Source organism: Arenibacter troitsensis (genome assembly GCF_900177645.1).
GTDB lineage: Bacteria > Bacteroidota > Bacteroidia > Flavobacteriales > Flavobacteriaceae > Arenibacter > Arenibacter troitsensis.
In genome coordinates this window covers 157,453-215,123 of the sequence record NZ_FXAO01000004.1, presented here as the reverse complement: position 1 = coordinate 215,123, position 57,671 = coordinate 157,453, and the positions used below count along the sequence as shown (strand labels likewise).

Genomic DNA, 57,671 nt, shown 5'->3' with positions numbered 1-57,671 from the left:
GTGATGAAGATGTAACCGTATTTTCGGCTACCGATTGGAAAGCCTTTACAGCAAAGGAGCAGCAGGAAGTGTTGTTGCAATATAGGTTGACGTATTTGGCGGAGACCGAAGTAAATTGGTGTCCGGTTTTGGGAACCGTATTGGCGAACGACGAGATTGTCAATGGCGTTTCGGAGCGAGGCGGTCATCCAGTTGTCCGTAAAAAAATGACCCAATGGAGTATGCGCATTTCTGCCTATGCCCAGCGGTTGTTGGATGATTTGGCTTTGGTAGATTGGCCTCAGCCCTTAAAGGACTCCCAAACCAATTGGATAGGTAGGTCCGAGGGTGCGGAAGTTACATTTAGGGTCCTCCCCCAAACCCCCTCCCAAGGAGGGGGGTCGGATTCGTCTTCACCAAAATTTCATACTGCCGATTCTGACATTTACGGAGTTTTATTGGAAAGGGCTCAAGAAATGCGTAAGAATCCCACAAAGGCTGAAGCTTTACTATGGGAAGCTCTAAGAAATAAAAATTTGAATTCGAAATTTAGGAGACAGCATCCAATTTCTAGGTATATAGTTGATTTCGTTTGCCTTGAAAGGGAATTGATCGTGGAGGTTGATGGAGAAATTCACCAATATCAGTTAAACAAGGATGCCGAAAGGCAATTGTTGTTGGAGCAGAAAAAAGGCTACACCGTACTAAGATTTACTAATGATGAAGTCCTTAATAATATTGATGAAGTAATTTTAAAAATTGAGAAGTCACTTAGCTCCCCCTCCTTGGGAGGGGGCTGGGGGGAGGTCAATACGGAAGATATGGAAATTTCGGTTTTCACCACCAGACCAGATACTATTTTCGGAGTTAGTTTTATGACCTTGGCTCCGGAACACGAATTGGTTGGCAAAATAACCACTGCGGAGCAAAGGGAGGAAGTAGAGGCCTATATAGCGGCTACAGCCAAGCGCAGTGAGCGCGACCGTATGGCCGATGTAAAGACCATTACCGGAGCCTTTACCGGGGCTTATGCAGAACACCCGTTTAGCAAGGAGCCCATCCCAATTTGGATCGGGGATTATGTATTGGCGGGCTATGGTACCGGGGCGGTAATGTCCGTTCCCTGTGGAGATCAGCGCGATTATGACTTTGCAAAGCATTTCAATATTCCCATTCCCAATATATTTGAGGGAGTGGACATTTCCGAAGAGGCTTTTGCCGATAAGGAAAAGACAGTTATTGCCAATTCTGATTTCTTAAATGGGCTTCCCTATAAAAAAGCCGTGAAACGCGTTATTTTCGAATTGGAAAAATTGGAACAGGGAACAGGAAAAATCAACTATAGGCTGCGCGATGCTGTTTTTAGTCGGCAGCGCTATTGGGGGGAACCGTTTCCGGTATATTATGTGGACGGAATGCCCCAAATGATTAGTGTGGATCATTTGCCTATAATACTACCTGAAGTTGAGAAATACTTGCCTACCGAAACCGGGGAGCCACCTTTGGGGAATGCCACTGTTTGGGCCTGGGACGTAAACAAGTCGGAAGTAGTCAATAATCAGTTAATAGATCATAAAACTGTATTTCCCTTGGAGTTGAACACTATGCCTGGTTGGGCAGGTAGTTCGTACTACTTTAACCGTTATATGGATCCCAACAATAAGGAGGAAGTATTTTCCCAAGAGGCCATTAATTACTGGCAGGATGTAGACCTATATATTGGGGGTAGCGAGCATGCTACCGGACATTTGCTATATAGCCGATTTTGGCAGAAGTTTTTGTTCGATAAAGGCATAGTGCCAAAACCGGAATTTGCCAAAAAACTGATCAACCAAGGGATGATTACGGGAACAAGTGCCTTCATTTATAGATTGGAAGGCCAAAATACACTTGTTTCAAGGAATTTAATAGGAGATAGATCGGTACAGCCACTGCACGTAGATGTGGCATTAGTGAATCCATCCGATGAGTTGGATTTGGTAAGATTCAAGGAAAATCCTCTTTATGCCGACTTTAGGGAAGCAGAGTTCGTTTTAGAGGACGGGAAATACATTGTTGGTAGGGAAGTGGAAAAAATGTCCAAATCCAAATACAATGTGGTGAGTCCGGATAGTATCTGCCAGGAGTACGGTGCAGATTCCCTTCGTTTGTACGAGATGTTCCTGGGGCCGTTGGAGCAATCCAAACCTTGGAATACCGCTGGTATTACGGGGGTACACAGTTTTCTTAAGAAAATGTGGCGTTTGTACCACGGGGGTGACGAAGGGGCGTTCTTAGTCACCGATGCCGAACCTACAGCAGATAATTTAAAGACTTTGCACAAGACTATCAAGAAGGTAGAGGAAGATGTAGAGAATTTCTCCTTCAACACTTCTGTATCTACCTTTATGATTGCCGTGAATGAACTGTCTGCCCAGAAATGTTCCAGCAGGGCTATTTTAGAGCCCTTGGCCATTTTGGTTTCTGCTTATGCGCCCCATATAGCGGAGGAACTTTGGAGTAAATTGGGACACCCTACCTCTATTTCCACGGCTCCCTTTCCTAAATTTGACGGGAAGTATTTAGTGGAAAGCAGTAAGGAATATCCAATTTCTTTCAATGGTAAAATGCGCTTTAAATTGGAATTGCCGGCAGATCTTTCCAAAGAGGAAATTGAGGCTGCTGTAATGGCACATGATAAAACACAGGAACAACTACAAGGGCGTACCCCTAAAAAGGTAATTGTGGTTCCGGGAAAAATTGTCAATATAGTGGGATAGGGAGTTTGTTCCAAGGCTAAAGTTGGTTTTGGTTATATGTTTAAATATTAATTCACCTTGTGGGGCTTGCCCATAAAATTGTATCTAGCGGAATGGAGAATATAGAAATCATGGGGCTGGTGGCGGCCGTACTTACTACCTATTCTATAGTGCCGCAGGTATATAAGACGTGGAGCAATAAATCTACCAAGGATATTTCGCTCACCATGTATTTGGCTATGTTCCTTGGGGTGGTCCTATGGCTTATTTATGGCATTTACCATGATAGTATACCTATGATCTTGGCTAATTTTATTACAGCGGTATTACTTTTTGTTATGGTTGTCCTTAAGTTAAAATACAAATAGCCGGTAATTTCCTTATTAGAATTTCTTATTATTTGGCACTGTTGATGGACCGCTTCATTATTGGGTTCGTACACATAATGTGAAAAGCATAATAATCCATGTTCCCGAATCTCATTTGAAGGATTTTCTTTTATTTTTATTTTTTTTGTTCCATTTTTGGAATCTCCACCATAATGCAATCATGGTAAGGAATAAGGCTATTTGCCGGAAGGCTGTTTTTATCGGATAGTAATAAAACAATATACAATGAAAGTTGGCATACCCAAAGAAATGATAAATAACGAAAGCAGGGTAGGCATGACGCCTGCCGGGGTTTTCGAGTTGGTGAAAAACAACCATACGGTCTATGTCCAATCCGGGGCTGGTAATGGTAGCGGTTTTTTAAACATAGATTACCAGCAGGCGGGTGCCATAGTTTTGGATACCATCGGTCAGGTTTATGCCATGAGCGACATGATCGTTAAAGTAAAGGAGCCGGTAAAGGAGGAGTATGCCTATGTGCAAAGGGGGCAGATTGTTTTTACCTATTTTCATTTTGCCTCTAGTGAGGTCCTTGCAGAGGCCATGATAGACCGTAAGGGTGTTTGCATTGCTTATGAAACCGTAGAGGATGAAGACGGGTCCTTGCCTTTGTTGACACCAATGTCCGAAGTTGCCGGAAGAATGGCCATTCAACAAGGTGCCAAATATTTGGAGAAGCCGGAAAAAGGCAGGGGGGTGCTTCTTGGAGGCGTTCCAGGAGTGGCACCGGGAAGGGTTTTGGTACTGGGCGCTGGTGTTGTAGGCATTCAAGCTGCTAAAATGGCAGCCGGACTAGGAGCCCATGTGACTATTCTGGATATCAATATGAAACGGCTTCGCTATGTAAACGATGTTATGCCAAGCCATGTAGTAACGGAATTTTCAAATGAGTTCAATATAAGGAAACACATTAAAGACCATGATCTAATTGTTGGAGGTATCTTATTAAAGGGGGCCAAAGCCCCTAAGATCATTACTCGGGATATGCTCAAGGATATGCGTCCGGGTACCGTAATTGTGGATGTGGCCGTAGATCAAGGGGGCTGTGTGGAAACCACAAGGCCTACCACACATGAGAACCCTGTATATATTGTAGATGATGTGGTTCATTACTGCGTTACCAATATGCCGGGGGCAGTTCCTCATACGTCAACCATGGCCTTGACCAATGTAACCCTGCCCTATGTGGTAAAACTGGCCAATTTGGGTTGGGAGCGAGCCTGTCAGAAGGATGCATCCCTTCAAAAAGGGCTGAACATAGTAAAGGGAAAGGTAATCCGTAAAGAGATTTTGGAAGCCTTCAAATGGCAAGCTTTGGATGACTAGACCGTACATTTTGTCATATATCCCACCCCGTCATAATTTGGCGGGGTTTTTGATTGTTTAGAAAAGAAAGAATTACTTGCTATAAAGAAAAGGAAACTTTAGTATATTGGATTAATTTTAAAAAGAGAATTGTTATGATGATGTATTATATATTGCTGGGTGCTATAGCTCTGGTGAGTTGGTTGGTTAGTAATAAATTAAAAAGTAAATTTAAGCACTATTCCAAGGTGCATTTGCGCAACGGTATGAGTGGTGCCGAAATTGCCGAAAAGATGTTGGCAGACCACGGAATAAGGGATGTAAAGGTTATTTCTACACCAGGAATGCTAACGGACCACTACAATCCGGTAAATAAAACGGTAAACTTAAGTGAAGGGGTGTACAATCAAAGAAACGCTTCAGCAGCGGCAGTTGCGGCCCACGAATGTGGACATGCGGTGCAACATGCTACGGCATATGAATGGTTGACCCTGCGTTCCAAATTGGTGCCCGTGGTAAGTGTTACCTCAGGAATGTCCATGTGGGTGGTTTTTGGTGGTATTATGCTGGGAGCTGCAGCCGGAGTGGGTCTGGGCTATTGGGTGGCCGTGGCAGGTCTAATTATGATGGGGCTCGCTACCTTGTTTAGCTTTATTACCCTCCCTGTTGAATACGATGCCAGTAACCGTGCCCTTGCGTGGTTAAAGAACAAGAATATGGTGACCCAAGAAGAATACAAAGGGTCTGAGGATGCGTTGAAATGGGCTGCCAGAACTTACTTGGTAGCGGCAATAGGATCTTTGGCAACCCTGGTATATTGGGCTATGCAAGTTTTGGGAAGTAGGGACTAAGACTTATGACAAATCAAATAAAAAGGGAGATCAAAAAGATTTCCCTTTTTTTATATTGTTATTTGCCGGTCTATTTGTTGGTCCAAAGAAATAAAGGTCTCCGTTCTGGATACTCCTTCTATCTGCTGTATGTTCTTGTTAAGCACGTGCATAAGATGCTCGTTGTCCCTACAAAGAACTTTTATGAGAATGGACCAGTTTCCTGTGGTATAATGGCATTCCAATACCTCTGGGATTTTTTCAAGTTCCTTAACGGCTACAGGATTGCTCATAGCCTTGTCCAAATAAATGCCAATGTAGGCCATGGTGGTGTACCCCAAAACTTTGGGGTTAATAATGAATTTAGAACCTGCAATTAGGCCCGAAGCTTCCAATTTTCGTAACCTTTGATGAATGGCAGCACCTGAAATCCCTATATTTCTGGCAATTTCCAGAACGGGCTTTCTAGCATCGTCCATTAAAAATCGTAGTATCTTTTTGTCGATACCATCAATTTTAAGGTTTTCGTTATTGGATTTCATCGGTTCTACTTCAATTTCTATATAAAGATACCAAAATGGTTTTACATCTTAACTAGCAACAGAGTCGGGATTATAACCCAAGTAGGGTACCTGGTATTCCTTAAAGTGAATTCCATAGCTTTTAAGTTGCTCTAAAATAGGCTCGTAGACTTCCCGTCTTATGGGCAATTGCACCCCTGGAGTGGTGATCTTTTTGTTTAATATCAATAAGGTGGCCATGGCTACTGGCAATCCAACAGTTTTGGCCATTGCAGTATAGGTCCGGTCTTCGCCAATAACTACTGTATTGGAATCTATTTGTTCCTTTTTTCCATTAAGTTCGTACCCAAATTTGTGGTACATAACAATCATATCCTTATCTGTATTGGCCAAGGTCCAACTGTCTTCCAAGATTCTTTGCAAAATTTGTGCAGGAGTGGCATTTTTTAGTTCAATCTTTCTATCGGAATCAAAAAGGTGCAATTCCATTAATTTTTCCCACATAATATCATCCTGGTCTATTTTAAGGTAATGTCGCAGTTTTAGTTCTACGGTATTGGTAGGCGAATAAGGAAGAAATAAGTTTACGAATTCGCGGTAGGACATTCCTTCAGAATTCTCAATGGTATAGCTATCGTCTGTCATGCCCAACTGTACGAACATGTTCCATGCTTTGGAAAAGCCAACCCTTCTCATGGTGCCCCTATATAAGGTAAGTACATTCTCCAGTCCGTAGGCTTCCCTGTATTTTAGGGAGTCCCTGTTGGCGTACACTTCAAATTTCCCGTAACCTTCTACATCTAAAAATTCCGTCCTTCTAAATAGTTTGTGGTAGGGGATATATTTGTAGGTGCCTTCTTGAATAAATTTGGCTACGCCGCCCTGACCTGCCAATACAACATTTCTGGGATTCCAGGTAAATTTATAGTTCCACAGGTTATTATCGCTTTCCGGAGCCACCAAGCCACCGGTGAAAGATTCGAACAGAATCATTTTGCCACCACGTGCCCTGATATTATCTATGACCTGCATGGCACTCATGTGATCTATTCCGGGATCCAGGCCAATTTCATTCATAAAAACCAAGCCCTTTTCTTTGGCCTGGTGGTCCAGGGCCAAGATGTCATCGCTTATATAGGAGGCTGTAACCAAATGTTTTGTAAATTGAATACAATCCACTGCCACCTTGATATGAAAACGGGCAGGGAGCATGGAAATGACAATATCCGATTGTTCTATAGCCCTACTTCTGTCGTTATCATTTAAAATATCCAATTTTAAAATCGTACAGGATTTATGTAATTTTATTTTATCGGGAAGGACTTCCGGATTTAAGTCGCAAATAGTAATATGTAAATTTTCGACCTCTGCTTTCTGTATTAAATAATCCAACAAATATGCAGTGGATTTTCCGGTGCCTACAACGAGAATTTTTCTACGCATGGGTATTTTACTTTTCTATTTCATGGATACTAAGGTATCAAATTGTTATATTTGTAAGAAATAAGCCTTAATAAGTTATGAACAAAACAATTTTTGGCACTGGTATATTTTTCGGTCTAACGGCAGTTCTTTTGGGAGCTTTTGGTGCACATGGTTTGGAAAAAATGGTCGATGCCAAGGCCATTGAGACCTTTGAAACCGGAGTGCGGTACCAGATGTACCACGCTTTGTTCCTTTTAATTTTGGGAGGGAGCAATATATTGGTCAACGAGCGAAAAAAGTTGGTTTATTATTTCATCGTGGTCGGAATGGTATGTTTTTCTTTTTCAATTTACCTTTTGGCCATCAATGAATTGACTAGTTTCGATTTTAAGAAATTGGCGCTATTAACACCCCTTGGAGGTGTTCTCTTGATGGCCGGTTGGATACTTCTGGGTATTAGGGTACTTAAACAAAAAGCATTAAACTAAAACCAACACGCTCATAGAGCACTCAAATATTTCTATTTAAACTCAACTATCATGAATTCATTAACACCCTCAACTAAATCGATTGCGTTGGAGACCTATGGTATAACCAGTAAAAAAATCCATTACCAATTGGCGCCGTCCAAACTTCATGAAATTACTGTGGAAAAGGGCATGGGAGTAACTTCGTCTACCGGAGCTTTGGCCATTAATACCGGTGAATTTACCGGGAGGTCACCAATGGACAGATTTATTGTAAAGGATGATATTACGGCCGATAAAGTTTGGTGGGGAAATGTGAATATACCCTTTGAAAGCGAAAAGTTTGATGCCCTTTACAATAAGGTCATCAAATATCTCAATGAAAAGGAACTTTATGTAAGGGATTGTTTTGCTTGCGCAGACGATGATTACAAGATGAACATCAGGGTCATTAATGAATACCCTTGGTCCAATATGTTTGCCTATAATATGTTTTTAAGGCCCACTGAAGAAGAGTTGGTGGGTTTTGACCCGGAATGGACCGTGATCAATGCACCCGGTTTTATGGCAAAGGCAGAGGAAGATGGGACAAGGCAGCATAATTTTGCCATCCTGAATTTTACCCGCAAAATTGCCTTGATAGGAGGTACGGGATATACGGGGGAAATTAAAAAGGGAATATTTTCTGCACTGAATTTCATACTTCCCGTATTTAAGAATTGCCTACCCATGCATTGTTCGGCAAATGTTGGCGAAGATGGGGATACGGCTATCTTTTTTGGCCTTTCTGGAACGGGAAAGACTACCTTGTCGGCAGACCCACATAGAAAATTGATCGGGGACGATGAACATGGTTGGACCAAAGAAAATACCGTGTTTAATTTTGAGGGAGGTTGTTATGCCAAGGTTATTCATCTTTCGGAAGAAAACGAGCCTGAAATTTATGGTGCCATCAAGAAAGGGGCGCTTCTGGAGAATGTGGTCCTGGATGCCAATGGGGTGGTAGATTTTGCGGATACCTCCATTACCCAAAATACTAGGGTAAGTTATCCCATTTATAACATAGATAATATACAGGTACCGTCCATTGGAAAGAACCCAAAGAATATTTTCTTTTTAACTGCGGATGCCTTTGGGGTATTGCCCCCAATTTCAAAACTGACCCCTAGTCAGGCAGCCTATCATTTTATATCCGGATATACGGCCAAGGTAGCCGGTACCGAGGCAGGGGTGGTAGAACCTGTGCCAAGCTTTTCGGCATGTTTTGGAGCGCCGTTTATGCCATTGCACCCAACCAAATATGCGGAGATGCTCAGTAAAAAAATGCTGGATGCCGGAGTAAATGTATGGTTGGTAAATACGGGTTGGACCGGTGGCCCTTATGGAGTAGGTACCAGAATGAAATTAAAATATACCAGAGCCATGATCCATGCGGCCTTAAGTGGGGAATTGGGATTGTACAGCTATGATAAATACCATATCCACTCTGTTTTTGGAGTGGCGCAGCCTAGGGAATGCCCTGGAGTCCCCACAAGTGTGTTAAGTCCACGGGCAACATGGAACAATGATGAAGCCTATTATAAAACGGCCTTTAAATTGACCAATGCCTTTCGAGAAAACTTTAAGAAATTTGAGATCTATGCCAATGAGGAAATAAGGCGTGGGGGGCCCCAACGATATGCATTCTAAAAGAAAACCCCGAGGCTTGCCTCGGGGTTTTCTTTTATCAGGTAATGCTAAATTAATTTTTCGGCAATAACTATTTCTTGTTTACGCTAGTTATGTATCTCTGAAGAGCCATGGTCATAGAAGGCGTTTCCGGTGTAGGAGCCTGAATGTCTATTCTTAACCCTGCTTCCGTGGCCGCTTTAACCGTTGAATTTCCAAAAACCGCTATTCTGGTCTCGTTCTGTTTAAAATCAGGGAAATTCTTTAACAATGATTCTATTCCGGACGGACTAAAGAATACCAATACATCATAGTACACATCCCTTAAATCCGAAAGATCACTAATTACCGTTCTGTAAAAAATACCTCTGGTCCAATCTATTCCCAAGCTGTTAAGCGTTTCTGGAACAATTGGTTTAAGTACGTCAGAAGATGGTAATAGGAATTTTTCGTCCTTATATTTTTTGAACAAGGTATTTAAATCTGGAAAATTCATTTTCCCAACATATATTTTACGCTTGCGGTATACTACGTACTTTTGTAAATAGTAGGCTACTGCCTCTGACTGACAAAAATATTTCATCGTATCGGGAACCTTAAACCTCATTTCCTCCGCGATCCTAAAGAAATGATCTACCGCATTCCTACTCGTAAGAATAATGGCGGTGAAATTCTTAAGGTCAATTTTTTGTTGTCGGACCATTTTTGCATCAACACCTTCCACGTGGATAAAAGGTCTAAAATCTACCTTTATTTTCTCCTTATCAATAAGCTTGGAATAAGGGGAATTTTCCATCTTAGGTTCTGGCTGTGAAACCAAAATCGTTTTTACTTTCATAGGTTTCGATCTATTAGATAGTTTCCAACTATAATAATTGGTGCTATTTCAAGAGCGCAAAGGTACAAAATAAAATACACAAAATTGCTGGCGATGAATTTTTGATGATTTCTCAATGTTGTTGTCCAACCAATGGCGTTTATAAGGAATACCAATAAAAGACTTATAAAAATCACTGCTTTTGACTCCTTAAAAACATAATTTAATAGAAGATTGGCAAATAGCATTACAATACCACTATAATTGAGATAGGAGAGTTTCTTGAAAATTATTTCGGAAATGATCTTATTGATATTAAATATAAATCCGTTGCCCAATTGTAGGAGTATTTTAATGGTAAAAAATAATAGTAGCGAAATAAAAATGATGCCGTAGGTCATTAACTGTTGCCCATCTGGAATTTTGACAAAAGTGATATATGCAAAATATAGGAAAAGGGAAAAATTAAGCAATTGGAAAACACTGAAAAAAATACTGAACCAATTAAAGAGTTTGTCCTTCTTTTGGTAAAGGAAGATATATTTATTGTTGAAAGGCAGGATTATATAATTTAAGAAACGGCTGTAAAAAGAGGTTTTTGCAAGAACCATAAAAAAGATGCTTGAAAATAGGATAATGGTTATCCAGTCTACGTTATACTCATTTCTTAATATAGCTTCCATTTATCCGGTCTTGTTTTAATCTCCCGATACATCCAAAAAAATAAACATTAAAAAAAATACCTGTCCTATTTTAATATAGGTCTGGGGCCTGTTGCTTGAGTGTTACTAATGCTAACAACGTGTATTTCATTCTCTTTAGTGTGGCCAACAATTCAATTAAATCCATTGGGCCAAACATAGGGTGATATTTATTTTTTAGTCCTAATTAAAAGAACCGGACCAAACCTAAGCTTTTTTATCACCAAAACCATGGATAAAGATAAGAAACCTAATTGTATGCTGCTATATTTCCGTTAAGGGAAAGCCATTGGCTGTATTGGTGTCCTTCCTTTTGCAAAGGCTTTAGGTAATGGTCACGGCAAAGTATGGGTGTCCCATTCCGATTTTTAAGAATTCAATATGGTAGAGATGGGGATTTTTTCTCGGTAGTCTTTATAGGTTGTTTTTAAGCGCTCCAAATTAGGGGCCAAAACAATACATTCGCCAACATATGAAATCATTAAAAAAATCATAAATCCCGCCTGATATTTCACTACAGTTTTTAAAATACTATTTTTGCTAAAATTGCAATACCTAGATGGCGGATAGCTTGGTCATTATTCCTACCTTCAATGAAATTGAAAACATTGAGCTTATAATTCATTCCGTCTTTGCTTTGGAGCAGGATTTTCATATCCTAGTAGTTGATGATAATTCTCCCGACGGTACGGCCGAAGCTGTAAAGGCTTTGCGGGAACGATATTCAAATAGGTTATTTTTAGAGGAAAGACGAGGTAAATCTGGTTTGGGAACGGCCTATATCCATGGGTTTAAATGGGCTATTGAAAGAAAATATGAATTTATTTTTGAGATGGATGCCGATTTTTCACATGCGCCTCCAGATCTAATTAAGCTGCGGCAAGCCTGTGTTGATGGTGCGGATGTAGCTGTGGGATCGCGTTACAAAAAGGGGATTAATGTAGTAAATTGGCCCTTGCATAGAATATTATTGTCCTATGGGGCTTCATTTTACGTGAAGTTGATTACGGGAATACGCGTGCACGACCCTACGGCCGGATTTGTATGTTATAGGAGAAAGGTCCTGGAAACCATCAATTTGGATTCCATTAAATTTATTGGCTATGCATTTCAAATCGAAATGAAGTTTAGGGCCCACCTTCAAAATTATAGGATGGAAGAGGTGCCTATTATTTTTACAGATAGAATAAGGGGAAAATCAAAAATGAGTGCTTCCATTATTAACGAAGCCGTTTTTGGGGTACTACAAATGAAGTTGCGCAGTTTGTTTCACAAAAAGAAATTTTAAGATGGGAAGAATACTTTTAAAAAACGCTACAATCGTTAATGAGAACAAAATATTCCCTGCCGATATATTGCTGGAGGATGATATTATTCTTAAAATTGAGCGCCAAATTTCATCGGATAATGTCTCCAAGACCATTGATTTGGAAGGGAAATATGTAATACCGGGAGCCATAGACGATCAAGTTCATTTTAGGGAGCCTGGTTTAACGCATAAAGGGACCATTGCCACGGAAAGTAGGGCAGCGGTTGCTGGAGGAATAACCTCCTTTATGGAACAGCCCAACACCAATCCCCAAACAACTACCATTGAAGCTTTGGAGGAAAAGTTTGAAATGGCCAGAAATTCCGCATTTGCCAATTACTCTTTTTTGTTTGGAGGTACCAATGATAATTTGGAAGAGATAAAAAAATTGGATAAGAATGCCTGTTCCGGTATTAAGCTCTTTTTAGGTTCGTCTACGGGCAATATGTTGGTAGACAATGAAGAGGTAATTGAAAAAATATTTCGGAATACGGAGATGGTCATTTCCGCCCATTGTGAGGATGAGTCTACGATCAAGGCAAATTTTGCCAAATATAAGGAGCAATATGGCGACGATATTCCCGTAAAATACCATCCTTTGATAAGGAGTGCCGAAGCCTGTTATCTTTCTTCCTCAAGGGCCATTGCCCTGGCCAAGAAAACCGGGGCAAGATTTCATGTCTTTCACCTATCTACAGGTAAGGAAACAGCGCTTTTTAGGAACGATATTCCACTAGAGGATAAAAAAATTACAGCAGAGGTCTGTATACATCACCTTTGGTTTTCGGAAGAAGATTACGACACCAAAGGCACCTTGATTAAATGGAATCCCGCCGTTAAAACGGCTGCCGATAGGGACCAACTTTGGCAGGCTTTATTGGACGATCGTATAGATGTTATTGCCACGGACCATGCACCCCATACGTTAGAGGAAAAGAACAATGTGTACACTTCCGCGCCCTCTGGAGGCCCTTTGGTACAGCATGCCTTGCCGGCAATGCTGGAGAAATATCATGGCGGAAAGATAAGCCTGGAGAAAATCGTAGAGAAAATGTGCCATAATCCGGCAAAATTGTTCCAAATAAAAAAGCGGGGATTTATACGGGAAGGATTTTATGCCGATTTGGTGGTGTTGGGTCTTAATGATGCCTGGACCGTGACCAAGGAAAATATCGCCTATAAATGTGGGTGGTCCCCCTTTGAGGGAAATTCGTTCAAATCCAGGATAACCCATACTTTTGTTAATGGCCACTTGGCCTATGAAAATGGCAATTTTTCTAAGGAGAGAAAGGCCATGAGATTAACCTTTAATAGAGAGTAATGTATAGATATATAGTTGTCATTTTTCTAGGGCTGTTGTTTTCATGCAATGAAAAGGTGGTAGTGAAACCTGAAAACCTTATTCCGGAGGATAAAATGGCCACCATTCTATATGACATTTCACTATTAAATGCAGGGAAGATAATTAATGAAAGCATTTTAAATGAATATGACATTGAACCCATGGGGTATATCTATACCAAGTATGGGATAGACAGTATTCAATTTGTAAAAAGTGATACCTATTACGCCTCTATGCCAACTGTATACGAGGCCATATATACCAAGGTAAAAGATAGGTTGGAGAAGGATGAAAAGTTTTTTGAGGTAGAAAGGAAGCAGAAGCAGGATTCTTTAATGGAGACCAAAGAAAAGTTGAATCCCGACCTCAAAAAGAAACCAGAAACTACTAAGGATTCTCTTCCATAAACTTTTTGCAGGATAGTTCAATTACACCATCCAAGGCTTCAAAGGAATGCCCTAGTTCTTTTTGTATTTTGTCGGCATTGAACAATTGGTTCTTTCGTAAGGATTCGATCGAGTTTTTGGTAAGCTTTCTTCCACTGTTCCAGAAAATGTTCCTTAGCCAATCCAATCGTCTAAACACCTCTAATTGCCAAAATTTAATTGCTTTGATGGGACCTGGTTTGCCGAAGGCCTCCGTAATCTTTTGTAGAATTTCTCTGTAGGTCAGATTTTGGGCCACAAGAATATACTTTTCATTGGTTATGGAAGACTGCATTAATTGGGTCATTATCTGCACCACATCATTAACAGTGACGAAACCTGTTCCTCCTGGGGGGTAATATTTACGGGCCTTATAGGCGGTTTTGAATAAAATGCCAGTTCCCGTTTCCCAGAATCCCGGGCCCAGGATAACTCCGGGATTTACAATAACCGCAGGAACGTTTTCCTGGGCACCCCTCCATACTTCCAGTTCGGCATCCATCTTGGTCATGGCGTATACATTGCTTTGTTGGGAGTTCCAATCGGTGTCTTCGGTAGCCTCTTGGTTGCCAACTGTTCTCCCTATGGCCCCTATGGAGCTGGTATAGCACAATTTTTGTACACCCTTGGCAATACAGAGATTTACAATGTTTTTGGTGCCTTCATAGTTTGCGGTGCGCAATAGTTCGTAGTCATTGGGGTTAAAAGAAATTAAGGCCGCACAATGATAAACATGTGTCACATTTTCAAAAGCAGTTTCCAAGGCTGGCAGGTCGTTAAGATCGGCCTTTACCCAGTTTATTTTTTGAAACAGTTCATGGGATTGGTCCGTATAATACCCAAATACCTTTTCAACCTCCTTTAGGTTGCTCGTTTCTCTATGAATGGCTTTTACCGCGGCACCCGACTGCAACAAGTGCAAAAGAAGGTGCGCCCCTACCAAACCAGTTCCTCCTGTGACTAAAATCATGGTGCAAATTTACTCAATTGCCTCCAATTTATTCCGTTTTCATCGGGAGTTAAACAAGCTATTATTTTATATTTGCCACTATTATTGAATTAGAAGATTTTTAGCATGACTACGAACTTTGTAGAAGAATTGACTTGGAGGGGAATGTTGCACGATGCAATGCCCGGTACGGAAGAACATTTGTTAAGCGGAATGCAATCTGCCTATGTGGGAATAGACCCTACGGCAGACTCTCTTCATATTGGACATTTGGTTGGGGTTATGATGCTTCGTCATTTTCAGTTGGCAGGCCATAAACCTTATGCGCTCATCGGGGGAGCCACGGGGATGATAGGCGATCCATCGGGAAAATCTACAGAGCGAAATTTGTTGGATGAGGCTACATTGGCACATAACCAGGCCGCTATAAAGGCGCAGCTTTCCCGTTTTTTGGATTTTAATAGCGGAAAGGAGAACAGTGCCGTATTGGTAAACAACTATGATTGGATGAGGGATTTTTCCTTTTTGGAATTTATACGTGATGTAGGGAAGCACATTACTGTAAATTACATGATGGCCAAGGATTCTGTAAAAAAACGTTTATCGGCCGAAGCCAAGGAAGGTATGTCCTTTACGGAATTTACGTATCAGTTGGTGCAGGGGTATGACTTTTTACACCTTTATAGAGAGTATAACTGTACCCTGCAAATGGGGGGTAGCGACCAATGGGGAAATATTACCACCGGTACGGAACTTATCCGTAGAATTGGGGGCGGTAAAGGATTTGCCCTTACCTGTCCCTTGATTACAAAGGCCGATGGCACCAAATTTGGGAAGTCGGAAGGGGGCAATATCTGGTTGGATTCTGAAAGGACATCTCCCTATAAATTCTATCAATATTGGTTGAATACCTCGGATGAGGATGCCGAAAAATATATTAAGATCTTTACTTTTCTACCTAAGGATGAAATAGAAAATTTGGTTAAAATGCATCAGGAAGCCCCGCATTTGAGGGTGCTTCAAAAGCGTTTGGCCGATGAGGTTACGGTAATGGTACATTCTCAGGAGGACTTGGACAATGCTGTAAAGGCAAGTGATATTCTTTTTGGAAAATCGACCTCCAGCGATCTGAAAAAGCTAAATGAAAAGACATTTTTGGAAGTGTTTGAAGGGGTGCCACAGGCAGAGTTAACCCAAGAGGATATAGACAATGGCTTGGATATGATTGCGGCCTTGGCTGCAAAAACCGGCTTTTTAGGGTCTAATGGGGAGGCAAGACGCGAATTGAAACAGAATTCCATATCCGTTAATAAGGAAAAAGTAAAAGAAGATTATATCATTTCTTCAGAAGATCTCATCAATAATAAATTTGTATTGTTGCAGCGCGGGAAGAAGAATTATTTTGTGCTGGTTATTAAATAAACACCGTATTTTTTTCAGTTGCCCCAATAAAACTAGGCGATACCCGTTAGCCTAATAAATTGGATGTTATGAAGAAGTATTTTTTGTTTTTTTGGCTGGTTGCTCTTGTAGTTTCATGTGACAAGTTGGACGAGCTTACCAAATTTGAGATGGATTATGATCAAACGGTGGTTATACCATCATCAACCGGAGTAGATTTACCTTTTGATGTCTTTACCCCTGAAACAGAGACCAATTCTTCTGCCGAGTTCGAGGTAAACGATACCAGAAAAGATCTGATAGAGGAAATCGTTTTAAAGAAACTCATAATGACCGTGGAGGTTCCTGATGGGGAGGATTTCAGTTTTCTGGAATCGATCATCATATATATGTCCGCAGACGATTTGCCGGAGATTAAGATAGCTTGGAACGAGGAGGTATCTGCCACGGCTGGGGAACAGCTGGAATTGGTAACCACGGCCGAAGATTTAAAGGAGTATATTAAAAAAGATTCCTATACCTTAAGACTAAAAACCGTAACCGATGAGTTTTTATCTTCCGATTATGAAATAAATATTGCCTCAACCTTTTTTGTGGATGCCAAGATTTTGGGCCTATAGCACCATTAAATTACAGCCTCGAATATCCGAATGGTCAAACCGGCCAAGTATTTCGAAACTTCCGTCCGCATGCACCTTGCCCAAATCTTGGGTGGCAATAAAGCTACAGGAGTGTCTGTTGGCCAGGTCAATGATGTTGACTCCTCCCGTTTTACCCGCGTTCTGTAGGGTTAAGGGGTCTTCGGTTTCACGTGTAAGGACTTTCATCCATTTAGGAGCATAGAAACGTCCATTGCCTTGGGAATAGGCTTGGGACAGGAGTTCTGTCATTCCATATTCGGAATGGATAGTCGGCACTCCAAACCCTTTTTTTAAGAGTTGGTGCAATTCCTCCCGTATCAATTCCTTCTTTCGTCCCTTCATACCACCGGTTTCCATGATTACGGTGTTCTTTAGTTTTAATTGGAATCTTTCCGCCATGTCCAAAAGGGCAAAGGAAACACCTAATAGTAATATTTTGGTATTGGCATTATCCAATTCAACCAAGGTCTTTTGTAAGCGGTCAATATCATCCAAATAAAAGCCACTTTCAGGATGTCTGCTTTGATTGATGAGGTCGTTGGCCATATAGATTAGGGAAGAACCCTCCCTTTCCAGATAAGATGGCAGTAACGCCAGTACACAATAGTCCTCTATATCCCCATAAAACTGTTTAAAGGCCGATAGATAGCTTTGTTCGTACAGTTCAAGGTTTTTTACGTAATGCCTACTTACTTCACTTCCGGTAGTGCCACTGCTGGTAAAGGTAACTTGGGGGGTAAAGGAACCACAAATTACTTTTTTGGATTTAAAAAATTCTATCGGTAGAAAGGGGATATCCCTAATGGATTTAACGGAGGTCACATTTTTGCCTAAGTGTCGGCAAAATTCTTGGTACACCAAGTTTTCATGAAATTGGGTCTCAAATGTTTTCAATGCCATGGCATTGAACTCTTCGTCGGTTGAAATTGTAAAAATATTATCGAGAGGCATATTCTAAATCACTTCTACAAAAGTAGTGATAACAACATAGTGGAGACCCTATTTTATGGTTTTATTGGTGAAACTCAATTTTGAGAAGTCAGTAAGACGCACTGAAAATTGCAAGTTGAACTAATCCCGCCTTTTTCGGCGGGATCTAGGTTCAATACCTCGATCCTTGGGTCGATTCCTATTATTGGCTTCAGGGCTTGCCCTGAGGTTTAATACCTTTTTTTGGTATAGGCTTATATCTCCCTTTGGGAAAATCATGAATTCTCCCTATCCATAACCTCATAAATGGAAATGTAAAAAGCAATAGAAAAGAATTTGTTATGTAGTGGAGTGTTGGAAGAAAAAAGTACCATAAAGAGGGTTTATTTTACGACCAGCTTTCTGGTCATGGTTACCCTGTTTTCGGTAATTTGCAATACGTAAACTCCCGGGGCCAACTTGGATATGTTCAAAAGGGTATTGGTTATCCGGTCCTGCAAGACTATGGTTCCGAAAACATCGTAGATTACTACGTCCTTTACCCCATTATGCTTTGTGGTAATATAGACCACCTCCTGATATGCTGGATTGGGGTATAATTTGAAAGTATTGGTTTGGGTAGTTCTGTCTATTGGCTCCTCAACGAATTCCTGTGCAGTAACGGCCATAGAAAATACCATGAACAATAGGGTGTAAAATATTTTCATAGGTTAGCATTGATTTGGGATCAATACAGTAAATATAGAAAAACATGTTGGGAAGTGGCAATAAATGTTGTAAACGAGTGTTTTTTGTAGGTGTAGCGATATTTTAAGTATCGCATTAAGGTGAAAAAGGTTAAAAATCAGGTAATTATGCAATTAGTAAGGCTGTGATACCTTGGGAAACCTTATTTGATAATTAGCTTTCTTGTTGCTGTTTTGTTTTTTTCGTTGACCCTTAACATGTAAACACCGGCATCCAAATCATTTACATTTAGTTCCGAGCCAATTATGGTGGTTTCTAGTACTTGGGAACCAAAAATATCATAAATGAAAATTTGTTTGGGAGCGTTCAGGGAAGTACTGATATAAACCCTGCCATTGGTGACAGGATTGGGATATATCTTAAACCCAGGAATATCGCCACCCCCCACATTACCTTTTGGATCCTGTCCAAAGGAAATGGAGATAAAAAGTAAGGCTATAACTAAGTAGAGTTGCTTCATAGAAACTTTTACAACAAATAATATACCGTAAATGTAAGAATTTTAGATGCAGCACGTCTGCGGCAGTAAAATTAATACGTAAAAATTCGATGAAATGCAAAAAGAGGCCAAATTCTATGTTAAAAAACACAGAACAAGGCCTCTTTTTTATTAATCAGAACCGTTTAAATTAAAACTTAATGTTGTATCCCAAGGAGAATGATCTTCCCGGACTTCTTTTGGAGAAGGTCTTATTTTCAGCCTTATAGGACTCATATTCACTTTCTACGTCATCATCCAAAAGGTTGCTTATTTTAAAACTAACACTTTGATTTTGGTTATTGCCGAAACTCTTGGAGAAGTTAAAGTTTAGATTGTGAAAGGGCATGGTATACACATCCGGTACAAATCCGTTGCCCACTACCTGCAATGTTTTGCCCTGTACATTGTAGTTTACGCCCATTTGGACCCCATTTTCGGCACCTTCGTAATTTAGCCCAGAATTGATAAGGAAAGGTGATTGTCCCTGTAACTCCCTGTCATTGCCCAAAGTTTCACCATCCCTAAGGCCCAACGTTCTAAGATTGCGCTCACTTTCGCTATAAACTTGGGTAGATTTAATGATGGAGGTATTTACATTTAGACTAAAATTTTGAAGTGCTGCTGCAAGGAACCCTAAATTTTTCCTTAGTTCAAATTCCAATCCAATTACGTCTGCATCACCAAGATTTTGTGGGGTAAAGTTATCGGATGATGATTCAAAGTACGTAAGTTCAATGGGATCGGTGAATTTTTTATAAAAGCTGCTCAATGCAATCATCTCTGCGCTATCTCCAAACCATTCTACCCTAAAATCGAAATTGTTGATGTAAGTCGGATCCAAGTTAATGTTTCCAATAAAGGTATTATTGGATAATGGATCGAAAATCTTGGCTATGGAAGCTTCCTTAAAGGATGGCCTTGCCGTGGTTCGGGAATAGGATCCCCTTAGGTTTACCTCTTCCGTAAGTTCATATATTAAATTAGCCGTAGGGAAAAGGTCAAACTTATCTATAATGGTTTCGTTGTCATAAATAACCTTTTCAGGGTCATTAATGTCCTTGTTGTCCTCTCCGGTATATTTAGATTCAAATTTCTCCACCCTAACACCAAGGATAGTTCGTAATTTTTGTCCAAGTTTAAACTCGTTCGATACATAACCTGCTATATTTTGTTGGACAGCTTCATAGGTGTTGGCCGGTTCGGCCACCGAGATGTCCGGGTCAATATAGGAACCGGAATTATTGTTGACGGTCCAAAGGTTTTCTTCCAAAAGGATGTTGTCTGCAATACCATTGAACTTGGTAGTTGATCCGTTGTTTTCGATCTCAAAGTTCAATATGCCAAAATCCCTATTCTTGTAGGAGCCATAGGCACCAAATTTTAATTTGGCGTCTTTTTCCAGAAAGTCATATTTTTTGGTAAAATCCAATTTGGCAACTGCATTTATTTCTTCCAAATCCCTCCAGATTCTTTTTGGCTGGTTGTTCTGGGGTATGGAGTATACGCCATCCTCTACCCTAAAGGATGTAGTTCTAATGTCCTTGTCCTGAATTTTGGACATGGTAGGGGAAAGTGCCCATTCCGTAGTCCATGAAGCATCTTCGCTAGAGTGTATTCCGCTAAGCAAAGCGTTGGTGATGGAACGTTGGGTATATTCCAAGTTATCTTTTGAGAAATTAATAAAGTCCGTGAAATTCAGGGTCTGGCTAAAGTAACCTGCCGTAGACTCTCCGTTCTGAATATGAAGGAGATTAAGCTTGTATTTGGATTTTTCAGTCTTAAAGGAAGTGCCCAAAAGACCGCTTACCAATACATTGTTTCTGCCTAAATCCCCAGTCTGTGTTCTGTCGGTTTCCAGTTCAAATATAGAAGTGTCCGCATTTCTTCGGTAGAAATTATTTTCCGCTCCTTCATAGAAGGTAGTGGTATTTTTATAGGATAGGGAAGCCAAAAAGCCCAATCGGTTCTCACCTTCGCCTACATTGTATTGATTTCCAGTGGTAAACCCAAAACTATAGTCCATGGCACTATTTGCTTTCATTGCCGATAGTACGGGATTAAATTTTTTGGTAATGGCCGTCAATAATGGGTTGTATTCAAAAGTACTTGGAATTTCCTGATTTCGGTTTATGGGAACACTGCGGTTTCCGTTGTCGAAGCCTAGGAAATCTGTAGACCCACCTTTATAGTCCAAATAGTTTTCGTTAAAGTGCATATCAGGGTTATAGCTACCACCTAAGGAAATACTGTGCTCTTTTTTGGTAGGATAGTCCTTGGTAACAATATCAACGATACCACCAGTAAAGTCGGCAGGTAAATCTGCAGAAGCAGATTTAAGAACCAGGATGTTGTCTATAATATTGGTAGGGAAAATGTCCAATTGAATGGTGTTTCTGTCCGGATCCAATCCTGGAATGTCTACCCCGTTCAAAATAGATTTGGTATAGCGATCGCCCAAACCTCTTACGTAAACGTATTTTCCTCCTTGGACCGATACCCCAGGCACCGATTTTATGGCGCTGGCCACATCGCTGGACCCTGATTTTTTAAAGGCTTCGGCCGATAGTCCATCCAAAAGGTTCACCGCTTTTTTCTGGATACCCAAAACGGCGGTCTCTGTATTTTTTTTAACGCTTACGGAAACAACAACTTCATCGAGACCTTCGGCCAGTGTTTCCATGGTTACGTTTACGTTGGTAATCTCATTGGCCTTGACTACCACATCGGTTATTTCCACGGTTTTATAACCAAGGAATGAAAAAGAAAGGGTGTGGGTGCCTTCTTCAAGGGTAAGCTTATAATTACCATCAAAATCGGAGGTAGTTCCTATAGTGGTGCCTTTGACCAGAATATTGGCAAAAGGAACAGGGTCTTGAAAATCGGCATCGATCAATGTTCCGGTTATCTCGCCGCTTTGTGAAAAAATGAATTGAAAAAAAAGAAAAGTAAAAGTTGAAAGTCTAAGTGAATATTTCATAAGTAATTGATAATTAAATCGTAATAAACCAAATGCCCGCCACTGGATATGGGCGAGCATGGTCGTTATTTTATAGGGGTGTGTTGTTCCGAATTAGAAACTCAATCCTGTTTTTGCATAGGCATAGGTCCAAGTAAATACGCTAAGGTCTGCACCTACTGTTTGGGCACCTGCAGTAACTTGGGTGGTCCAGGTAGCAGCTCTTTCCGTAAATGTTGGGTCTAGTATGATAGTTGACTGTAGGTCGTTTCCGGCGTCATCTTTCAATACTTTCTCTGCAAAAATACTGTTGTTGAAGCCTACAATTTGCCAAGCTTCAAAGGTTAATTTTCCATCCAAGAAGTTCTGTGCTACATCGTTGGCATCCAATTCAACATCTTTTCCAGTCTGGAATCCAATGGCATAGATGTTTTTGGTAGTACCCATAGCATTACTTCTGTAGTCTGCATATTCTCCGTCAGCAGCTGTAGAGCTTCCCACTATGGTCGTATTCTGAAGGGTGAAAGAACCTGTTGTGGAACCTTCTGGGCCATCTATTTCGAAGGCATGGTCAGAAGCCTCACCTGAAACTACCAAGGCATTGTCTATGGTCCCCGAATAGGCTTGGTCAATATCCAAGGCATCATCACCTTGGGCCCAAACTACTAGGTTGGAGGCGTCAACGGTTCCACCGAAAAATTCGATACCATCATCAACATTCCCTACGACTTCTATGTGGTTGATTTTTGTACCACGACCTACGGAACCTAAGGTTAGACCGTTTATTTCGTTTCCTTCACCTATCAAGGCTCCACCGTGGCGTATAGAGATGTATTCCAATTCGCCAGAATTGTCGTCGTCGTTTAACGCATCACCAGGACCGTATAGTCCAAAAGTATCGTCTGCAGGAATACCTTCTATTTGTACTTCAGTGACATCGTTTTTAAAAGAACCTGTAGCTCTTCCCAAAACAATTAAACCTCCCCATTTTCCTCTAGCGGTTTCGTCCAAATTGGTTCCGGCGGTTTGTCCAATACCTATGTTGTCCTCTTCAGCGGTAAAGATTATTGGCTTTTCGGCAGTACCTACGGCCATAATCTTGGATCCCCTTTGTACAATTAGGGCGGAAGCTAAGGAGCCTGAACCGGCCTTACCTTTAATGATGGTACCTGGCTCAATGGTCAAGGTTTTTCCAACCCCAACAACTACTTTACCTGCCAATAGGTATATATTGTCTGCAGTCCATGTGGTATCGGCTGTAATTTCTCCTGATACGGTTATGATATCTGCACAAGAACCTCCTACATCCACTCCGGTTTCGTCTCCGTTCTGGATGCCATCCTCACAGGTAGCCGTAGCCTCGGTACATGGCTGACAGTTGGGTCCGCCACAATCAACACCGGTTTCTCCTTGGTTTTGAATTCCATCATTACAAGTAGCTACTACTTCAGCTATAGGTGGTTCATCGTCATTGGTACACGATGTAAATGCTAAGGCACCTATGGCCAACGCGGATAATAATAGTTTTTTCATTTCAGTTGAATTTTTCGGTTTCATTTTTTTCGAGTTCACTTGTTTTATTTAAACATGGCAAATAAATGACCCAACTGTAAAAGTCGCGTTACCCTCAGATTAATAGTTTGTTGGCTTAATGTTATCTAAATGTTACTATATTAAATCCGTGTTAAGAGGTTTGGTGTAATAGTATTATCTTTACTTTTGGACGCGAATAACCCATAAATATTAAGGTTAATCGGGGAATGGTTTAGCAGATCACAATTACAGGTTGTGTTAGACCTCAGTCACCGACATTCTAAAGGAAATAGGTTACAGATGACCGTTTAAGAAAAAAATAGAGCATGAAAAAAAAGGACATTAAGATACTTTTGGTAGATGATGAACCGGATATTCTAGAAATAGTAGGTTATAATTTATCTGCCGAGGGGTATGAGGTTTTCACTGCAAAAAATGGAATTGAAGGGGTTGCCAAGGCAAAAAAGAAGAAGCCCCACTTAATTATTTTAGATGTAATGATGCCCGAAATGGATGGTATTGAAGCCTGTGAGATCATTAGACGAACCGAAGGTTTGGAGGATACTTTGATCACCTTCCTTACTGCTCGGGGCGAAGACTATTCCCAAATGGCCGGTTTTGATGCGGGTGCTGACGATTATATAACAAAGCCCATTAAACCCAAGGTTTTGGTGAGTAAGGTAAAAGCCTTGTTAAGAAGGCTTAAGAATGAGGAGCAGGAGGTGGAGGACATCTTTAAAGTTGGTGAGATCACCATAAACAGGGAAGAATATAAAATTGTTAATCAGGGAGAGGAAATCGTTCTTCCCAGAAAGGAGTTTGAGCTCTTGGCACTATTGACTTCCAAGCCGAATAAAGTATTTAAAAGGGAGGTTATCCTGGACAAGGTATGGGGCAATGAAGTAGTGGTAGGCGGAAGGACCATTGACGTCCATATTAGAAAACTGCGCGAAAAAATTGGTGACGATCATTTTAAAACCGTAAAAGGGGTAGGGTATAAGTTTGTGTTATAATGGTAACGAGGATTAAAAAATCGTATAGGTTTGCCCTACGTACCACAATTCTAATATCATCCCTATTAACTTTAGTCTTGGGGATATTTTTGTGGAACAGGGGTTCCATGGATTGGCCGCTCTTAGCCATTATTGCGATAACTACCTCCTTTGTTTCATTTCTCGTAGTACAATTAAGGATAGAAAAATTTATCTATCGTAATATTGAGCGCATCTATAATGATGTATCCCTGTTGGAGTCCACCTCTTTGGCTCCCAAGACCATTACCACAGATATGCGGTCCTTGACAGACGAAATAGAGAAGTTTGCCAAGGACAAAAAGATTGAAATAGATACCTTAAAGATCCGGGAAGAATATAGAAAGGATTTTTTGGGCAACGTTTCCCACGAATTAAAAACGCCTTTATTTACGGTCCAAGGGTATATTCTAACCTTGTTGGACGGTGCCATGGACGATAAAAACCTGAGAAAGAAATATCTGCAACGGGCCAATAAGGGGGTGGAGCGACTTATTTACATTGTTAAGGATCTGGACTTGATAACCAAATTGGAAGTTGGGGACCTAAATTTGAAGATAGAGGAATTTGACATTTTGGAACTGGTGAGGAATGTATTTGAGCTTCTGGAAATGAAGGCTGCTAAAAAGAATATTACCTTAACCTTTGATATGGACTATACAAAACCCATCTATGTTAAGGCAGATAAGGAAAAAATTCAGCAGGTAATTACCAACCTAGTGGTCAATTCCATTAAATATGGACAGCAGAATGGTACAACCGAGGTAAGTATAGAGAATTTAATTAAAAACAAGGTCATTATCCGGGTGACCGACAACGGCGAGGGAATTTCCAAACAACACCTTGCCCGAATATTCGAAAGATTTTATAGGGTAGATAAAAGTGGGAGTAGGGCCGAAGGCGGTTCTGGTTTGGGATTGGCAATTGTAAAGCATATTATCGAAGCCCACAACGAGAAGATCTATGTGGAGAGTGTACTCGATATTGGGTCCGAATTTTCCTTTACCTTGGAGAAAGCCGCCGCAAACTCCTAACCCCTGTATCCCTTGATTTTCTTTTTTTTCAAGGTAATACAGTGTGAAGCCCTATGATTATAGGCCTCATTGTATATGCGCTAACTTCTTTTAAGCCATTTTCCGTTACCTTGAACAATTCTAAATAAAGGGAAACTATTAAGTTATTATCTTTAAGTGCGACCTAGTACGTATCAACCGAAATCCTATGGAACACATTGTTATTATTGGTAATGGAATCTCTGGTATAACGGCAGCACGCCATATTCGAAAATTATCCGACAAAAAAATTACCATTATTTCCGCTGAGAGCGATTATTTTTTCTCTAGAACCGCTCTCATGTATGTGTATATGGGGCACATGAAGTTTGAGCATACCCAGCCATACGAAAACTGGTTTTGGAAAAAGAACCGCTTGAACTTGGTCAATGGATATGTATCAAAGGTAGATACCACCAATAAAAAGCTAATATTACAAAGTGCGGAGGAAATAGATTATGATAAACTTATTATTGCGACAGGCTCCAAACCCAATAAATTTGGTTGGCCCGGACAGGATTTGAAAGGGGTCCAAGGGTTGTATTCCAAACAGGATTTGGAATTGTTGGAGGCCAATGCACCCAATAGTGAAGTCTGTAAAAGGGCGGTAATAGTGGGTGGCGGATTAATCGGGATCGAATTGGCAGAAATGCTAAGGAGCAGGGATATCCCAGTTACTTTTTTGGTCCGTGAAAGTAGCTTTTGGAACGGAGTTTTGCCGCAAGGGGAATCCCAAATGATCAATGAGCATATTCTGGAACACCATATAGACCTGAAACTGGACACCAATCTAAAGGAAATTATTCCCGATGAAAATGGTTGGGCAAAGGCCGTAGTTACGGACAAGGGGGAGACCATCCAATGTACGGTGGTAGGGCTTACCGCAGGGGTTGCTCCAAACATTGACTTCCTAAAAGGTTCTGGGATAGAGACCGGTAAGGGGGTAAAGGTCAATAACTATTTAGAAACCAATATCACTGATGTCTTTGCTATTGGCGACTGTGCCGAACAGCATGAGGCCATAGGCAACCGTAGGCCTGTGGAAGCCGTTTGGTATACGGGAAGAATGATGGGGGAAGTTTTGGCACAGACTATATGCGGAAACCGAAGGGCCTATAATCCAGGACATTGGTTTAATTCTGCTAAATTTTTGGACATTGAGTACCAAACGTATGGATGGGTATTTGGTGAGAAATCCAAAAAAGACCATGAACAACATTTTCATTGGCGACATCCCAAGGAAAAAATATGTGTCACCATTGCTTTTCACAAAGACACCCAACAGTTTTTGGGGATTAATACTTTTGGAATTCGGATGCGTCATGAAATTTTGGACCGATGGCTTACAGAAAAAAGGAGTATAGCTTATGTGATGGAATATTTAAAGGATGCCAATTTCGACCCAGAATTCTATGCCCAATACGAGGAGAATATAGTTTCCCATTACAATTCACAGTATGGTACCAGGATTACCCCTAGAAAGAAAAGTTGGAAACGAATTTTTAGCAACATATAAGATTTCAAGATGCAAGTAATAAAGAAAATAGGGCTTTTCATTTTTTTAATTGGCCTAACCATATTTACCATACTGCCTTTTATTGGTAAGTTTAAGGTAACCCCTGCAAGCTTGGATCAAATAATTCAGGAAAAAGGAATTTCGAGCGAAATCTTCATCCAGAAGATGGAAGAAAATGTGGTTGGTGAAGAGTTTCAGGGGATGCTGTCATTATCGCCCCAAATAGCCCAGATTCTACAAACGGCCAATGCCCGGCACAGAAAGGACAAGGAATATAAAAAGGTAATTTATACGGGGGCACATGACATGGCTGCTGCGGTGGGCAAAGCGTCAGGAAGTGGGTTTGTTGTAGAAAATAAGGGGCTTATGTGGTTTTTAACCTTTGGTCTGGGCATATTGGGATCCTTGCTATTTATTATTCCCAATATTGTTTTATTGGGCAAAAAAGGGATTAAGAACAATGGCATTTACCATGAGAATGCTACCAATAGGGGGTGGATTGCCTGGCTGGTCTTCGTTTTTCTGGTTTCCTTTTATTTGGTGCTTTATTTCCGTTCGGAATATGCCGTAAACTGGACCTACCTTGTAGATCCCATCAGCGAATTCCTAAGTGGAAATCCGGCCGGACATTGGTTTGTTTACGGTTTTATGTACTGTACGGTGATGACCGTAATGGCCGTGCGCATGTACATTAACTATAGGCATAATATGTATCAAATGGTACGTACTACCTCTGTCCTGTTCTTTCAAATAGTCTTTGCCTTTCTTATTCCGGAAATAATGGTAAGGCTACAAATGCCGTATTACGACTTTAAAAATGCCTTTCCGTTGGATTATGATTTCTTTTTCCAATGGAATTTAAAATCCTTGTTGAACAGCGGGGGAATAGGACTCTTTATTCTGGTTTGGGGTATTGTGCTTACTTTGGTAATTGTACCCGTTATGGTCTATTTTTTTGGAAAACGATGGTACTGTTCCTGGGTATGCGGTTGTGGAGGATTGGCAGAAACCCTAGGGGATCCTTATAGGCAGCATTCCAGCAAGTCCCTATTTTCATGGAAAGTGGAAAGGTGGTTGGTGCACGGGGTGTTGGTCTTTGCCGTGGCAATGACCTTGATGACACTCTATAGTTTCTTTACGGATTCTGGTACCGTGTTGGGTTTAAAAACACAGAGCGTACAAAATACCTACAGTCTGTTGATAGGGGCTTTTTTTGCAGGCGTGATCGGAACAGGGTTCTACCCCATCTTTGGTAATAGGGTATGGTGTAGATTTGGTTGCCCTTTGGCCGCCTATCTAGGATTTGTCCAAAGGTTTAAGTCGCGCTTTAGGATTACCACCAATGGCGGACAGTGCATTTCATGTGGTAATTGTTCTACCTATTGTGAACAGGGAATTGACGTCAGGGCCTACGCCCAAAAAGGTGAAAATATTATCAGGTCCAGCTGTGTGGGCTGCGGTATCTGTTCCGCGGTTTGCCCAAGAGGAGTTTTAAAATTGGAAAACGGACCCCTAAAAGGGAGGATAAACCCTACTGAAATTCTATTGGGGAACGATGTAGATCTAATGGATCTGGTCAATAAAAAATAGACCTTTGGTGGGTGCCGAAATTATTATGGCAATCCTTAAAGGGAGGTCAATGGATTAATGAAAGTATTGATACCTTTGCGCCATCATTTGGGCAATCACAATGGTGCAGATCCAGGATGCCTATAAATGGATAAATAATAATGACCCTTCAAATGCGCTCATGACCAATATTAAAGTTATTATCCCCGCCTTTAATGAAGCTGATTCCATTGCGAACGTAATAAAGGAAATCCCAAAAAATGTTTCTGAAATAATAGTTGTAAACAACAACTCTACGGATGATACCGCCCTTAATGCAAGGGATGCAGGGGCCACTGTACTCACCGAGAATAGGATGGGATATGGCTATGCCTGCCTTATGGGAATTAATTACATTTCCAAACAATCCAAAACACCCGATATTATCGTATTTATGGACGGAGACTATTCGGATTATCCCGAAGAACTTTCCAAAGTGGTAAAACCTATAGTGGAAAACGATGTGGATTTCGTTATTGGCGCCAGAACAAAGGCGTTGAGGGAGGAAGGATCAATGACCCCGCAACAGGTTTTTGGAAATGCTTTGGCCACCACTTTAATGAAATGGTTCTTTGGAGCTTCTTTTACTGATTTGGGTCCGTTTAGGGCCATAAAGTACAGCAAGCTTTTGGAGCTGGAAATGGAGGATAAGACCTACGGTTGGACCGTGGAAATGCAGTTGAAGGTTCTAAAAAAGGGTTTTACATATACCGAAGTACCAGTGCGTTATAAAAAAAGAATTGGCATATCAAAAGTATCAGGTACTGTAAAAGGTACTATATTTGCAGGCATAAAAATCCTGGGTTGGATATTTAAATATAGTTTAAAATAATATGGGACTAACAATTACTTACTTTATCATTGCGATTTACAGTATTTCCTTACTATTAATATTTTTTTATAGCTTGGCCCAGCTTAATTTACTGGTCAACTATCTGGGATATAAAAGAAGAAATAAGGAGGCTCCAAAGTACAATTTATTGGATCCAAAGGAAATACCATTTGTTACTATTCAGCTTCCCATTTATAATGAGGAGTATGTAGTAGAGCGTTTGCTGGACAATATTTCGAAAATTGAATACCCAATCAGTAAATTGGAAATTCAGGTACTGGACGATTCCACCGATGATTCCGTACTGGAAACCGCCAAGAGGATAAAAGCGCTTCAGGAAACAGGATTGGATATTCAACATATAAGAAGGACCAATAGGCAAGGCTATAAGGCAGGTGCCTTGAAGGAAGGTCTGGATATAGCCAAAGGCGAGTTTATTGCTATTTTCGATGCCGATTTCTTGCCGTCCAGCGATTGGTTAAAGAAAACGGTCATCTATTTTAAAGATGAGGAAATTGGTGTGGTTCAAACAAGATGGGGGCATATCAACAGGGAATATTCCACTTTGACCCGTATACAGGCATTTGCCTTGGACGCCCACTTTACATTGGAACAGGTAGGACGTAATGCCAAAGGCCATTTCATCAATTTTAATGGTACCGCTGGTATTTGGAGAAAGGAATGTATTCTGGATGCAGGAAACTGGGAGGGCGATACCCTTACTGAGGATTTGGATCTTAGCTACCGTGCCCAATTAAAGAATTGGAAGTTTAAATATTTGGAAGATGTAGAAACACCTGCAGAACTTCCTGTGGTAATTAGTGCTGCCCGTTCCCAGCAATTTCGTTGGAACAAAGGTGGGGCCGAAAACTTTAGAAAGACGGTTTGGAGCGTTATTTCCGCCAAGAATATCTCGTTCAAGACCAAGTTTCACGGGGTAATGCACTTGTTAAATAGCTCTATGTTCCTGTGCGTGTTTTTGGTGGCCTTGCTGAGTATTCCCATGATGTATATAAAAAATACCTATGACCATTTGGGGTGGATTTTTGAAGCTACTAAATTCTTTATTTTAAGTACCATCATCCTTTTTGTATGTTATTGGTTTACCTACAAGAGTATACAGGGTAGTAGTTTTGATAACTTTGTAGATTATATAAGAATCTTTTTTACGTTTTTCTCTGTGGCCCTTGGATTTTCATTGCATAACTCCATTGCAGTCTTGGAAGGGCATATGGGCAAAAGATCTGAGTTTGTAAGGACCCCAAAATTCAATTTGAACAGTATATCGGACAGCTGGAAGGGGAATAAATATCTGGCTACCAAACTGTCTCCCAATATGATTTTGGAGGCGGCCCTAATGCTTTACTTCCTTTTTGGAATGTACAGTGCCATACCTTTGAACGATTTTGGACTTTTTCCATTTCATTTTATGTTATGTCTAGGTTTTGGTTATGTATTCTTTAAATCCCTGATGGCAAGGGCCTAAACAATATTTATAAAAGCAATAAAAAAGCCCTGTCTTTAAAAAGAGTAGGGCTTTTTTATTTTTGGAATGGTTCATCGGGTTTGTGTCATTAAACCCTTAGTAAAGAAAGGGATAGCATTACTTTTGCGCAGAAGTTGGAGCAATGTTCTTCTTTGCTTTCATTCGTGAATTTCAAAAAAACAAGGGTTTCGTTGCCAAAATCAAAATTGAAAGCATTGTTATTTGATAATTTCATTTAAATTTGGGAGATTGCTGAATTATTAAAGTGACCAAAAACCACCAAACGACTATGATCCAAAGGGCCATTTCATATTGGAATCTTCATAGGATTCCAATTTTAATGGTACTGCTTAGTATGCTCTTCTATACTTCCTTTGGGTATCAACTGGATCGTGCCGATTTTATAAAGCTCTTGTGCCTATATCTTGGGCTGTTCTTTTTATGTTATAAACTGATACAGTTTGAAAAGTGGAACTTTAAATTTTTGGCCATTGCCGGAACCCTCTTCAGGATAATGCTACTTTTTGCGGATCCCAATCTATCCCAGGATTATTATAGATTTATTTGGGATGGACAATTGATCAACCATGGGATGAGTCCTTACCTTCACCTTCCCAAAGACTTGATAATTGAGAATGGCCACCTTATGCACAATGCTGCAGAATTGGTAAGTGGCATGGGAAGCCTTAGTGCATCAAATTACAGTAATTATCCTCCGTTGAATCAATTTATTTTTGCCTTGTCCACTTGGTTGTCGGGGAAGAGCCTTGTGGGCAGCGTATTGGTCATGAGGACCGTTATTATCCTGTCCGATCTGGGAATACTCTATTTTGGGCGCAAATTACTGCAAAAGCTAAATAAATCTACCCATCTTATCTTTTGGTATTTCTTAAACCCGTTGGTTATTTTGGAACTTACGGGCAATCTTCATTTTGAAGGGGTAATGTTGTTCTTTTTTATTTGGTCCATATATCTTTTATGCAATAAAAAATTGCTTTTGGCGGCCATTGTTTATGCATTATCGATTGCTATAAAACTGGTGCCTTTATTATTTCTGCCCATGTTTTTAAAGTATTTTGGGCTAAAGAAAAGCATGCTGTTTTATATGGTGGTAGGCATAACAACGGTCCTTTTGGTACTCCCGTTCTATTCCCCGGATTTTGCCACCAACTATATGCAAACGGTAGGACTGTGGTTCTCCAACTTTGAATTTAATGCCGGTCTATATAATGCCATAAAAAAGGTGGCCCTAAATTTTGATGTCAAACCTTGGGAACTTATAAAGGATTATGGCAAAATTACCCCTGTAATCGTATTGGCCTCCGTGGCCCTATTTACATTTTTTAGGGACAATAAAAAGATTTCAAGCTTGTTGACCTCCATGTTATGGGTTCTTACGTTATATTATTTTTTGTCCGCAACCGTACACCCTTGGTATATTATTTTCTTAGTGGTTTTAAGCCTGTTTACAGAGTTTAGGTTTCCAATGGTCTGGTCCTTAAGTGTCATACTTAGCTATTGGGCCTATTCCAATGCTGGGTTTAAAGAGAATTATTGGTTATTGACTGTTGAATATTTGGCAGTATATGGTTTTATGCTTTATGAAATTGTTAGATTACATAACAAAAAGATGCTATTTAGTAAAAATTGACACATCGATCCCAATAATTCATTTTTATTTGTACTTTTGATGGTAGAATGAATAACTCATATTACATACTTAACGTAAACAAGGTTTCCAACCTTGCTTATTCATTTACGCCTACACGTCGTCGCCCGTAAGGGTGCGCTTCTTTTATGGAAATAGGTGAGTCCATTTCCCTCTCAAAAAAAATAAATTTTAATTTTAATTTTAAAAGCAACATTCAATGAAGATTGTTATTGCTAACGATTCCCATTTTAAATATGCCGAGATCATTTGCGAAACTATTGCAGAGTCGGCCAAAGTACGTGGTACCGGGATTGCCAAGCGTACTCCTGAATATATTCAAAAAAGATTGCATAACGGCAATGCCATTATTGCCTTGGACGGGGATAAGTTTGCCGGTTTCTGTTATATTGAGGTATGGGGACATGAAAAATTCGTAGCCAATTCAGGCCTTATTGTACATCCTGATTACAGAAATCAAGGCTTGGCCAAAAAAATAAAAAAGGAGATTTTTGAACTTTCCAGAAGAAAATTTCCCAATGCCAAAATTTTTGGGATCACCACGGGCTTGGCTGTGATGAAGATGAATTATGAATTGGGCTATAAACCAGTGACTTTTTCGGAACTTACCACCGATCCAGAATTTTGGAAAGGCTGTCAGACCTGTAAAAATTTCGATATCCTAACAAGGACGGAACAAAAAATGTGCCTTTGTACAGGAATGTTGTACGATCCGGAAACCAAAGCCAAGGCAGCCCAGAAGGAACCCAAGGAAAAATTGAATTCCAAGGCCTTTCAAAGATTAAAAAGTATAAAGGAAAGTCTGTTCTTAAACAAGAAAACAAAGTAGTAGTAATGTACTGCTTAGAAAATATAAATAATAATAGATTAGCATGAAAAAATTAGTTTTAGCGTATAGTGGTGGATTGGATACTTCCTATTGTGCCAAATATTTGTCAAAGGATCAAGGATTTGAAGTACATGCCGTAAGTGTCAATACAGGTGGGTTTTCTAAGGAAGAAATAGAGAACATTCACAAAAAGGCCTTGGAATTGGGGGCCACTTCCTACACTTCCATTGATGCTGTAAACACTTTTTATGAAAAAGTAGTAAAGTACTTGATTTTTGGTAATGTATTGAAGAACAATACCTATCCATTATCCGTTAGTGCTGAGCGAATAGTGCAAGCCATTGAAATCGTAAACTACGCCAAAAAAGTTGGTGCCAAATATATTGCCCATGGGAGTACCGGGGCCGGGAACGATCAGGTTAGGTTTGATATGATCTTCCAGATCATTGCGCCGGAGATCGAAATTATTACCCCAATACGGGATAACAAATTGGCCAGGGAGGTAGAAATTGAATATTTGAAGCAGAATGGGGTAGATTACCCATGGGAGAAGGCAAAATACTCCATCAATAGGGGTTTATGGGGAACTTCCGTAGGAGGTGAGGAAACACTTACCTCCCACAAGTCTTTGCCGGACACTGCCTATCCAAGCCAGTTGCAAGAAACAGAGCCCGCTCAACTAAAGCTTACTTTCCATAAGGGGGAATTAATTGCTTTGGATGGCGATAACGATACCCCAGTAAACAATATTATTAAATTGGAGGCCATTGCTTCCAAATATGCCATTGGTAGGGATATCCATGTTGGCGATACCATTATTGGAATAAAGGGAAGGGTAGGGTTTGAAGCACCTGCTTCCTTGATCATTATCAAAGCCCATCATTTGTTGGAAAAACACACCTTAACCAAATGGCAACAGTACCAAAAGGAAATGCAGGGCAATTTCTACGGTATGTTGTTGCACGAAGGGAATTATTTGGATGAGGTTATGCGAAATATCGAGGCCTTCCTGACCGATACCCAAAAGAATGTAAGCGGTGATGTCTTTGTTAGCCTGCACCCTTATCGCTTTGAGTTGGACGGAATATCTTCGCCCCACGATCTTATGAATGCTTCTTTCGGAAGCTATGGGGAGATGAACAAAGGATGGACAGCGGATGACGCCAAAGGATTTATAAAAATACTTTCCAATGCTGGAAAAATATATAACCATGTAAATCAGAATAATGATTAAGGCAGGAATTATAGGTGGTTCAGGGTATACTGGTGGGGAACTCATCAGAATCCTCCTGAACCATCCCAATGCAACCATAGATTTTGTTTTTAGTACCACTAGGGCAGGTAAAAAGATTACCACAGCACATCCGGACCTGTTGGGGGTTACCGATCTTGTATTTACAGGAGCGGTAAACAAGGATGTGGATGTAGTATTTCTTTGTCTTGGTCATGGGAACTCCACTAGTTTTTTAAAGGAAAATGAGTTCTCCGAAAACACTAGGATCATAGATTTGAGCAATGATTTTAGGTTGGAGGCCGATGCCGTTCTAGATGGGAAAACCTTTGTTTACGGCTTGCCCGAACTGAAAAAGGAAGAAATTAAGAAGGCAAAGTATATAGCCAATCCAGGTTGTTTTGCTACGGCTATTCAGTTGGCGCTACTGCCCTTGGCAAAGGCCCATAAATTGGACAGGCCGGTACATGTCAATGCCGTAACCGGAAGTACAGGGGCGGGCGTAAGCCTTTCACCTACCTCACATTTTAGCTGGAGGAACAATAACGTGTCCTGGTACAAGCCATTTACACACCAGCACTTGGGGGAAATAAACGAAAGTCTCCACAGCCTTCAGAAAAATACCGGGGAAATTTTCTTCCTGCCCAATAGGGGAAATTTTACCAGGGGAATTTTGGCTACGGCCTATACCGATTTTGAAGGGAGTTTGGAAGAGGCTTATGAACTGTATAACGAATTTTACAAGGATGCCGCCTTTACCCAGGTGACGGAGGAAGACATCAACCTAAAGCAGGTGGTGAATACCAATCAATGCCATATTCATTTGCACAAGCACAATAACACGCTCTTGATTACTTCGGCCATAGACAATTTGTTGAAAGGGGCCTCAGGGCAGGCCGTGCAGAATATGAACCTGGCGTTCGGATTTAAGGAAACGGAAGGCCTGCAATTAAAAGCGGGCGTATTTTAAGATCGGCTAGTGCGTTGGACCCACGGTAGTGGGGAAAGCTAACCCGATCAACTAAACATAAACCAATCAACCAATCCTGCGGTAGTGGGAGGGAAACAAATAACAATTAAGGAATGAAAATAGCCATTATTGGAGCAGGTAATTTAGGACTATCCATTGCCAAAGGCATATTGAGTACCAATGGGGCCACTTCCATGGTCCTTACCAAGAGAAATTTAAGCGGACTTAAGGAAATTGAAAAATATGGAATCGTTACCACGACTACGGATAACAGGGAGGCGGTAGCCAAATCCGATATCCTGATTTTTGCGGTACAGCCGGGCCAGTTTGTAAAGATTCTGGGAGAAATCAAGGACATCCTTACGGACAAGCATGTTATTATTTCCACCATTACCGGCTTTAGTATTGCCAGAATGGAAGAAGTTATAGGGCCAGATCACTATATTATTCGTGCCATGCCCAATACGGCTATTTCCGTGGGCAAATCCATGACCTGCATTTGTAGTAACGAGAAAGGCACCAAGAGGGTAGACCTGGCCAAGGCCATCTTTAACCGTATGGGGCATTCCATGCAAATTCCGGAAGAGCAGATGCAGGCCGCTACCGTTATTTGTGCCAGTGGAATTGCGTTTTGGATGCGATTGATTAGAGCCACCACCCAAGGGGCCATTCAATTGGGATTCGATGCCAAGGAAGCACAGGAATTGGCCATGCATACCTGTAATGGAGCTGCTAGTCTGTTGATAGAATCCGACAGTCACCCAGAAAATGAAATAGATAAGGTAACTACTCCAAGGGGATGTACCATTTCCGGATTGAACGAAATGGAACACCAAGGACTAAGCTCCTCCCTGATCAGGGGAATAGTAGCCTCATTTGACAAGATAAACGAAATAAAAAAAGGATAACCTCTACCTTAAACCTTCAAGAAACCTTCAAGGTTATTGTACAGGGGAGGTTCATAATACAATATAGAAGATGGAATTATTTGATGTATACCCATTATATAACGTTACTCCCGTTTCGGCCAAGGGAATAGTGGTTACCGATGATAAAGGCCAAGAGTATTTGGATTTCTACGGTGGTCATGCCGTAATTTCCATAGGACATTCCCATCCACATTATGTAAAAAGATTAAAGGAGCAGTTGGATAAGATCGGTTTTTATAGCAATGCTATCCAGAATCCCGTTCAGGAGGCCTTGGCACATAAACTGGGGGAGCTTTCGGGCTGTGAAGATTACAACCTCTTCCTCTGCAATTCTGGGGCAGAGGCCAACGAAAATGCCTTAAAACTGGCATCGTTCCAAACAGGAAAATCCCGTGTAATTGCCTTTAAACATGGTTTTCATGGGAGAACTTCCGCAGCCGTGGCCGCTACGGACAATGAAAAAATAAACGCCCCCCTCAACAAGCAACAAAAGGTAACCATACTTCCCTTTGAGGATTTGGCCGCTTTTAAAAGCGAGATTTCCAAAGGCGATGTTTGTGCTGTGATAATAGAGACCATTCAAGGGGTAGGGGGTCTGGACCAGCCTTCCCAAGAGTTTTATCAAAATATTGCCGAACTCTGTAAGGAAAATGGGGCCTTGTTAATCGCGGACGAGGTGCAATGTGGTTATGGAAGAAGCGGTAAGTTCTTTGCCTTCCAACACTTTGGGATTAAACCGGACATTATTACGGTAGCCAAGGGTATGGGCAACGGATTTCCTATTGGCGGCGTCCTGATCCATGAAAGTATCAAGGCTTCTTACGGAATGTTGGGGACCACTTTTGGCGGGAATCATTTGGCCTGTGCAGCCGGATTGGCTGTTTTGGAAGTCATCGAAAAAGAAAATTTATTGGAAAATGCCGCCAATCTCTTTGAATACTTCAAGGAAAAGGCAGCCTCCATACCACAAGTAAAAAGGGTAAAGGGAATGGGGCTAATGTTGGGACTGGAATTTGATTTTGAAGTGGCGGAGTTACGAAAGAAACTCATCCACAACCAATTTATGTTCACTGGCGGTGCCAGTGACAAACATGTATTGAGAGTATTACCAGCATTGAATATTACCAAGGAAAATTTGGATCAGTTTTTTGATGCCTTAAAAAAGGAATTGGCATGAGTTTGTATTTGGACATAGCCCAACGTAATGCCGTGCTAAATACCATGGCACAGCTGATCAATACGGAACGAAATACCATCCTGGAGGTGAATAAAAGGGACCTCGAGGCCTATAATGGCGATGATTTGGCCATGTACGACCGACTCAAAGTGGACGATGCCAAAATTGATGGCATGATCCTATCCTTGCAACAGCTGGCAGGACAGGAAGACCCCTTGGGTTTGGAACGATTTAATTTTACCCATGAAAATGGGATGCAGGTAAGCAATAAAACAGCCCCTTTTGGCACGGTCCTAATCATTTATGAATCCAGGCCCGACGTTACCATAGAAGCTGCTGCCATTGCCTTTAAATCGGGCAATAAAATATTGTTGAAGGGCGGGAAGGAATCCCTTCAAAGCAATTTGGTATTGGTAAATTTCTGGCATAAGTCCTTGGAGCAGCACAGCATTTCCAAAGATTGGGTCACTTACCTGGAATTTAATAGGGAACAGACCCAGGCCTTTTTGGAAAAGCCTACCCAAAAGCTGGACCTGATCGTACCACGTGGAGGGGAAAAGTTGATTGCATTTACCAAAAAGCACGCTACCTGTCCCGTAATCGTCAGTGGTAGGGGAAATAACTTTCTTTACATACATCCCAAGGCGGACCTAAAAAAGGCAATGTCTATCATCCTGAACGCCAAAACCACAAAGATATCGGCCTGTAATGCCTTGGATAAGGTGTTGGTAGATAGGGAACTGCCCAACAAGGAAGCTTTTATAAAAGATTTGATAGCTGAATTAAAGGCGAAGAAAGTGGAAATACTGGTAGATAACAGCCTGGCCAAAACAGAGGGTACTTCCGAAATTACTGGAGAGGAAAGCTGGTTTGAAGAATTTTTGGATTATAAGATCCTCATTGGGGAAGTGGGCAGTACCGAAGAAGCTATTGAGAAAATAAATACCTATGGCGGAGGACATTCTGCCGTTATTGTTACGGAAGAGGAACAAGAGGCCGACCTTTTTATGAATTCCGTGGATTCCGCGGCAGTATATCATAATGTTTCTACCCGCTTTACGGACGGGGGACAATTTGGACTGGGCGGGGAATTGGCCATCAGCACGGATAAATTACACCAAAGGGGACCCATTGGCCTACAGCATTTGGTGACCAACAAATGGTATGTAAAGGGCGATGGACAAATAAGGTAGTAGCCAGACCTGAACAATAGGTCTAAAAAAAAGAGCATGCAGAAGAAAAGAATATTATTAAAAATAGGATCCAATACCCTCACCAAGGAAACGGACCATATCTCTAGGGGAAAAATTGAGGATATTGGTAGGCAGATCGCAAAACTTAAGGACAGCTACGAATTCATCATTGTAAGTTCCGGGGCCATTGCCGCAGCCAAGCAGTTCGTGAAATTGGAACACAATGGGCAGGAGATTACCGTTAAGCAGGCCTTGGCATCCATTGGGCAACCCCATTTGATGCGTATTTTTCAAGAGAATTTCAGGGAGTTGGGATTGTTTACCTCCCAATGCCTTTTGTCCTATTCCGACTTTGAAAGGGAAGTTTCCAAAGAAAATATCTGCAATACCATCAACGTACTGGTGGCCAATAATTTTATCCCCATCATTAATGAGAACGATACGGTAGCGACCGATGAGATCAAGTTTGGGGACAATGATAAATTGGCGGCATTGACTGCAGCCTTGATGAAGGTAGATCTCTTGATCATTGCTACCAATACCGATGGCATTTACACCAAGGAGTCGTTTATTAATAAGAAGCCCGAAACCATTAAGTTGGTGAGCAACTTGGACGATCTGCAAAAGGAGGTCAGTAGCTCCAAATCTTCCCATGGAACCGGGGGAATGGAATCCAAGATCGAGGCGGCCAATATAGCCAGGCAGGCCAATGTAGAGACTTGGATCGTAAATGGCCTTCAAGACAATTTTATTATTGATGCCCTAGAAAACAAAACCGCTTTTACAACCATAAAATAAAAAAATGCAACACTATTTATCCTTAAAAGATATCGATTCCCTACCACAATGGGTAGAAGAAGCTAGATCATTAAAGGCGAATCCGCTTCAATTCAAAGCCTTGGGAGAGGCCAAGACCATATGTTTATTATTCTTCAATAACAGTCTTAGAACCCGTTTAAGCACGCAAAAAGCGGCCATGAACTTGGGCATGGAAGTTATAGTAATGAACTTTGGAAGTGAAGGATGGGCATTGGAATATGGAGATGGCACCATCATGGATCAAGGCACTTCCGAGCACATCAAGGAAGCTGCACAGGTAGTGGCGCAATATTGCGATATAGTGGCTATCAGGGCCTTTGCCTCTTTGACCGATAGGGAAAAGGACGAGGCCGAAGTGGTCATGAACGGTTTTAAAAAGTATGCCGGGATACCGGTAGTGAATATGGAAAGTTCGGTGGGCCATCCGTTACAGGCTTTGGCAGATGCCATTACCCTTGCGGAAAACAATACCAAGAAAAGGCCAAAAGTGGTTTTATCATGGGCACCGCATCCTAAGGCATTGCCACATGCAGTGGCCAATTCCTTTGTGGAAATGATGCATTTGCAGGAGGCCGATTTTGTAATTACCCACCCCAAAGGATACGATTTAAATCCGGAGGTGACCAAGGGTGCCAAAATAGAATACGATCAGGACAAGGCATTGGAAGATGCCGATTTTGTCTATGTTAAAAACTGGAGCAGCTACAAGGATTATGGCAAGGTGATGAACCAGGATAAAAATTGGACCATGACCAATAAAAAATTGGGCAAGGCCAAGTTTATGCACTGTCTGCCCGTAAGGCGAAATGTAGTGGTAGCCGATGAGGTTCTTGACGGGCCCAATTCCTTGGTGGTTCAACAGGCCAACAACAGGACCTATTCCGCACAGATTGTGTTGAAGAAGTTGCTGGAGAGTTTGAAGGGGTAGGGAGTATGCAGTAAACAGTAAACAGTTGTCAACGATCCAATTTCAAAAGTCGAATGTCCAATGTCCGTCATTGCGAGGAGCGAAAGGGACGAAGCAATCTCTTGAATATATAAACAGATTGCCACGCTACACCTACCTATCGGTAGGCAGGCGGAGTAGAGACCTCCTAGGGTCATGGATTTAATGTTCAAGGTTGAAAGTTGATAGGAGAAGACGGAAGGGATTGAAACCAAAGGTTGGTTGTTGTGCTCGAATGGTTTTATGTAGTGTCAAGCTAGGAGACTTTGCACAGTGGAAAGTGGTTTAATTTGAGCAAAAATATAATTTTGAAATATAATCATAGCTCCTCCCTTCAGATGAAGGGAGGTGGCTTCGCCCCAAGCGAAGACGGAGGGTTCTGAAAGCGCGGGTATAGGAACAAAAGAGAAAGTTTGGGTTTGGACCAAATAGTAGGGATTTCAAACTCCCCTTTCTTTTCTGCCAAAAAGCAGAAAATTCATTCCCCTCTTCGTTCCAAGAGGGGAGCAGTTTGGATTGAGTAAAAAATATGATTTTTAAAATGTTAACACGGCTCCTCCCTTCAGGCCTGTGCTGAGCGGAGTCGAAGTGCGAAGGGAGGTGGATTCGCCACAAGCGAAGACGGAGGGTTCTGAAATCACGGATTTTGGAATAAGAACGAAAGATTTGCGAGCTGTAAAAAAGGAATGACAAAGGATAAGCTACATACAAAAAAAGAACTTGCAGGATTCAGGAGTGAGCTTCGTTCCAATCTGACTCCGGCCGAGGCTTTTCTATGGAAGCAATTAAGTTCACGTCAACTTGAAGGCAAAAGATTTACTAGGCAGCATAGTATTTCAAAATATGTGGTGGATTTCTATTGTGCGGCAGAGCGTTTAATTGTGGAGTTGGATGGAGAAATCCACAACAATCCCCTGGCCATGGACTATGATGAAAAAAGAACTGCCTATTTTAATGAAATGGGTTACAAAGTGATACGATTTGAAAACAAAATGGTATTTGATAATTTAGAATCGGTATTAAGTGAAATTAAAGATAATTTTAAAACCTAAATAAGCTTCTCTCTTCAGACTTGTGCTGAGCGGAATCGAATGTGCGAAGGGAGATGGGTTCTCCAACAATGGGAGTTGAAGACGGAAGGGATTGATGGCCCTGATCTCGGAAAAAAGAGATAATTCGGGATTAGATTAAAAGTAAGGGATTTCAAACTCCCCTTTCTTTTCTGCCAAAAGCAGAAAATTCATTCCCCTCTTCGTTCCAAGAGGGGAGCAGTTTGGTTAGAGTAAAAAATATGATTTTTAAAATATTAACACGGCTCCTCCCTTCAGGCCTGTGCTGAGCGGAGTCGAAGTGCGAAGGGAGGTGGATTCGCCACAAGCGAAGACGGAGGGTTCTGAAAGCGCGGGTATTGGAACAAAAGAGAAAGTTTGGGTTTGGACCAAATAGTAGGGATTTCAAACCTGCTTGACGGCAAGGCAGGCTCCCCTTTCTTTCCCCGCTGTTGGCGGTGAAATTCATTCCCCTCTTCGTTCCAAGAGGGGAGCAGTTTGGATTGAGTAAATAATATAATTTTGAAATACGCATACGTCTCCTTCCCTTAGCAAGCCTGTCCCGCGTTTTCCGCGGGAGGACAAGGTGGCTTCTCCGACGATAGGAGGAGAGGACGGAAAGGATTGAAACCCTAAACTAAGGACAAAACGATCAACTGTCCCAAGCAGAAAGTAAAAAAAGACATGAAACAAAAACTATCTATAATAAAAATTGGAGGGAACGTAATTGAGAACGAAACCGAACTCAACAAATTCCTGGATTCCTTTGCGGCCATACAAGGCCCTAAAATTTTGGTGCACGGGGGTGGAAAACTAGCTACCCAGATCGCCGAAAAATTGGGAATAGAATCCAAATTGGTAGGCGGGAGACGTATTACCGATGAAGAGGGGCTAAAGGTAATCACCATGGTCTACGGTGGATTGGCCAACAAGAATATTGTGGCACAACTGCAGGCCAGGGGCACCAATGCCATAGGGCTTAGCGGGGCCGATGGCAATACCATCCGAGCCGTAAAAAGACCGGTCCGTGAAATAGACTACGGATTTGCTGGGGATGTGGAGGAAGTAAATGCAGGGGCTATAGACAAATTGTTGCAGGCCGACTTTGTTCCGGTGTTTTGCGCCATTACCCATAACAAGGAAGGGCAATTGCTGAACACCAATGCCGATACCATTGCTTCGGAAGTGGCTATTGGGATGAGTGGGAACTATGACACCACGCTCTACTATTGCTTTGAAAAGAAAGGGGTGTTGATGGATATTTCGGACGAGACCTCGGTGGTGAAACACTTGGAGCCTAAGAACTATCAAGAATTATTGGAAAAGAAAATTATAGCGGATGGCATGCTGCCAAAATTGGAAAATTGCTTCCATGCGCTTCATAAAAATGTGGGCAAGGTCTGTATTGGGGATTTGGATATGCTAAACCCTATTGCTACTTTGTTTACCACGATTACCTTATAAACATGGATCAACAAAAACTTACGGAAAAGGCTATTGCATTGTTACAGGAACTGATTTCAATTCAGTCGTTTTCCTCCGAAGAAGATAAGACGGCCGATGCTATTGAGGCATGGTTTAAAGAGTTCAACATCCCTTTTAAAAGGGAAAAGAACAACGTCTATGCCTTTAACAAATACTATGACGAGAGCAAGCCTTTGCTGCTGCTCAACTCCCATCACGATACGGTAAAACCCAATTCGGCCTATACCAAAGACCCCTTTCATCCACATATAGAGGATGGAAAATTATTCGGTCTGGGAAGTAATGATGCCGGGGGCTGCCTAGTATCCCTGATCGCTACCTTTACCCATTTTTATGCCCAGGAAAACCTGAGCCATAATATAGTGCTGGTTGCCTCTGCGGAAGAGGAAAGTTCCGGTCCCAACGGACTCAACAGTATGTTGCCCATCCTGCCAAAGATAGATGTGGCCATAGTAGGGGAACCCACCTTGATGAATTTGGCAATTGCCGAAAAAGGTTTGGTGGTGTTTGAAGGCAAGGTCAGTGGTACACCATCCCATGCCGCCCACCCCAACGATAATAATGCCATTTACAATACCATAGAGGTACTGCAGTGGTTTAAGGACTATAAGTTTCCCAAAGTATCGGAAGTGCTGGGGGAAGTAAAGCTTACGGTAACCCAGATAAGTGCCGGGAATCAGCACAATGTGGTGCCCGGACATGTGGATCTGGTGATAGATGTACGGGTAAACGACTGTTACTCAAATAAGGAAATAGCGGACATACTTACTGCCGAAGCTCCCTGTGAGGTAAAGCCCCGTTCGTTGCGCCTAAATTCCTCTTCCATCAATAAGGAGCATCCGTTGGTAAAGTCGGGCTTGGCCTTGGGGAGAAGCAGCTACGGTTCGCCTACTCTTTCGGATCAGGCGGCCTTGTATTGTCAGTCCCTAAAATTGGGACCTGGCGATAGCACCCGTAGTCACTCTGCGGACGAATTTATTTACGTGGCGGAAATAGAAGAAGGCATAGATTTGTATATTAAGATCTTGCAAGGATTTCTGAAACAATGAACAATTAGCAATGAACAATTAACGATGTTGGTTTGTTCATTGTAATTGACCTTTAAACAAATAAAAACGACAAATGAACCGAGCCGGAACGAACCTGTTTATTTATTAGAGAGGTTTAAAGGCGAACTACATTTGACCTTTAAAAAAACAAATAAAAACGACAAATGAAACTTTGGGACAAAGGATTTAGCACCGACAAAAAAATAGACCATTTCACGGTGGGCAATGATAGGGAACTGGATTTGCTTTTGGCAAAATACGACGTAATCGCCTCCAAGGCACATGCCAAAATGCTGGGTAAAATTGGTCTCTTGACCCTTAAGGAAACCGATTCATTGGTAGCCGAGCTGGATAAAATTGCCCAGACCATAGAAAACGGCACCTTTACCATAGAGGACAGTTTTGAGGACATGCACTCCAAAATTGAGTTTCTGCTTACCCTTAGGTTGGGAGATGCCGGTAAAAAGATTCACACCGCCCGCTCCAGGAACGATCAGGTTTTGGTGGCCATGCATTTGTACCTAAAGAACGAGTTAACGGAAATAAAGGACCAGACCAAGGACCTGTTCCACCTTCTTTTAAATTTGGCGGACAAGCACAAGAAAGTAATGTTGCCTGGCTATACCCATTTACAGGTGGCTATGCCCTCTTCCTTTGGACTTTGGTTTTCCGCCTATGCCGAAAGTTTGGTAGACGATCTGTATTTTGTGGACGCCGCCTATAAGGTAGCCGATCAAAATCCCTTGGGTAGTGCCGCCGGATATGGAAGTTCCTTCCCTATAGACCGTAGTTTTACCACCCAGGAAATGGGCTTCGAAACCATGAAATACAATGTAGTGGCCGCCCAAATGGGCCGTGGCAAGGTAGAAAAGGCAGCAGCCTTTGGCATGAGCAGTATTGCCGCCACCCTTTCCAAGATGGCGATGGACATCTGCCTGTATATGAGCCAGAACTTTAATTTTGTCTCTTTTCCGGATGAGCTTACCACAGGTTCCAGCATTATGCCCCATAAGAAGAACCCGGATGTGTTTGAACTGGTACGCGGTAAGTGCAACCGACTCCAGACCGTACCCAACCAATTGATCCTGATCACCAATAACCTGCCCAGTGGCTACCACCGGGACCTGCAATTGGTAAAAGAAGTGATCGTACCCGCCATACAGGACCTAAAGGCCTGTTTGGAAATAATGACCTTTAGTTTAAAGGAAATACGGGTCAACGAAAACATTTTGGACGATCCCAAATACGACTATCTGTTTAGTGTGGATACCCTGAACGAGCTGGTATTGGGCGGTATGCCCTTCCGTGATGCCTATAAGAAAATGGGCAAGGAGATCAACGAAGGCACCTTTACTCCCAAAAGGGACATACGCCACAGCCACGAAGGCAGTTTTGGCAATCTATGCTTGGCAGAGATCAGAAAGAAAATGGACAAGATTTCCTGATCAGCAATTAGTAAACAGTTTACAATGAACAGAGGGTTAAAGTCCGTCACTTCGAGTGATTTTATGAAATGAAATGAAATAAAATTGTATCGAGAAGTGGACGATGAACAGTAAAAAGTGAACAGTTTTCACTGGTCAGTGAGCGGTTGATTTACAAACTAATACATAAAACAAAGAGCTCCTTCCCTTAGCAAGCCTGTCCCGCGTTTTCCGCGGGAGGACAAGGCGGATTCTCCGACCAAAGGAGGAGTAGACGGAAGGGATTGAAAACCCAAGCCAAGGCATTTTGTACACCAAGTTACTAAGGCAGGCTCGCGCCAGCGGGGGGACTTTGAACAGCGGGGGTGCCAACATATCGGGTAGTTTTGTTGAGAATCAAGTCCCCCCTCCTTGGGAGGGGGCTAGGGGGAGGACATCATGGCAGGATGACCATTGCTTAGGGCGAAAACAAAGAACTCCTTCCCTTGGTTAAGGGAAGGTGGATTCTCCGACAATAGGAGGAGAAGACGGAAGGGATTGAAAACCCAAGCCAAGGCATTTTGTACACCAAGTTACTTAGACACGAGCCTGCCTAAAGGCAAGGCAGGCGTGACGCTCGCGCCAGCGGGGAGCTTACACTTAGAAGTGCCAACATATCGAATAGTTTTGTTGAGAATCAAATTCCCCCTCCTTGGGAGGGGGCTAGGGGGAGGACATCATGGCAGGATGATCATTACTTAGTGCGAAAACAAAGAGCTCCTTCCCTTAGCAAGCCTGTCCCGCGTTTTCCGCGGGAGGACAAGGTGGATTCTCCGACAATAGGAGGAGAAGACGGAAGGGATTGAAAACCTAAGCCAAGGCATTTTGTACACCAAGTTACTTAGACACGGTTTTCAGATAGCTTTCACTTAGAAGTGCCAACATATCGGATAGTTTTGTTGAGAATCAAATCCCCCCTCCTTGGGAGGGGGCTAGGGGGAGGATATCATGGCAGGCTCCCGCCAACGGGGGGCATTGTTGTACGGTCGTGCATTTTATCTATTCATCAATCCCTTTATATCCTTTAATAATTCAATCGATGCTTCAATTTCTTCCTTTCTAATTGCTACACTTTCAATATTAAATCCAATAGGTAAATTTTTAGTTACACTATAATCAAGTATCTCTATTGCAATATTCTTGCAGAGATCAATTGATTTTGAGAGTATATCATTAGAATGCTTTAAATCATTATTTAACCATTTTGGAATGTCAATACCAAGCCATTCCATAAACTGCAAGGTCTTTAAGGAACCGCAAGGTGTCAACGTAAAAATAATCGGTACCAAATCCCTGTCAGTCTCAATAGAGGTATAATAGTAATCTGAGAGGAAATCCTTAGTGTTATTAACACTGTAAACACATTGGGATATAAAAAAACTACATCCCTTATCTACTTTATCAAAAAGCCGAATATGCTCGTCTCCCTTTTTAATATGTCGCTCGGGAATTGCTACGCCTCCCAATAAAATTGAGGAATTTGAATCCTGATTTATTTTGTAAGCCTCATTAAGCGAAATGCCTGAAACCTGATTTTTTGATGGAGCACCTACAAAAACGGAACAATCAATATTATTAGAGTTTTGATAAATCCAACTCCTAAATTCATCAGCAGTATACTTGCCAACGCTTTTGTAAATAATCTTTGGGACTTTTAAATCGCTAAGATATTTATCACTGAATTATTAGGAGCCAAGGTTGGCATAAAAGGAAAAGGTCTCGGAGAATCTGTCCTTGAAGATTCATCTTGGATATCGTATAAAACCAACCCATCAATTTCTAATCCTCTAAGCCTTTTAACTTGCTTATCAGCAATAATCCCAACTTTATCTTCCTCAGTATTTATCTTAGGAGGAGTTAATCCATAAAATAAAAAGCCTGATTCTTTATTGATAATTCTATCTTTTAACATTATTATCTGTCAATTTGAGAGTAATATGTGCATGCCGTACAACAAACGAATATAACAACTAGCTCCTATATATTTGTTTAAGCCTATCTTTTTTAGCACTTTATAGTATGCTATAGTTCATTGGACTGCAATAATTTTGGGTAGTTGGGCAGCCGAGGCACGAGCCTGCCTAAAGGCAAGGCAGGCGTGACGCTCACGCCAGCGGTGGGACTTTGCACAGCGGGGGTGCCAACATATCGAATAGTTTTGTTGAGAATCAAGTCCCCCCTCCTTGGGAGGGGGCTAGGGGGAGGATATCATGGCAGGCTCACGCCAATAACACTATTCATTGTTAAACCCGGTATTATTATCGTTTTTTGTTCGTATTGTTTTTGTCAAATAAAAAGCAAGGGGAATAAAAATAAGTCCAAAAGTCAACGGCAAAAACCAACTTCCAAGTCCGTCTGCATTTCCCTTTGCGTTTTGAATAGTTTTAAAAATAATTAGTCCAAATATTGTTACGATTATCAAATTTAAAAACCGAATCATACGAGTGGTATTTGTATAATAATAAAAGGCATTCTCCTCATTTATTTTAGTTGGATAATTAAATATATGAGGAAACCTATTCAAAAAGGTTAGTCCAATGAACAGTACACTTGAAACAATAGGTAAAGTCAGAATTTGATTTTTATTTCCAAATCCGTCAGCTTTTCCAGCTAGGTTGTAATGCATCGGTATAGTTTCGGGCAATGAAGAATATTGGAACAATGTTAAAATCCAAATTCCAACTATGGCAATCCAACCGATTAATTCAATTGCCTTGTCGGTTGTAGATAAATTTGGTTTTATTTTTGGTCTCTTGTTCATTAGATTGCAATAATTTTGAGTAGATGGGCAGCCGAGGCACGAGCAAGATGCTCGCGCCAGCGCGGGGTAACATTAGTAGATACGAATAACCATTCTGTCTTCTTTTTCAATTGACCATTGTACTTGCCATGTTTTACCATCTATTTGGTCGAGTAAAATGAAGTTGTATGAATTTGTGGTCGGATATAGAAAAAATCTACCATTCTTTTCTTCCTCTTCACTTACCAGAGGAGTGTCTGACAATGTTGTCTCAAATCTATATTTGCTTTCAGTTCCCCATTGCACTTGTGACATTTTACCATTTCTTGTGTTTAATTTGATAAAATTGTAGTTATTTTTTGTGGAAAATAATCTATATACAACAGAACTATCTGTAGAAATATTTTGGGTAGGAGAGGAAGAGGTGTTTTGAGCAAAAGTAACCGTTACAAATAATGTAAAGGTAATTGTCATCAATATTGCTTTCATTCTTATATTTTTTTGAGTTATTGAAGTGCTATTATGGGCTGACCGCTAACGTTGAAATATAAGCGCAGTGCGGAGGCAGGCTCGCGCCAGCGGGGGCAGCCGAGGCACGAGCAAGATGCTCGCGCCAGCGGGTGCCATGCACTATATACCTTGTTATAGGCAGGCTTTATTTCAATTTCATGATTTTTTAATCACTAATAGATGTTTTCTCTACTTTGGTGTAGATTGAGCAAATGAGAACCCAAGTCTTTCATCTTTCCAATCGCATTGTGATAGTTCTTCAATAAAAGGACAACCACCCATGCAAGTCTTTTGGAAGGCACAAGAAGTGCAACCATTGTTCAGAATATTATTTCTATACTTTTTGAAATAGGCATTGTTCTGCCAAATGTCAATCATTTTTTCTGTTCTTAAGTCTCCAAACCAATCAGTATTGGTCATAAAAGAACAAGGCATCATTCTTAAATTTTCATCAACAAAAGCAGAAAACCTTCCAGCATCACAACCCTCGTAAAATTCTGAATTCACATTCACATATTTTACTACTCCTGAGATACTACAACTATCAAAGCCAATTTTCAAAGCACCTTTACTTTGGTTTACTAAACCATAGAATTCTTTTAATTTTACCTTGTCTTTAAGTAACAAGGTCATGTCGGGTTTTCTTCCGATTGGTTTATAGTTCAGGAATATCAGAGAATTTATTCCTTCCAAGAAAGCTGGTGGATTTCTTAACCATTCAATTGCTGTATTGATAGTTTGACTATCCGTTACAAAGTGAACATTTGCTTTTATTCCATATTCAAATAGTTTTTCAAGATGTTTTCTGAACTCGGTGTATGGTTCGTAAGCACTAATAGCAACAGAGCCGCATAATTCTTTTGTTGCTTTCAAAATGTCAGGGGTAAGCCCTCTACCATTTGTGGTGTAACATGGAACAATTCCATGTTCAACAGTAGTCTCAAGTATCCTTATAAAGTCGGGATGTTGATTTGGATTTCCACCGCCCAGTGCAACTTGGAAAACATCCATTTCCTTTGCTTGCTCCATGATTAATTTGTAATCGCTAAGCAGCATGTGATTTCCTTTTGGTGTTGATTTTCTATAACAAAAAGAACAACCTTGATCACACCAGTTAGTAATACTTATATCCAATAATTCTGGCCCGTGCATAGCCCAAAGAGGTTCTGGATAACCTTTTTCCTCTGCACGTACAAAATATCCAGTCTTTTTATTAAATAAAACTGAATAATGCTGCTCTGCATACTTTTTATGAACTATATTTTTGTTTTTACCAACCATCTTCTTGAGCATCGATATATAAATTACTACTTTCTATAATGAAATCATCGGTGCAAAAGAAGCATTCAGTTTCATCAGTATCACTGCTTAGTTTACCTATATAAACATTTTTACCATTTTTTTCTGCTTCAAGAATTTTGGGTAATACTTCTTTGCCACTTTTCCAAAGCCTTTCTTCTATAAACTCTTCAAATGTGGAGTAGGCGCCAGAATAGTGTTTTTCATAATACACTCTTGCTGGCTCCATGTCATCTTTAAATGCATTGAATAAGGATTTGTATATATCTAAGAAATTTGAATCATCTTTTATTCCAATTGCTTCGATGAAGTCTTTAAAATTGAACTCACCATCACTGATTATCACAAATGAAGTTGAAGAGCTATTTGTTACGAAGTCATATCTTATTTTCATTTACTTTAATTTTTAAGCATAATTATGTCCATTACTCTGTCGTACATTGTATCTGAAAATGTGAATTGGGCAATACCATAGTCACCATATGAATTGTCATCCTTTCGGTAAAGTAAACAATTGGGATTGTTTTTCCTTGCTTCCATTAATTCAACAATGTATTCGCCTTTAAGATTATATTTTCTGTAAAGGAAATGTTCCATTGATTCATATTCAAATGAATAATATTTCTCATACTCTTTGTCTACATTAATCAATTCCGAAGTTATACTGTCATACATTCTTGAAAACATATTCAGTGAATATCCATCTTTTGCACCAGTCCGTTCAATAAAAATTTCCTTTGTCAAATTCTTATTAATCAACAGCAGTGATTTGTAAAAGTCATAACCTAATTTCATATGAACTGATAAATTGTTTAATTGCTTTAATCAATATTTCGTTTTTACTTTCCAATGCTTTAGTGAGATGTATTTTCCCTTGTTCAGCATGTCGGAAAAAATATTTCTCATAGGTTGATTGAATATTCCAACGGTCTTTATTAGTAAACATGTAAATCAAGAGTTCAAAAAGTTTTTCATAATACAATACATCATCTGCTTCTCTCTTTTCCAAAATGTCATCTATTTGATTAACCAAATTTTCTTGACTTATTAATCTTGAATGTCCCCATCTGTCTGTTCCAAATTTGTTTACAAAACAATTTGCATATTGCTCTGAGTTAAGTTCTCTTAACAACTCAAAAAGAAATTCAATACTTAGGTTTTTATAGTAGGCGGTATTGTATCGGATTATGAGATTCCATATAATGGAATCACTATATCGTTCATTGTTTAACAATTTTTCCTTTAGAATTTTCTTGTCCTCTTTGGTTACCTGAGAATCTTTAAGTGAGAAAATACATTTTGAAAATACTGCTTCAAACCAAGGTTGCTTGATTAGGATTTCATGGAGTGATTTATCTAAACCTTTTCTTGATACATAAAACAGAAAGGTGCTGCATCCTTCAAGTAATGGGGATTTATCGTTAACTTGACTTTCAATAAAGGAAGCAAATTCTTCAACTGATTTTTTGTAAAGAACTTCAACTAAGTATCGTGAGATTAAAAAATCTCTAAACTCATCAAATGTAAAATTTACAACTTCGGAAGAAGTGAAAATTCCTTTCTCGTCAGTTTGAATATCTCTTTTTACAAGTATATTTTCATCCAAAAATCGGACATACATTTCTCTGTCGTTAGGGTCGGCAATAATTTTATCAAGAGGAACATTCACATAGGTCTTTTCCTGAATCATAAATTCAACAACACTTTGAATAAAATTCTTGATGTCAAAATTGCCTGATACTTTGAATTCATCATTGCTCTTTAATCGCTTGTTTATTTCCTCACTTTTTATTTCATAGTATTTTTCAAACAGTTCCTCTTTGTAAATATTTTCAATACTTTCAAGTTTCTGGTTTTGGTATGCTTCGCAAAAAATCCTTAGCAGAAGAAAATTTTCTACAAGTTGTTCATGTGCCTTGTTAGAAATTCCATGATGTTCAATTTTGAAGTGATTGAAATATATGTGCAGCAGTTTTTTCTTTAAATCATCGTCTGGACGTTGACTAAGTAGTGAAGTTATTTTTTTTGTCTCCTTCTTAAATGAAGATGCTTCAAGATTGGAAAAATTTTGCTCGTAATATTCAGTACGACAACTAAGAACAATTTTTACAAAATCATGTTCAAGCAATTCAGAAACGAAAGTTTCTAAATTCTGGCTTAACAGTTTTGAGTTATAGTTTTCATTAATACCGTCAATAACCAAAACGAAAAATTTACTCTGTTCATAGCAAAGTGTTTTAAGGTTGTTTAGGAATTCCTCAAAAGCGTAGTTCGGTGAGTCGGGAAAAATTCTTTGCAATAACGACTGCCTTAAATCGTTTGCATTGACTTCTGTTCCTGTGAGAAAAGCTGTTGGTATTTCTCTTTTGAGTAAAAAGTTTTCAGAAAAATCACAAAGGAAATTTGTCTTTCCTTGTCCTGCTGTTTCTGTAATCAAAGCAACCCTTGCTCTTAGGAATTCTAAATCATCAATTCTGTCTCTGAACTTAGATTCAAATTTATATTTCTCATTTGAGCCAATTTTTATGTCTGTTATTTCTTGCCGTTTGCTAACTAAGTAATCGTGCCACTTTGAAATTAGTGCTGTGCAGTTGCTTACAGTCATTTCTCCATTAGCTGGCTTCAACTTTTCAAAATCATAATTGAATAGTGAGTGCTTTTTCTTTGCAAGGAAATTGTTAAAGTAGCGGAAATCAAGTATGCTACTTTCATAAAAACATTTCTCTGAGTAGAAAACAGAATCGCACAAGTATCTCAAATCATCTTTCTGTTCTCCTGTCTCAATGAAAGTGTTTTGAAGATACTTTCCTGAGTTGATTTGTTTTTTAAGTTGTCTGTTTACTTGTGCCTTTAATGCCTGTGAAATTTTCTCAGGTGTAAGTTTCTTGCTCTCATTATCTGCAACCAAAGATTCAACAGAAGTTCTGATTGAAGTTGTGTCCGTTTTTACGGATACAACTAATGCTGTAACTTCTTCTATTGACTTGCTAATATCAAAGATTTGGTTTTTGTAATTTTCATCAATAAATAGTTTTTTTAAAACGGTGTCAGCATTTAACTTTTCTGTGAATAGCGAGTAAAAATCTTCTAAGTCTTTTGGGGTTGGTTGAATGATTTTAGGGAATTTGTTGAAGTCGTCTTTGATTTCGTCTAGAGTCCCTTTTTTAAATAACACATATAATGTTAAGTGTTCAAAGAATATTTGGGAATGGTAAAAAGGGAACATACCATTGGAACTATCGTATTTATGGTTTTGCTCAAAATCTTCGATGGTTTCGTAGATGATTTTTACTAGCTGATTTTTGTACTTCTTCTCAGGGAATAGTAATTTTTTGAACCTGCCATAACCTTCCTCCTTAATAAATTGGTCAACACATTTAAGTGAGACATAAGTAATTATTGTAAGTGTTACCGGTTCCATTTAAGTCCGCTAGTTTTATAATTCATTGCTCTAGTGTCGTTTTTTGCTTGCCTATAACATACGAATATAGCAACTTGTACCTATATTCCCATTTTAGATAAATTGCTTTTTAATACATTTCCATGTATAAAAAATCCTATTAATTCCGTAAAATTTTCGTAGGTGAGCAGTGGGGGGAGTACTACAACCAAAAGTGGGCTTCTAACCTTCTAAGATAGGAAATTTTGGTTCTCGGATTTGGGGAATCGATAAAGTCCAAAATTCTTCGACGAACTACTCAATGCTTCAGTAAACAATAAACAGTTACCAATTGAGTTCAAAGTTTAAGGTTCAAAAAAATAATTTTCGGAATCAAGTGAACTGTCCCGATGATTTCTATCTGGAGCAACTCACCAATGTCATTTGTATTTTTTTAAAAAGGCTACTTGCTGTATGGTATGTAAGGTGCTATGCTGATTTTTCCGGGGAAATGTATTTGTACACCAGTCCGGCTAACATGGCACCTACAATGGGAGCTACCCAGAATAACCATAGCTGGTCCATGGCCCAGTCGCCCACAAATAGTGCCTGACTAGTACTTCTGGCCGGGTTTACGGAAGTGTTGGTTACCGGGATGCTTATTAAATGTATGAGCGTCAAACCCAGACCTATGGCCAGTCCCCCAAAACCCTTGGGAGCTTTTGAATGGGTGGCACCCAAGATGATGATCAAAAACATAAAGGTCATTACCACTTCTGTAATTAAGGCAGAAATCATATTGTACCCGTCCGGGGAATGTTCCCCGTATCCATTGGCGGCAAAGCCTCCAATTTCAAATCCAGCTTTACCGCTGGCTATAAGATATAAAATACCAGCTCCGGCGATACCTCCCAGTACTTGGGCCACCATATAGGGGAGCAGCTCTCTTTTATCGAACCTGCCACCTATCCAAAGCCCTATGGAAACGGCCGGATTTAAATGACAGCCCGAAATATGCCCAATAGCATAGGCCATGGTAAGCACGGTCAATCCAAAGGCCATGGCAACGCCTACGAAGCCAATTCCCAATTCCGGATAGGCGGCCGCCAACACGGCACTACCACATCCTCCTAATACCAACCATAAGGTTCCAATGAATTCTGCGACTAATTTTTTCATACTTTATTTTGTTTGGGTGGTTACAATTGATATCCCTAATATAATAAATACTTGCGCTTCTTTTTTGTTTAACACTCTAATTTTCAAATAATAAGGTGTAAGGGTTTATCAATTGGATGATAGCTAAAGGCTAGTTGTTTAGTAGGAAGTCGGGAGCCTTCGTCCAGCAGGGAAGTAAGGGATTGCCTATGATAACAAAAATATAAACATGATTTTGCGCCAAAGGGAATTACTTGCTTATTATTGTAAACTGTTAACTGTAATAACTGCCTGTACCTATGAGAACTAGAGTTGCTTTTTTGTTTTTTATTATTTTGACCATCACAGTGCAATCCCAAGACATATCCCAATTACACTTTAATACCAACAAGGAATTTAAGGTAGTACAGTTTACGGATACCCATATTAATGTGGAGAGCGGTAAAAACGTGGATGCGTTTACCACCATAAAAAAGATTATGGCCATAGAAAAGCCAGATCTGGTAGTCCTAACAGGGGATGTTGCCACCGATGGCAATCCGGAAAAAACGTATAAGAAGTTTGAAGCTATTTTTACCGAAGCCAAAATGCCCTGGATAGTCACTTTAGGAAATCACGATTCCCAAGCCGATCTTTCCAGAAAAGAAGTGGCCGACTTCCTTCAGAATTTAAATTACTGCCTAAACAACGACCAGGGGGATACCTATGGTAACTCCAATTTTGTAGTTCCTATCCGCAGTGCCGACAATAAAAATAAGGCCCTTATTTACATCATGGATTCCAATGCCTATAGCACCCTAAAACCCGAGGTGGACGGTTGGGGCTGGTTTGATAATAGCCAAGTAAGCTGGTACAAGGAAAAAAGTAGGGAATTCACCCAGATGAACAACGACCAGCCGCTGCCGGCCATTGCTTTTTTTCATATTCCGTTGCCTGAATATTACCAGGCGTGGAAGAACAAAAAAGTAAAGGCTATAGGAAAACGTAAGGAACAGGAATGTGGCCCGGAAATTAATACGGGCATGTTTGCCGCCATGTTGGAAGCCAAGGATGTGATGGGCACCTTTGTGGGCCACGATCACAATAACGATTATATAGGGGTGCATTATAATATGGCCTTGGCCTATGGCAGGGTTACCAAAACAAAAACCTATAACAAAGCTCCTGTGGAAGGGGCAAGAATAATCGTTTTAAAAGAGGGGAAACGTAGTTTTGATACTTGGATACGTGAGGTAAACGGAAAAAAAGTCTATCCCTGTACCTGGCCGGATTCTTTTGTGGAATAGGGGGTTGTAAAAGGTTGGACGGACTTCCTCCCAACCCTCACGAAATGAGGTTAAAATGTGAGGTCGATCCTACCTGGTGGTAGACAGGCGCCACTGAGAAGCATAGATAGAGGCCTAATATGTGTGACTTCTCGTCGTCCCGAAATGGGACTCTGTCGAAGTGACTAAAAAGATCTGTGTGAGCTAACAGGTCTGCCTAAGTCATAAACAAAAAAACCATCCTTTTGATCAATTCCAATAACGACTATAAGTGTTTGTGAACTATTTATAAATCAAAAATTCCCATAGACGTCCAAGGTGTTGGCTATGGGAAAATGGTATTAATTGGGATATGGGTCGCCCAATTAATGGTATTGAGTTATCCTTAAAAGGAGATCCCTTTTAGGATGGGTTTACAATTGGATCTTAGCACCCATTACCTTTAAAAATTCCCTTATAAAACTGGGATGCGCCGGCCAGGCTGGGGAGGTAACCAAGTTGCCATCTACAAAGGCCCCATCTACGGGTATGGATTGAAATTCCCCGCCCGCTAGGGTTACTTCCGGCCCCACAGCTGGATAGGCGGTAAGCTTTCTTCCCTTTACAACACCTGCGGCGGTCAAAATTTGAATGCCATGGCATATGGCGGCAACAGGTTTGTTGGTGGTGAAAAAGTGTTGTACTATTTCCAGAACTTTTTTGTTCAATCGCAAATATTCGGGTGCCCTTCCTCCGGCAATTACCAAACCATTATAGTCGGACACATTTACATCTGCAAAGCTATAGTTCAAGGCAAAATTATGACCCGGTTTTTCGGTGTAGGTCTGGTCGCCTTCAAAATCGTGTATGGCCGTTTTTACGATGTCCCCCTTTTTCTTGTCCGGGCAAACGGTATGTACGGTGTATCCTACCATTTCCAGCATTTGAAATGGGACCATGGTTTCATAATCTTCAGTGAAATCTCCAGTTAAAAACAATACTTTTTTCATTGTTATTATTTAGGGTTAAAAAATTATTTTCGCTGTATTGTGGGTATTAAATCTATTAAGGGGGAAGGCCGGTGGCCCTGTTCTTAATATTTACCCTTCAAGTTAGTAAATATTTGGTTTGCTTGAGGCCCGGTTATTTTGGATAAGGGTTGGGATTAGGGTGTAATACGTTGTTTTTGAGTCATTTAATGCGGGGTGACTTTTCAAAAATTAACCTTCCTTTAATACACTTTTGTTGTTTTGTTGGCACTGAAAGGGGTTCAAGGTTCCAAGTTGAAAGTTGAGTTGACACAGCAACAATACCTTCCATTTGAGTTTGTGCCAAATAAAGAGACTTTGCCCAGTATGGATCAAATTCCCCCTCCTTGGGAGGGGGCTAGGGGGAGGACTTCACGGCAGGATAATCATTGCTTAGAGCGAAAACAAAAAAGACGGAAGGGATT

Annotated in this window: 51 protein-coding genes (1 of these 51 running past the window's edge); 31 read left to right on the top strand and 20 right to left on the bottom strand. The window is 40.6% G+C overall.

Annotated features, from left to right (window positions below; genetic code table 11):
* The 4 genes from B9Y87_RS10480 to B9Y87_RS10465 form a co-directional block, all read left to right on the top strand.
* A protein-coding gene (locus B9Y87_RS10480) for a leucine--tRNA ligase (RefSeq protein WP_085498820.1) crosses the window boundary here: on the top strand, positions 1-2,738 show its 3' portion. 526 nt of this gene lie to the left of the window's left edge; only the last 2,738 of its 3,264 coding nucleotides appear in the window; its start codon lies off the left edge, out of view; it ends in the stop codon at positions 2,736-2,738.
* A gap of 92 nt (positions 2,739-2,830) precedes the next feature.
* Positions 2,831-3,085, top strand: coding sequence for a SemiSWEET family sugar transporter (locus tag B9Y87_RS10475; protein ID WP_085499240.1), 255 nt, complete (start codon positions 2,831-2,833; stop codon positions 3,083-3,085).
* Positions 3,086-3,331: 246 nt separating this feature from the next.
* Positions 3,332-4,432: an alanine dehydrogenase gene (gene ald, locus B9Y87_RS10470; protein ID WP_085498819.1), complete on the top strand. Its 1,101-nt coding sequence runs from the start codon at positions 3,332-3,334 to the stop codon at positions 4,430-4,432.
* 134 nt (positions 4,433-4,566) lie between these two features.
* Positions 4,567-5,262: a zinc metallopeptidase gene (locus B9Y87_RS10465; protein ID WP_072860522.1), complete on the top strand. Its 696-nt coding sequence runs from the start codon at positions 4,567-4,569 to the stop codon at positions 5,260-5,262.
* A 50-nt stretch (positions 5,263-5,312) separates the two neighbouring features.
* On the opposite strand, the gene B9Y87_RS10460 is transcribed toward B9Y87_RS10465, so the two are convergent.
* A complete protein-coding gene (locus B9Y87_RS10460; RefSeq protein ID WP_085498816.1) occupies positions 5,313-5,783 on the bottom strand; it encodes an Lrp/AsnC ligand binding domain-containing protein in 471 nt (156 codons plus the stop codon).
* A gap of 48 nt (positions 5,784-5,831) precedes the next feature.
* Positions 5,832-7,205, bottom strand: a complete 1,374-nt coding sequence (locus B9Y87_RS10455) for a saccharopine dehydrogenase family protein (protein ID WP_085498814.1) — start codon at positions 7,203-7,205, stop codon at positions 5,832-5,834.
* A 77-nt stretch (positions 7,206-7,282) separates the two neighbouring features.
* Here B9Y87_RS10455 and B9Y87_RS10450 point away from each other — a divergent pair, with 77 nt between their 5' ends.
* Both B9Y87_RS10450 and pckA read left to right on the top strand, forming a co-directional pair.
* Entirely contained in the window at positions 7,283-7,675 is a 393-nt protein-coding gene (locus B9Y87_RS10450) for a DUF423 domain-containing protein (RefSeq protein ID WP_085498811.1), read from the top strand.
* Between the two features lie 51 nt (positions 7,676-7,726).
* Complete coding sequence (gene pckA, locus B9Y87_RS10445; RefSeq protein ID WP_085498809.1) at positions 7,727-9,343, top strand: phosphoenolpyruvate carboxykinase (ATP); 1,617 nt, start codon at positions 7,727-7,729, stop codon at positions 9,341-9,343.
* 70 nt (positions 9,344-9,413) lie between these two features.
* Here the strand turns inward: pckA and B9Y87_RS10440 are convergent, their stop codons facing one another.
* Both B9Y87_RS10440 and B9Y87_RS10435 read right to left on the bottom strand, forming a co-directional pair.
* Complete coding sequence (locus B9Y87_RS10440; RefSeq protein ID WP_031445552.1) at positions 9,414-10,160, bottom strand: uroporphyrinogen-III synthase; 747 nt, start codon at positions 10,158-10,160, stop codon at positions 9,414-9,416.
* On the bottom strand, positions 10,157-10,822 hold the full coding sequence (locus B9Y87_RS10435; RefSeq protein WP_085498808.1) for a DUF4271 domain-containing protein: 666 nt from the start codon (positions 10,820-10,822) through the stop codon (positions 10,157-10,159). Before B9Y87_RS10435 ends, B9Y87_RS10440 begins: the two co-directional genes overlap by 4 nt.
* A gap of 577 nt (positions 10,823-11,399) precedes the next feature.
* On the opposite strand from B9Y87_RS10435, the gene B9Y87_RS10430 reads away from it, so the two are divergent.
* From B9Y87_RS10430 to B9Y87_RS10420, 3 genes are read left to right on the top strand one after another with little or no spacing between them, the layout of a single operon-like run.
* A complete protein-coding gene (locus B9Y87_RS10430; protein ID WP_085498806.1) occupies positions 11,400-12,128 on the top strand; it encodes a polyprenol monophosphomannose synthase in 729 nt (242 codons plus the stop codon).
* Position 12,129: 1 nt separating this feature from the next.
* Positions 12,130-13,470: a dihydroorotase gene (locus tag B9Y87_RS10425; protein WP_085498804.1), complete on the top strand. Its 1,341-nt coding sequence runs from the start codon at positions 12,130-12,132 to the stop codon at positions 13,468-13,470.
* Positions 13,470-13,898: a DUF4296 domain-containing protein gene (locus B9Y87_RS10420; protein WP_085498803.1), complete on the top strand. Its 429-nt coding sequence runs from the start codon at positions 13,470-13,472 to the stop codon at positions 13,896-13,898. The genes B9Y87_RS10425 and B9Y87_RS10420 overlap by 1 nt, the downstream gene beginning before the upstream one ends.
* Here B9Y87_RS10420 and B9Y87_RS10415 read toward each other — a convergent pair.
* Entirely contained in the window at positions 13,879-14,886 is a 1,008-nt protein-coding gene (locus B9Y87_RS10415; RefSeq protein WP_085498801.1) for an NAD-dependent epimerase/dehydratase family protein, read from the bottom strand. The two genes, B9Y87_RS10420 and B9Y87_RS10415, sit on opposite strands and share 20 nt — an antisense overlap.
* Positions 14,887-14,991: 105 nt before the next feature.
* Here B9Y87_RS10415 and tyrS point away from each other — a divergent pair, with 105 nt between their 5' ends.
* Both tyrS and B9Y87_RS10405 read left to right on the top strand, forming a co-directional pair.
* Positions 14,992-16,287, top strand: a complete 1,296-nt coding sequence (gene tyrS / locus B9Y87_RS10410) for a tyrosine--tRNA ligase (protein ID WP_085498799.1) — start codon at positions 14,992-14,994, stop codon at positions 16,285-16,287.
* Between the two features lie 68 nt (positions 16,288-16,355).
* Entirely contained in the window at positions 16,356-16,886 is a 531-nt protein-coding gene (locus tag B9Y87_RS10405) for a hypothetical protein (protein ID WP_085498798.1), read from the top strand.
* On the opposite strand, the gene B9Y87_RS10400 is transcribed toward B9Y87_RS10405, so the two are convergent.
* From B9Y87_RS10400 to B9Y87_RS10380, 5 genes are all read right to left on the bottom strand, one after another.
* Positions 16,881-17,858 carry a LuxE/PaaK family acyltransferase gene (locus B9Y87_RS10400; RefSeq protein WP_085498796.1) on the bottom strand — a complete coding sequence of 326 codons (978 nt, stop codon included), beginning with the start codon at positions 17,856-17,858 and terminating at the stop codon, positions 16,881-16,883. The two genes, B9Y87_RS10405 and B9Y87_RS10400, sit on opposite strands and share 6 nt — an antisense overlap.
* 362 nt (positions 17,859-18,220) lie before the next feature.
* Positions 18,221-18,544, bottom strand: a complete 324-nt coding sequence (locus tag B9Y87_RS10395; RefSeq protein ID WP_085498794.1) for a T9SS type A sorting domain-containing protein — start codon at positions 18,542-18,544, stop codon at positions 18,221-18,223.
* Positions 18,545-18,726: 182 nt separating this feature from the next.
* Positions 18,727-19,044 carry a T9SS type A sorting domain-containing protein gene (locus tag B9Y87_RS10390; protein ID WP_085498792.1) on the bottom strand — a complete coding sequence of 106 codons (318 nt, stop codon included), beginning with the start codon at positions 19,042-19,044 and terminating at the stop codon, positions 18,727-18,729.
* A 169-nt stretch (positions 19,045-19,213) separates the two neighbouring features.
* Positions 19,214-22,042, bottom strand: coding sequence for a TonB-dependent receptor (locus B9Y87_RS10385; protein WP_085498790.1), 2,829 nt, complete (start codon positions 22,040-22,042; stop codon positions 19,214-19,216).
* Positions 22,043-22,135: 93 nt separating this feature from the next.
* Positions 22,136-23,554: a hypothetical protein gene (locus B9Y87_RS10380; RefSeq protein ID WP_085499239.1), complete on the bottom strand. Its 1,419-nt coding sequence runs from the start codon at positions 23,552-23,554 to the stop codon at positions 22,136-22,138.
* 326 nt (positions 23,555-23,880) lie between these two features.
* On the opposite strand from B9Y87_RS10380, the gene B9Y87_RS10375 reads away from it, so the two are divergent.
* The 19 genes from B9Y87_RS10375 (at position 23,881) to argH (ending at position 45,870) form a co-directional block, all read left to right on the top strand.
* Positions 23,881-24,567, top strand: a complete 687-nt coding sequence (locus tag B9Y87_RS10375) for a response regulator transcription factor (protein ID WP_085498788.1) — start codon at positions 23,881-23,883, stop codon at positions 24,565-24,567.
* Between the two features lie 107 nt (positions 24,568-24,674).
* Positions 24,675-25,619 (top strand): sensor histidine kinase, encoded by a 945-nt coding sequence (locus B9Y87_RS10370; RefSeq protein WP_394334962.1) that lies wholly within the window; start codon positions 24,675-24,677, stop codon positions 25,617-25,619.
* A gap of 187 nt (positions 25,620-25,806) precedes the next feature.
* On the top strand, positions 25,807-27,153 hold the full coding sequence (locus B9Y87_RS10365; RefSeq protein WP_085498784.1) for an NAD(P)/FAD-dependent oxidoreductase: 1,347 nt from the start codon (positions 25,807-25,809) through the stop codon (positions 27,151-27,153).
* A 9-nt stretch (positions 27,154-27,162) separates the two neighbouring features.
* Entirely contained in the window at positions 27,163-28,743 is a 1,581-nt protein-coding gene (locus tag B9Y87_RS10360; protein WP_085498782.1) for a 4Fe-4S binding protein, read from the top strand.
* Positions 28,744-28,903: 160 nt separating this feature from the next.
* Complete coding sequence (locus B9Y87_RS10355; protein WP_085499238.1) at positions 28,904-29,593, top strand: glycosyltransferase family 2 protein; 690 nt, start codon at positions 28,904-28,906, stop codon at positions 29,591-29,593.
* A 1-nt stretch (position 29,594) separates the two neighbouring features.
* Positions 29,595-31,079: a cellulose synthase family protein gene (locus B9Y87_RS10350; protein WP_085498781.1), complete on the top strand. Its 1,485-nt coding sequence runs from the start codon at positions 29,595-29,597 to the stop codon at positions 31,077-31,079.
* Positions 31,080-31,344: 265 nt separating this feature from the next.
* Positions 31,345-32,730: a polyprenol phosphomannose-dependent alpha 1,6 mannosyltransferase MptB gene (gene mptB / locus B9Y87_RS10345; RefSeq protein ID WP_317045129.1), complete on the top strand. Its 1,386-nt coding sequence runs from the start codon at positions 31,345-31,347 to the stop codon at positions 32,728-32,730.
* A 217-nt stretch (positions 32,731-32,947) separates the two neighbouring features.
* Positions 32,948-33,577 carry a GNAT family N-acetyltransferase gene (locus B9Y87_RS10340; RefSeq protein WP_085498778.1) on the top strand — a complete coding sequence of 210 codons (630 nt, stop codon included), beginning with the start codon at positions 32,948-32,950 and terminating at the stop codon, positions 33,575-33,577.
* Positions 33,578-33,620: 43 nt separating this feature from the next.
* Entirely contained in the window at positions 33,621-34,811 is a 1,191-nt protein-coding gene (gene argG / locus B9Y87_RS10335; RefSeq protein ID WP_085498776.1) for an argininosuccinate synthase, read from the top strand.
* The gene (gene argC, locus B9Y87_RS10330) at positions 34,804-35,778 is read left to right on the top strand and encodes an N-acetyl-gamma-glutamyl-phosphate reductase (RefSeq protein WP_085498774.1); all 975 of its coding nucleotides are present in this window, start codon (positions 34,804-34,806) and stop codon (positions 35,776-35,778) included. Before argG ends, argC begins: the two co-directional genes overlap by 8 nt.
* Before the next feature lie 113 nt (positions 35,779-35,891).
* A complete protein-coding gene (gene proC, locus B9Y87_RS10325) occupies positions 35,892-36,686 on the top strand; it encodes a pyrroline-5-carboxylate reductase (RefSeq protein ID WP_085498772.1) in 795 nt (264 codons plus the stop codon).
* Positions 36,687-36,756: 70 nt separating this feature from the next.
* Positions 36,757-37,884 (top strand): aspartate aminotransferase family protein, encoded by a 1,128-nt coding sequence (locus B9Y87_RS10320; protein WP_085498770.1) that lies wholly within the window; start codon positions 36,757-36,759, stop codon positions 37,882-37,884.
* Positions 37,881-39,077, top strand: coding sequence for a glutamate-5-semialdehyde dehydrogenase (locus B9Y87_RS10315; protein ID WP_085498768.1), 1,197 nt, complete (start codon positions 37,881-37,883; stop codon positions 39,075-39,077). Before B9Y87_RS10320 ends, B9Y87_RS10315 begins: the two co-directional genes overlap by 4 nt.
* 36 nt (positions 39,078-39,113) lie before the next feature.
* Positions 39,114-39,875: a glutamate 5-kinase gene (gene proB / locus B9Y87_RS10310; RefSeq protein ID WP_085498766.1), complete on the top strand. Its 762-nt coding sequence runs from the start codon at positions 39,114-39,116 to the stop codon at positions 39,873-39,875.
* A 4-nt stretch (positions 39,876-39,879) separates the two neighbouring features.
* The gene (locus tag B9Y87_RS10305) at positions 39,880-40,824 is read left to right on the top strand and encodes a Rossmann-fold NAD(P)-binding domain-containing protein (protein ID WP_085498764.1); all 945 of its coding nucleotides are present in this window, start codon (positions 39,880-39,882) and stop codon (positions 40,822-40,824) included.
* Positions 40,825-41,528: 704 nt separating this feature from the next.
* Complete coding sequence (locus tag B9Y87_RS10300) at positions 41,529-41,894, top strand: endonuclease domain-containing protein (protein WP_085498761.1); 366 nt, start codon at positions 41,529-41,531, stop codon at positions 41,892-41,894.
* 681 nt (positions 41,895-42,575) lie between these two features.
* Positions 42,576-43,355 carry an acetylglutamate kinase gene (argB, locus tag B9Y87_RS10295; RefSeq protein ID WP_085498759.1) on the top strand — a complete coding sequence of 260 codons (780 nt, stop codon included), beginning with the start codon at positions 42,576-42,578 and terminating at the stop codon, positions 43,353-43,355.
* Positions 43,356-43,357: 2 nt separating this feature from the next.
* The gene (locus B9Y87_RS10290; protein WP_085498757.1) at positions 43,358-44,425 is read left to right on the top strand and encodes a M20 family metallo-hydrolase; all 1,068 of its coding nucleotides are present in this window, start codon (positions 43,358-43,360) and stop codon (positions 44,423-44,425) included.
* 164 nt (positions 44,426-44,589) lie between these two features.
* Positions 44,590-45,870, top strand: coding sequence for an argininosuccinate lyase (argH, locus tag B9Y87_RS10285; RefSeq protein WP_085498755.1), 1,281 nt, complete (start codon positions 44,590-44,592; stop codon positions 45,868-45,870).
* A gap of 1,013 nt (positions 45,871-46,883) precedes the next feature.
* Here argH and B9Y87_RS22075 read toward each other — a convergent pair.
* From B9Y87_RS22075 to aqpZ, 9 genes are all read right to left on the bottom strand, one after another.
* Positions 46,884-47,354, bottom strand: a complete 471-nt coding sequence (locus B9Y87_RS22075) for a methylenetetrahydrofolate reductase (RefSeq protein ID WP_217807508.1) — start codon at positions 47,352-47,354, stop codon at positions 46,884-46,886.
* A gap of 188 nt (positions 47,355-47,542) precedes the next feature.
* Positions 47,543-47,800 carry a hypothetical protein gene (locus B9Y87_RS22070; RefSeq protein WP_217807507.1) on the bottom strand — a complete coding sequence of 86 codons (258 nt, stop codon included), beginning with the start codon at positions 47,798-47,800 and terminating at the stop codon, positions 47,543-47,545.
* A gap of 321 nt (positions 47,801-48,121) precedes the next feature.
* A complete protein-coding gene (locus B9Y87_RS10275; protein ID WP_085498753.1) occupies positions 48,122-48,649 on the bottom strand; it encodes a DUF1648 domain-containing protein in 528 nt (175 codons plus the stop codon).
* Positions 48,650-48,721: 72 nt separating this feature from the next.
* Entirely contained in the window at positions 48,722-49,117 is a 396-nt protein-coding gene (locus B9Y87_RS10270) for a hypothetical protein (protein ID WP_085498751.1), read from the bottom strand.
* A 210-nt stretch (positions 49,118-49,327) separates the two neighbouring features.
* Positions 49,328-50,431 (bottom strand): radical SAM/SPASM domain-containing protein, encoded by a 1,104-nt coding sequence (locus B9Y87_RS10265; RefSeq protein WP_072860560.1) that lies wholly within the window; start codon positions 50,429-50,431, stop codon positions 49,328-49,330.
* Positions 50,409-50,831, bottom strand: coding sequence for a hypothetical protein (locus B9Y87_RS10260; RefSeq protein ID WP_072860561.1), 423 nt, complete (start codon positions 50,829-50,831; stop codon positions 50,409-50,411). The genes B9Y87_RS10265 and B9Y87_RS10260 overlap by 23 nt, the downstream gene beginning before the upstream one ends.
* Before the next feature lie 5 nt (positions 50,832-50,836).
* The gene (locus tag B9Y87_RS10255) at positions 50,837-51,181 is read right to left on the bottom strand and encodes a hypothetical protein (RefSeq protein ID WP_139827208.1); all 345 of its coding nucleotides are present in this window, start codon (positions 51,179-51,181) and stop codon (positions 50,837-50,839) included.
* Positions 51,182-51,215: 34 nt separating this feature from the next.
* The gene (locus B9Y87_RS10250; RefSeq protein ID WP_072860563.1) at positions 51,216-53,858 is read right to left on the bottom strand and encodes an NACHT domain-containing protein; all 2,643 of its coding nucleotides are present in this window, start codon (positions 53,856-53,858) and stop codon (positions 51,216-51,218) included.
* Positions 53,859-54,305: 447 nt separating this feature from the next.
* Positions 54,306-54,995, bottom strand: a complete 690-nt coding sequence (aqpZ, locus tag B9Y87_RS10245; RefSeq protein WP_085498749.1) for an aquaporin Z — start codon at positions 54,993-54,995, stop codon at positions 54,306-54,308.
* A gap of 278 nt (positions 54,996-55,273) precedes the next feature.
* Between aqpZ and B9Y87_RS10240 the strand changes: the two genes are divergently transcribed.
* The gene (locus B9Y87_RS10240; protein ID WP_085498747.1) at positions 55,274-56,260 is read left to right on the top strand and encodes a metallophosphoesterase family protein; all 987 of its coding nucleotides are present in this window, start codon (positions 55,274-55,276) and stop codon (positions 56,258-56,260) included.
* 392 nt (positions 56,261-56,652) lie between these two features.
* Here B9Y87_RS10240 and B9Y87_RS10235 read toward each other — a convergent pair whose 3' ends face one another.
* Entirely contained in the window at positions 56,653-57,228 is a 576-nt protein-coding gene (locus B9Y87_RS10235) for a DJ-1/PfpI family protein (protein ID WP_085498746.1), read from the bottom strand.
* Positions 57,229-57,671: the final 443 nt, after the last annotated feature.

What these genes read in the sequence shown, in the direction of transcription:
- B9Y87_RS10475 (WP_085499240.1), top strand. Translation starts at nt 2,831, where the DNA reads ATGGAGAATATAGAAATCATGGGGCTGGTGGCGGCCGTACTTACTACC.
- ald (WP_085498819.1), top strand. Translation starts at nt 3,332, where the DNA reads ATGAAAGTTGGCATACCCAAAGAAATGATAAATAACGAAAGCAGGGTA.
- B9Y87_RS10465 (WP_072860522.1), top strand. Translation starts at nt 4,567, where the DNA reads ATGATGATGTATTATATATTGCTGGGTGCTATAGCTCTGGTGAGTTGG.
- B9Y87_RS10460 (WP_085498816.1), bottom strand. Translation starts at nt 5,783, where the DNA reads ATGAAATCCAATAACGAAAACCTTAAAATTGATGGTATCGACAAAAAG.
- B9Y87_RS10455 (WP_085498814.1), bottom strand. Translation starts at nt 7,205, where the DNA reads ATGCGTAGAAAAATTCTCGTTGTAGGCACCGGAAAATCCACTGCATAT.
- B9Y87_RS10450 (WP_085498811.1), top strand. Translation starts at nt 7,283, where the DNA reads ATGAACAAAACAATTTTTGGCACTGGTATATTTTTCGGTCTAACGGCA.
- pckA (WP_085498809.1), top strand. Translation starts at nt 7,727, where the DNA reads ATGAATTCATTAACACCCTCAACTAAATCGATTGCGTTGGAGACCTAT.
- B9Y87_RS10440 (WP_031445552.1), bottom strand. Translation starts at nt 10,160, where the DNA reads ATGAAAGTAAAAACGATTTTGGTTTCACAGCCAGAACCTAAGATGGAA.
- B9Y87_RS10435 (WP_085498808.1), bottom strand. Translation starts at nt 10,822, where the DNA reads ATGGAAGCTATATTAAGAAATGAGTATAACGTAGACTGGATAACCATT.
- B9Y87_RS10430 (WP_085498806.1), top strand. Translation starts at nt 11,400, where the DNA reads ATGGCGGATAGCTTGGTCATTATTCCTACCTTCAATGAAATTGAAAAC.
- B9Y87_RS10425 (WP_085498804.1), top strand. Translation starts at nt 12,130, where the DNA reads ATGGGAAGAATACTTTTAAAAAACGCTACAATCGTTAATGAGAACAAA.
- B9Y87_RS10420 (WP_085498803.1), top strand. Translation starts at nt 13,470, where the DNA reads ATGTATAGATATATAGTTGTCATTTTTCTAGGGCTGTTGTTTTCATGC.
- B9Y87_RS10415 (WP_085498801.1), bottom strand. Translation starts at nt 14,886, where the DNA reads ATGATTTTAGTCACAGGAGGAACTGGTTTGGTAGGGGCGCACCTTCTT.
- tyrS (WP_085498799.1), top strand. Translation starts at nt 14,992, where the DNA reads ATGACTACGAACTTTGTAGAAGAATTGACTTGGAGGGGAATGTTGCAC.
- B9Y87_RS10405 (WP_085498798.1), top strand. Translation starts at nt 16,356, where the DNA reads ATGAAGAAGTATTTTTTGTTTTTTTGGCTGGTTGCTCTTGTAGTTTCA.
- B9Y87_RS10400 (WP_085498796.1), bottom strand. Translation starts at nt 17,858, where the DNA reads ATGCCTCTCGATAATATTTTTACAATTTCAACCGACGAAGAGTTCAAT.
- B9Y87_RS10395 (WP_085498794.1), bottom strand. Translation starts at nt 18,544, where the DNA reads ATGAAAATATTTTACACCCTATTGTTCATGGTATTTTCTATGGCCGTT.
- B9Y87_RS10390 (WP_085498792.1), bottom strand. Translation starts at nt 19,044, where the DNA reads ATGAAGCAACTCTACTTAGTTATAGCCTTACTTTTTATCTCCATTTCC.
- B9Y87_RS10385 (WP_085498790.1), bottom strand. Translation starts at nt 22,042, where the DNA reads ATGAAATATTCACTTAGACTTTCAACTTTTACTTTTCTTTTTTTTCAA.
- B9Y87_RS10380 (WP_085499239.1), bottom strand. Translation starts at nt 23,554, where the DNA reads ATGAAAAAACTATTATTATCCGCGTTGGCCATAGGTGCCTTAGCATTT.
- B9Y87_RS10375 (WP_085498788.1), top strand. Translation starts at nt 23,881, where the DNA reads ATGAAAAAAAAGGACATTAAGATACTTTTGGTAGATGATGAACCGGAT.
- B9Y87_RS10370 (WP_394334962.1), top strand. Translation starts at nt 24,675, where the DNA reads ATGGATTGGCCGCTCTTAGCCATTATTGCGATAACTACCTCCTTTGTT.
- B9Y87_RS10365 (WP_085498784.1), top strand. Translation starts at nt 25,807, where the DNA reads ATGGAACACATTGTTATTATTGGTAATGGAATCTCTGGTATAACGGCA.
- B9Y87_RS10360 (WP_085498782.1), top strand. Translation starts at nt 27,163, where the DNA reads ATGCAAGTAATAAAGAAAATAGGGCTTTTCATTTTTTTAATTGGCCTA.
- B9Y87_RS10355 (WP_085499238.1), top strand. Translation starts at nt 28,904, where the DNA reads ATGACCAATATTAAAGTTATTATCCCCGCCTTTAATGAAGCTGATTCC.
- B9Y87_RS10350 (WP_085498781.1), top strand. Translation starts at nt 29,595, where the DNA reads ATGGGACTAACAATTACTTACTTTATCATTGCGATTTACAGTATTTCC.
- B9Y87_RS10340 (WP_085498778.1), top strand. Translation starts at nt 32,948, where the DNA reads ATGAAGATTGTTATTGCTAACGATTCCCATTTTAAATATGCCGAGATC.
- argG (WP_085498776.1), top strand. Translation starts at nt 33,621, where the DNA reads ATGAAAAAATTAGTTTTAGCGTATAGTGGTGGATTGGATACTTCCTAT.
- argC (WP_085498774.1), top strand. Translation starts at nt 34,804, where the DNA reads ATGATTAAGGCAGGAATTATAGGTGGTTCAGGGTATACTGGTGGGGAA.
- proC (WP_085498772.1), top strand. Translation starts at nt 35,892, where the DNA reads ATGAAAATAGCCATTATTGGAGCAGGTAATTTAGGACTATCCATTGCC.
- B9Y87_RS10320 (WP_085498770.1), top strand. Translation starts at nt 36,757, where the DNA reads ATGGAATTATTTGATGTATACCCATTATATAACGTTACTCCCGTTTCG.
- B9Y87_RS10315 (WP_085498768.1), top strand. Translation starts at nt 37,881, where the DNA reads ATGAGTTTGTATTTGGACATAGCCCAACGTAATGCCGTGCTAAATACC.
- proB (WP_085498766.1), top strand. Translation starts at nt 39,114, where the DNA reads ATGCAGAAGAAAAGAATATTATTAAAAATAGGATCCAATACCCTCACC.
- B9Y87_RS10305 (WP_085498764.1), top strand. Translation starts at nt 39,880, where the DNA reads ATGCAACACTATTTATCCTTAAAAGATATCGATTCCCTACCACAATGG.
- B9Y87_RS10300 (WP_085498761.1), top strand. Translation starts at nt 41,529, where the DNA reads ATGACAAAGGATAAGCTACATACAAAAAAAGAACTTGCAGGATTCAGG.
- argB (WP_085498759.1), top strand. Translation starts at nt 42,576, where the DNA reads ATGAAACAAAAACTATCTATAATAAAAATTGGAGGGAACGTAATTGAG.
- B9Y87_RS10290 (WP_085498757.1), top strand. Translation starts at nt 43,358, where the DNA reads ATGGATCAACAAAAACTTACGGAAAAGGCTATTGCATTGTTACAGGAA.
- argH (WP_085498755.1), top strand. Translation starts at nt 44,590, where the DNA reads ATGAAACTTTGGGACAAAGGATTTAGCACCGACAAAAAAATAGACCAT.
- B9Y87_RS22070 (WP_217807507.1), bottom strand. Translation starts at nt 47,800, where the DNA reads ATGTTAAAAGATAGAATTATCAATAAAGAATCAGGCTTTTTATTTTAT.
- B9Y87_RS10275 (WP_085498753.1), bottom strand. Translation starts at nt 48,649, where the DNA reads ATGAACAAGAGACCAAAAATAAAACCAAATTTATCTACAACCGACAAG.
- B9Y87_RS10270 (WP_085498751.1), bottom strand. Translation starts at nt 49,117, where the DNA reads ATGAAAGCAATATTGATGACAATTACCTTTACATTATTTGTAACGGTT.
- B9Y87_RS10265 (WP_072860560.1), bottom strand. Translation starts at nt 50,431, where the DNA reads ATGCTCAAGAAGATGGTTGGTAAAAACAAAAATATAGTTCATAAAAAG.
- B9Y87_RS10260 (WP_072860561.1), bottom strand. Translation starts at nt 50,831, where the DNA reads ATGAAAATAAGATATGACTTCGTAACAAATAGCTCTTCAACTTCATTT.
- B9Y87_RS10250 (WP_072860563.1), bottom strand. Translation starts at nt 53,858, where the DNA reads ATGGAACCGGTAACACTTACAATAATTACTTATGTCTCACTTAAATGT.
- aqpZ (WP_085498749.1), bottom strand. Translation starts at nt 54,995, where the DNA reads ATGAAAAAATTAGTCGCAGAATTCATTGGAACCTTATGGTTGGTATTA.
- B9Y87_RS10240 (WP_085498747.1), top strand. Translation starts at nt 55,274, where the DNA reads ATGAGAACTAGAGTTGCTTTTTTGTTTTTTATTATTTTGACCATCACA.
- B9Y87_RS10235 (WP_085498746.1), bottom strand. Translation starts at nt 57,228, where the DNA reads ATGAAAAAAGTATTGTTTTTAACTGGAGATTTCACTGAAGATTATGAA.